General features: G+C 68.4%; 50 protein-coding genes and 1 pseudogene (2 of these 51 cut by a window edge). 22 read left to right on the top strand and 29 right to left on the bottom strand.

Annotated elements, in window-relative coordinates:
- A protein-coding gene (locus ACEN9H_RS09670) for a LytR/AlgR family response regulator transcription factor (protein WP_413674588.1) crosses the window boundary here: on the top strand, window positions 1-322 show its 3' end. The gene continues 416 nt to the left of window position 1, outside the view; only the last 322 of its 738 coding nucleotides appear in the window; the start codon falls outside the window, past its left edge; its stop codon occupies window positions 320-322.
- A 6-nt stretch (window positions 323-328) separates the two neighbouring features.
- Here the strand turns inward: ACEN9H_RS09670 and ACEN9H_RS09665 are convergent, their stop codons facing one another.
- Genes ACEN9H_RS09665 through ccoN form a run of 6 tightly spaced genes read right to left on the bottom strand, consistent with a single transcriptional unit; the run spans window position 329 to window position 5,415 of the window.
- On the bottom strand, window positions 329-814 hold the full coding sequence (locus ACEN9H_RS09665; RefSeq protein ID WP_413674587.1) for a FixH family protein: 486 nt from the start codon (window positions 812-814) through the stop codon (window positions 329-331).
- A 17-nt stretch (window positions 815-831) separates the two neighbouring features.
- Window positions 832-2,214, bottom strand: a complete 1,383-nt coding sequence (gene ccoG, locus ACEN9H_RS09660; protein ID WP_413674586.1) for a cytochrome c oxidase accessory protein CcoG — start codon at window positions 2,212-2,214, stop codon at window positions 832-834.
- A complete protein-coding gene (gene ccoP, locus ACEN9H_RS09655) occupies window positions 2,211-3,152 on the bottom strand; it encodes a cytochrome-c oxidase, cbb3-type subunit III (protein WP_413674585.1) in 942 nt (313 codons plus the stop codon). Before ccoP ends, ccoG begins: the two co-directional genes overlap by 4 nt.
- A complete protein-coding gene (locus tag ACEN9H_RS09650; protein WP_082577408.1) occupies window positions 3,145-3,318 on the bottom strand; it encodes a CcoQ/FixQ family Cbb3-type cytochrome c oxidase assembly chaperone in 174 nt (57 codons plus the stop codon). Before ACEN9H_RS09650 ends, ccoP begins: the two co-directional genes overlap by 8 nt.
- An 8-nt stretch (window positions 3,319-3,326) precedes the next feature.
- A complete protein-coding gene (gene ccoO / locus ACEN9H_RS09645; protein ID WP_056135689.1) occupies window positions 3,327-3,941 on the bottom strand; it encodes a cytochrome-c oxidase, cbb3-type subunit II in 615 nt (204 codons plus the stop codon).
- 22 nt (window positions 3,942-3,963) lie between these two features.
- Entirely contained in the window at window positions 3,964-5,415 is a 1,452-nt protein-coding gene (gene ccoN / locus ACEN9H_RS09640; RefSeq protein WP_413674584.1) for a cytochrome-c oxidase, cbb3-type subunit I, read from the bottom strand.
- 238 nt (window positions 5,416-5,653) lie between these two features.
- On the opposite strand from ccoN, the gene ACEN9H_RS09635 reads away from it, so the two are divergent.
- Window positions 5,654-6,052, top strand: coding sequence for a TraR/DksA family transcriptional regulator (locus ACEN9H_RS09635; RefSeq protein WP_056136008.1), 399 nt, complete (start codon window positions 5,654-5,656; stop codon window positions 6,050-6,052).
- Window positions 6,053-6,391: 339 nt separating this feature from the next.
- On the opposite strand, the gene ccoS is transcribed toward ACEN9H_RS09635, so the two are convergent.
- The 5 genes from ccoS to ACEN9H_RS09610 form a co-directional block, all read right to left on the bottom strand.
- Window positions 6,392-6,532, bottom strand: a complete 141-nt coding sequence (ccoS, locus tag ACEN9H_RS09630; RefSeq protein WP_036240176.1) for a cbb3-type cytochrome oxidase assembly protein CcoS — start codon at window positions 6,530-6,532, stop codon at window positions 6,392-6,394.
- A gap of 2 nt (window positions 6,533-6,534) precedes the next feature.
- Window positions 6,535-8,931: a heavy metal translocating P-type ATPase gene (locus tag ACEN9H_RS09625; protein ID WP_413674583.1), complete on the bottom strand. Its 2,397-nt coding sequence runs from the start codon at window positions 8,929-8,931 to the stop codon at window positions 6,535-6,537.
- Entirely contained in the window at window positions 8,928-9,674 is a 747-nt protein-coding gene (locus ACEN9H_RS09620) for a sulfite exporter TauE/SafE family protein (protein ID WP_413674582.1), read from the bottom strand. Before ACEN9H_RS09620 ends, ACEN9H_RS09625 begins: the two co-directional genes overlap by 4 nt.
- A gap of 4 nt (window positions 9,675-9,678) precedes the next feature.
- The gene (gene hemN / locus ACEN9H_RS09615; RefSeq protein WP_413674581.1) at window positions 9,679-11,115 is read right to left on the bottom strand and encodes an oxygen-independent coproporphyrinogen III oxidase; all 1,437 of its coding nucleotides are present in this window, start codon (window positions 11,113-11,115) and stop codon (window positions 9,679-9,681) included.
- Between the two features lie 102 nt (window positions 11,116-11,217).
- Window positions 11,218-12,765 carry a methyl-accepting chemotaxis protein gene (locus ACEN9H_RS09610; RefSeq protein WP_413674580.1) on the bottom strand — a complete coding sequence of 516 codons (1,548 nt, stop codon included), beginning with the start codon at window positions 12,763-12,765 and terminating at the stop codon, window positions 11,218-11,220.
- Window positions 12,766-12,995: 230 nt separating this feature from the next.
- Between ACEN9H_RS09610 and ACEN9H_RS09605 the strand changes: the two are divergent.
- The 3 genes and pseudogenes from ACEN9H_RS09605 to ACEN9H_RS09595 form a co-directional block, all read left to right on the top strand.
- Window positions 12,996-14,471: pseudogene (locus tag ACEN9H_RS09605) on the top strand (amino acid adenylation domain-containing protein); the annotation flags it as partial.
- Window positions 14,472-15,493: 1,022 nt separating this feature from the next.
- Window positions 15,494-17,020, top strand: a complete 1,527-nt coding sequence (locus ACEN9H_RS09600; RefSeq protein ID WP_413674579.1) for a Pls/PosA family non-ribosomal peptide synthetase — start codon at window positions 15,494-15,496, stop codon at window positions 17,018-17,020.
- Window positions 17,020-17,604, top strand: coding sequence for a 4-phosphopantetheinyl transferase (locus tag ACEN9H_RS09595; RefSeq protein WP_413674578.1), 585 nt, complete (start codon window positions 17,020-17,022; stop codon window positions 17,602-17,604). Before ACEN9H_RS09600 ends, ACEN9H_RS09595 begins: the two co-directional genes overlap by 1 nt.
- Here ACEN9H_RS09595 and ACEN9H_RS09590 read toward each other — a convergent pair.
- The gene (locus ACEN9H_RS09590; protein WP_413674577.1) at window positions 17,601-18,050 is read right to left on the bottom strand and encodes a carboxymuconolactone decarboxylase family protein; all 450 of its coding nucleotides are present in this window, start codon (window positions 18,048-18,050) and stop codon (window positions 17,601-17,603) included. The genes ACEN9H_RS09595 and ACEN9H_RS09590 overlap by 4 nt on opposite strands.
- 165 nt (window positions 18,051-18,215) lie before the next feature.
- Between ACEN9H_RS09590 and sigJ the strand changes: the two genes are divergently transcribed.
- The 4 genes from sigJ (at window position 18,216) to ACEN9H_RS09570 (ending at window position 21,494) form a co-directional block, all read left to right on the top strand.
- Window positions 18,216-19,091: an RNA polymerase sigma factor SigJ gene (sigJ, locus tag ACEN9H_RS09585; RefSeq protein ID WP_413674576.1), complete on the top strand. Its 876-nt coding sequence runs from the start codon at window positions 18,216-18,218 to the stop codon at window positions 19,089-19,091.
- A 102-nt stretch (window positions 19,092-19,193) separates the two neighbouring features.
- The gene (locus ACEN9H_RS09580; protein ID WP_056135719.1) at window positions 19,194-19,556 is read left to right on the top strand and encodes a hypothetical protein; all 363 of its coding nucleotides are present in this window, start codon (window positions 19,194-19,196) and stop codon (window positions 19,554-19,556) included.
- A gap of 42 nt (window positions 19,557-19,598) precedes the next feature.
- On the top strand, window positions 19,599-20,840 hold the full coding sequence (locus tag ACEN9H_RS09575) for a metal-dependent hydrolase (protein WP_413674575.1): 1,242 nt from the start codon (window positions 19,599-19,601) through the stop codon (window positions 20,838-20,840).
- A 117-nt stretch (window positions 20,841-20,957) separates the two neighbouring features.
- On the top strand, window positions 20,958-21,494 hold the full coding sequence (locus ACEN9H_RS09570) for a tetratricopeptide repeat protein (RefSeq protein WP_413674574.1): 537 nt from the start codon (window positions 20,958-20,960) through the stop codon (window positions 21,492-21,494).
- Window positions 21,495-21,535: 41 nt separating this feature from the next.
- On the opposite strand, the gene ACEN9H_RS09565 is transcribed toward ACEN9H_RS09570, so the two are convergent.
- Complete coding sequence (locus ACEN9H_RS09565; protein ID WP_413674573.1) at window positions 21,536-21,871, bottom strand: glycosyltransferase family 2 protein; 336 nt, start codon at window positions 21,869-21,871, stop codon at window positions 21,536-21,538.
- 255 nt (window positions 21,872-22,126) lie between these two features.
- Between ACEN9H_RS09565 and ACEN9H_RS09560 the strand changes: the two genes are divergently transcribed.
- The 5 genes from ACEN9H_RS09560 (at window position 22,127) to ACEN9H_RS09540 (ending at window position 31,035) form a co-directional block, all read left to right on the top strand.
- A complete protein-coding gene (locus ACEN9H_RS09560) occupies window positions 22,127-24,370 on the top strand; it encodes a TonB-dependent receptor (RefSeq protein ID WP_413674572.1) in 2,244 nt (747 codons plus the stop codon).
- A 70-nt stretch (window positions 24,371-24,440) separates the two neighbouring features.
- Window positions 24,441-25,316, top strand: a complete 876-nt coding sequence (locus ACEN9H_RS09555) for a carotenoid biosynthesis protein (RefSeq protein WP_413674571.1) — start codon at window positions 24,441-24,443, stop codon at window positions 25,314-25,316.
- A complete protein-coding gene (locus ACEN9H_RS09550) occupies window positions 25,313-26,683 on the top strand; it encodes an oxygenase MpaB family protein (RefSeq protein ID WP_413674570.1) in 1,371 nt (456 codons plus the stop codon). The genes ACEN9H_RS09555 and ACEN9H_RS09550 overlap by 4 nt, the downstream gene beginning before the upstream one ends.
- A 3-nt stretch (window positions 26,684-26,686) precedes the next feature.
- A complete protein-coding gene (locus ACEN9H_RS09545) occupies window positions 26,687-30,121 on the top strand; it encodes a response regulator (RefSeq protein WP_413674569.1) in 3,435 nt (1,144 codons plus the stop codon).
- Window positions 30,118-31,035, top strand: a complete 918-nt coding sequence (locus ACEN9H_RS09540; RefSeq protein WP_056135738.1) for a diguanylate cyclase — start codon at window positions 30,118-30,120, stop codon at window positions 31,033-31,035. The genes ACEN9H_RS09545 and ACEN9H_RS09540 overlap by 4 nt, the downstream gene beginning before the upstream one ends.
- Here the strand turns inward: ACEN9H_RS09540 and ACEN9H_RS09535 are convergent, their stop codons facing one another.
- From ACEN9H_RS09535 to ACEN9H_RS09510, 6 genes are all read right to left on the bottom strand, one after another.
- Window positions 31,036-31,467 (bottom strand): DoxX family protein, encoded by a 432-nt coding sequence (locus ACEN9H_RS09535; protein WP_056135741.1) that lies wholly within the window; start codon window positions 31,465-31,467, stop codon window positions 31,036-31,038.
- 99 nt (window positions 31,468-31,566) lie between these two features.
- Window positions 31,567-31,938, bottom strand: coding sequence for a nuclear transport factor 2 family protein (locus tag ACEN9H_RS09530; RefSeq protein ID WP_413674568.1), 372 nt, complete (start codon window positions 31,936-31,938; stop codon window positions 31,567-31,569).
- Window positions 31,939-31,943: 5 nt separating this feature from the next.
- The gene (locus ACEN9H_RS09525; protein ID WP_413674567.1) at window positions 31,944-32,498 is read right to left on the bottom strand and encodes a flavodoxin family protein; all 555 of its coding nucleotides are present in this window, start codon (window positions 32,496-32,498) and stop codon (window positions 31,944-31,946) included.
- Window positions 32,495-32,719 (bottom strand): tautomerase family protein, encoded by a 225-nt coding sequence (locus ACEN9H_RS09520; protein ID WP_056135750.1) that lies wholly within the window; start codon window positions 32,717-32,719, stop codon window positions 32,495-32,497. The genes ACEN9H_RS09525 and ACEN9H_RS09520 overlap by 4 nt, the downstream gene beginning before the upstream one ends.
- A gap of 10 nt (window positions 32,720-32,729) precedes the next feature.
- Window positions 32,730-33,482: an SDR family NAD(P)-dependent oxidoreductase gene (locus ACEN9H_RS09515; protein ID WP_413674566.1), complete on the bottom strand. Its 753-nt coding sequence runs from the start codon at window positions 33,480-33,482 to the stop codon at window positions 32,730-32,732.
- A 120-nt stretch (window positions 33,483-33,602) separates the two neighbouring features.
- On the bottom strand, window positions 33,603-34,529 hold the full coding sequence (locus ACEN9H_RS09510) for a LysR family transcriptional regulator (RefSeq protein WP_413674565.1): 927 nt from the start codon (window positions 34,527-34,529) through the stop codon (window positions 33,603-33,605).
- Between the two features lie 108 nt (window positions 34,530-34,637).
- Here ACEN9H_RS09510 and ACEN9H_RS09505 point away from each other — a divergent pair, with 108 nt between their 5' ends.
- The 4 genes from ACEN9H_RS09505 to ACEN9H_RS09490 all read left to right on the top strand — a co-directional run bounded on the left by ACEN9H_RS09505 (window position 34,638) and on the right by ACEN9H_RS09490 (window position 38,844).
- Window positions 34,638-35,696 (top strand): NAD(P)H-dependent flavin oxidoreductase, encoded by a 1,059-nt coding sequence (locus tag ACEN9H_RS09505; RefSeq protein WP_413674564.1) that lies wholly within the window; start codon window positions 34,638-34,640, stop codon window positions 35,694-35,696.
- Window positions 35,697-36,031: 335 nt separating this feature from the next.
- A complete protein-coding gene (locus ACEN9H_RS09500) occupies window positions 36,032-36,184 on the top strand; it encodes a hypothetical protein (protein WP_156403851.1) in 153 nt (50 codons plus the stop codon).
- 12 nt (window positions 36,185-36,196) lie between these two features.
- Window positions 36,197-36,604, top strand: coding sequence for a nucleoside diphosphate kinase regulator (rnk, locus tag ACEN9H_RS09495; protein WP_371764077.1), 408 nt, complete (start codon window positions 36,197-36,199; stop codon window positions 36,602-36,604).
- Window positions 36,605-37,263: 659 nt separating this feature from the next.
- Window positions 37,264-38,844: an isocitrate lyase gene (locus ACEN9H_RS09490; protein ID WP_413674563.1), complete on the top strand. Its 1,581-nt coding sequence runs from the start codon at window positions 37,264-37,266 to the stop codon at window positions 38,842-38,844.
- 66 nt (window positions 38,845-38,910) lie between these two features.
- On the opposite strand, the gene ACEN9H_RS09485 is transcribed toward ACEN9H_RS09490, so the two are convergent.
- From ACEN9H_RS09485 to ACEN9H_RS09475, 3 genes are all read right to left on the bottom strand, one after another.
- Entirely contained in the window at window positions 38,911-42,000 is a 3,090-nt protein-coding gene (locus ACEN9H_RS09485) for an efflux RND transporter permease subunit (protein WP_413674562.1), read from the bottom strand.
- The gene (locus ACEN9H_RS09480; protein WP_413674561.1) at window positions 41,997-43,205 is read right to left on the bottom strand and encodes an efflux RND transporter periplasmic adaptor subunit; all 1,209 of its coding nucleotides are present in this window, start codon (window positions 43,203-43,205) and stop codon (window positions 41,997-41,999) included. The genes ACEN9H_RS09485 and ACEN9H_RS09480 overlap by 4 nt, the downstream gene beginning before the upstream one ends.
- Window positions 43,206-43,280: 75 nt before the next feature.
- Complete coding sequence (locus ACEN9H_RS09475; RefSeq protein ID WP_056135763.1) at window positions 43,281-43,898, bottom strand: TetR/AcrR family transcriptional regulator; 618 nt, start codon at window positions 43,896-43,898, stop codon at window positions 43,281-43,283.
- 88 nt (window positions 43,899-43,986) lie between these two features.
- Between ACEN9H_RS09475 and ACEN9H_RS09470 the strand changes: the two genes are divergently transcribed.
- The gene (locus ACEN9H_RS09470; protein WP_413674560.1) at window positions 43,987-45,414 is read left to right on the top strand and encodes an efflux transporter outer membrane subunit; all 1,428 of its coding nucleotides are present in this window, start codon (window positions 43,987-43,989) and stop codon (window positions 45,412-45,414) included.
- Between the two features lie 3 nt (window positions 45,415-45,417).
- Here ACEN9H_RS09470 and ACEN9H_RS09465 read toward each other — a convergent pair whose 3' ends face one another.
- Entirely contained in the window at window positions 45,418-46,269 is an 852-nt protein-coding gene (locus ACEN9H_RS09465; RefSeq protein WP_200948911.1) for a LysR substrate-binding domain-containing protein, read from the bottom strand.
- An 89-nt stretch (window positions 46,270-46,358) separates the two neighbouring features.
- On the opposite strand from ACEN9H_RS09465, the gene ACEN9H_RS09460 reads away from it, so the two are divergent.
- From ACEN9H_RS09460 to ACEN9H_RS09450, 3 genes are all read left to right on the top strand, one after another.
- Window positions 46,359-47,207, top strand: coding sequence for an alpha/beta fold hydrolase (locus ACEN9H_RS09460; RefSeq protein WP_413674559.1), 849 nt, complete (start codon window positions 46,359-46,361; stop codon window positions 47,205-47,207).
- Between the two features lie 117 nt (window positions 47,208-47,324).
- A complete protein-coding gene (locus tag ACEN9H_RS09455; protein WP_413674558.1) occupies window positions 47,325-48,164 on the top strand; it encodes a universal stress protein in 840 nt (279 codons plus the stop codon).
- A gap of 70 nt (window positions 48,165-48,234) precedes the next feature.
- Window positions 48,235-48,588: a hypothetical protein gene (locus tag ACEN9H_RS09450; protein WP_413674557.1), complete on the top strand. Its 354-nt coding sequence runs from the start codon at window positions 48,235-48,237 to the stop codon at window positions 48,586-48,588.
- Window positions 48,589-48,608: 20 nt separating this feature from the next.
- Here the strand turns inward: ACEN9H_RS09450 and ACEN9H_RS09445 are convergent, their stop codons facing one another.
- The 6 genes from ACEN9H_RS09445 to ACEN9H_RS09420 all read right to left on the bottom strand — a co-directional run.
- Entirely contained in the window at window positions 48,609-49,901 is a 1,293-nt protein-coding gene (locus tag ACEN9H_RS09445; RefSeq protein WP_056135774.1) for a sugar porter family MFS transporter, read from the bottom strand.
- Window positions 49,898-51,523, bottom strand: a complete 1,626-nt coding sequence (locus tag ACEN9H_RS09440; RefSeq protein ID WP_413674556.1) for a glycoside hydrolase family 32 protein — start codon at window positions 51,521-51,523, stop codon at window positions 49,898-49,900. The genes ACEN9H_RS09445 and ACEN9H_RS09440 overlap by 4 nt, the downstream gene beginning before the upstream one ends.
- Window positions 51,524-51,606: 83 nt before the next feature.
- The gene (locus tag ACEN9H_RS09435) at window positions 51,607-54,423 is read right to left on the bottom strand and encodes a TonB-dependent receptor (RefSeq protein ID WP_413674555.1); all 2,817 of its coding nucleotides are present in this window, start codon (window positions 54,421-54,423) and stop codon (window positions 51,607-51,609) included.
- 104 nt (window positions 54,424-54,527) lie between these two features.
- Window positions 54,528-55,493: a carbohydrate kinase family protein gene (locus tag ACEN9H_RS09430; RefSeq protein ID WP_413674554.1), complete on the bottom strand. Its 966-nt coding sequence runs from the start codon at window positions 55,491-55,493 to the stop codon at window positions 54,528-54,530.
- Window positions 55,490-56,578 (bottom strand): ABC transporter ATP-binding protein, encoded by a 1,089-nt coding sequence (locus ACEN9H_RS09425; protein ID WP_413674553.1) that lies wholly within the window; start codon window positions 56,576-56,578, stop codon window positions 55,490-55,492. The genes ACEN9H_RS09430 and ACEN9H_RS09425 overlap by 4 nt, the downstream gene beginning before the upstream one ends.
- Window positions 56,560-56,717: the 3' end of a glycoside hydrolase family 32 protein gene (locus ACEN9H_RS09420; RefSeq protein WP_413675567.1), read on the bottom strand. Its footprint extends 1,261 nt past the window's final position; 158 of the gene's 1,419 nt are visible here — the last part of the coding sequence; its start codon lies off the right edge, out of view; the stop codon is at window positions 56,560-56,562. Before ACEN9H_RS09420 ends, ACEN9H_RS09425 begins: the two co-directional genes overlap by 19 nt.

Raw genomic sequence — 56,717 nt, 5'->3', positions numbered from 1 at the left:
GGTGGTGAAAACCACGGGCGCCACGCACATCGTCAAGACGACGGACATCGACTGGATCGAAGCCGTCGGCGTCTACGTCAACCTGTACGTCGGCGGCAAGGCGCTGCTGTACCGGTCACCGATCCATGTGCTGGCCGACAAGCTGGATCCCGCCCACTTCGTGCGCATCCACCGGTCGGCCATCGTCAACCTCGAGAGCATCCTGCGCCTGGAACCCATCTCGCACGGCGAGTTCGACGTCGTGCTGAAGCACGGCGGCCGGACGAAGGTCAGCCGCACCTACCGCGGCCAGCTGGAGAAGCGCCTCGGCCAGGCGTTGTAATGCCGCTCAGGGCTTGTCCGCCACGATCGCCAGCGGCCCCACGCCATCCCACCCCCTGGCCAGCCGCCAGTCGCGCAACGCCCCTTCCACGACGACCTGCCAGTGCGTCCGCTCCAGGTCCGGCAGCGCGACGCTGAACGAGCCGTCCGGCGCGGGCTTCACGAACACGCGCAGGTCGCGCCGCGGCAGGGTCGGATGCGCGAGGTAGAGGGTGAACGGCGCCGCTTGTCCCGCCAGGCGGCCGGCCAGCGTGCCCGCGCGCGGATCGTATTCCGCCCGCAGCGACAGGCCCAGTGCCGTGGCCGCGCGGTCGCGGCGCAGGTCCTGGTTGATGGCCTTGCCCTGCTTGTAGTAATCGTCGACGACGAGGGCGTCCGGGTGGCCGGCGGCGAGCCAGGCCACGTAGCCGCCGCCCGCCAGCACGGTCGCCGGTCCGAGCATCAGGAGCCACGGCCAGCGGTGGGTGTACCAGGGAGTCGGAGTCGCGTGCATGTTCTATCCTTATCAGTTCAGCGCGGCACGATGAAGACGGCCTTCTCGGTCACGCGCAGTGCGGGATCGTCCTGCGCCGTCACGGTAAACGTCAGTGCATTCGATCCCGTGCGTGCGGCGCCATGGTCGACGCGCACGCGCACGGGCACCGCGCGCGCGGAGGCGCCGTCCAGTTCGACGAGGTCTTCGTCGGCGATGGCGGCCGACGGGATGCCGGCGACGCCGATGTGGAACCGGTGCGGACGTTCGCCCGTGTTCATCAGCTGCAGGCGGTACACATTCTCGATCTTGCCGTCTTCGACTTCGCGGCCCATCGAGCCGCGGTCGCGGATCACGTCCAGCTTCAGCGGCGTGCGCAGCGCCAGCGCGCTGCCCAGGCCCGCCGCCATCAGGACGAACACGAGGCCGTAGCCGAGCGTGCGCGGGCGCAGCAGGCGGGCGCGGATCTGCTTCGCGTTCCAGCCCCCGGCGAGTGCGTTCTCGGTCGAATACCGGATCAGGCCACGGGGCCGGCCCACCTTGTCCATCACGCCGGAGCAGGCGTCGATGCAGGCGGCGCAGCCGATGCACTCGTACTGCAGGCCGTCGCGGATGTCGATGCCGACGGGGCAGACCTGCACGCACAGGCTGCAGTCGATGCAATCTCCCTTCGCGGTATTGCGCGCCATGCCACGCGGTTCGCCGCGCGCCGCGTCATAGCTGACGATCAGCGTGTCGCGGTCGAACATGGCGCTCTGGAAGCGGGCGTACGGGCACATGTACTTGCACACCTGCTCGCGCATCCAGCCCGCGTTGCCGTACGTGGCGAAGCCGTAGAACAGGATCCAGAACGCTTCCCACGAGCCGAGGCCCAGGTGCGCGACGGCGTCGCCCAGCGCGCGGATCGGCGTGAAATAGCCGACGAAGGTAAAGCCCGTCCACAGCGCGACCGTGCCCCAGGCGAGGTGCTTGGCGCCGCGCTTGCCCAGTTTTTCGAGCGTCCACGGCTGGCGGTCGAGGCGGACGCGTGCGCTGCGGTCGCCTTCGATGCGGCGCTCGATCCACAGGAAGATCTCCGTGTAGACCGTCTGCGGGCACGCATAGCCGCACCACACGCGCCCCGCCACGGCGGTCACGAGGAACAGCCCGTAGGCGCAGATGATCAGCAGGCCGGCGAGATAGATGAAGTCCTGCGGCCACAGCACGAGGCCGAACAGGTGGAACTTGCGCGCGCCCAGGTCGAACAGCACGGCCTGGCGGCCGTGCATGGACAGCCACGGCAGGCCATAGAACAGCGCCTGCGTGAGCCAGACGCAGGCCCAGCGCAGGGTGGCGAACGGCCCCTTCACCTCGCGCGGATGGATGTCCTCGCGCTTGGCGTACATCTTGATGACCGCCTCCTTGGGTGCGCGCGCGTTCATTTTGCCGCCACCTCGTGGGGCGTGCCCGGCGCGTTGGACAGCGACCAGACGTAGGCGGCCAGCACGTGCGCCTTGCCCTCGCCGAGGAATTCGCCCCACGCGGGCATCGTGTTGTTGCGGCCCTTGCGGATCGTCTCCATGATCGTCTCCGCGCTGCCGCCGTACAGCCATACCTTGTCCGCCAGGTTCGGCGCGCCCAGCATCGGATTGCCATGCGCGTCGGGGCCGTGGCACGCGGCGCAGGCTGCGAACTTCGGCTCGCCGAAGGCGACTTTGATCGGGTCGGCCGGCGCGCCGGAGAGACTCATCACGTAGTGCGCGACGTTCTCCACGTCCGTGTCGGCACCGAGCGCCGCGCCCATCGGCGGCATCTGGCCGTTGCGGCCCTTCATGATCGTTTCCTTGATCACGGACGGCTCGCCGCCGTACAGCCAATCGGTGTCCGTCAGGTTCGGATAGCCCTTGTTGCCGCGGGCATCCGAGCCGTGGCACTGCGCGCAATACGTGAGGAACAGGCGTTCGCCGATGGCGTGGGCCTGAGGGTCGCTCGCCACGTCCTTGAGGTCGCGCTTCAGGTATTGCGCGAACAGGGGACCGTAGTCGGCATCGGCCCGCGCCAGCTCCTGCTTGTACGCGCCGGCAGATTGCCAGCCGAGGCGGCCCGCATAGCTGCCGAGGCCCGGGTACAGGACCAGGTAGCCGATGCCGAACAGGATCGTCAGGTAGAACATGAACATCCACCAGCGCGGCATCGGCGTGTTCAGTTCCGTCAGGTCCTCGTCCCACACGTGGCCCGTCGTCTTCTCGGGCTGGCCGTGTTCGTCCAGGCGCACCTTGTGGCGCGACTGCGACCACAGCAAGATCGCGCAGCCGGCGATGCCCAGCACCGTGATCAGGACGATGTACCAGTTCCAGAAACCGCTCGTGAAGTCAGACATAGTCGTCCTCCACCTCGTCATCGTCGGCAAACGGCAGCGCGGCCGTCGCGGCGAAGTCGCGCTCCCTGCGCAACAGGAAGGTCCACGCAAGAATGCCCAGGAAGGTGGTGAAACTCACGACCGTCATCACGCGGCTCGCGTCGTCGAAAATATGTTGGATGGCCATGTCGGTTCCTAGTTCCGATTCTTGATCTGGGTGCCGAGACCCTGCAGGTAGGCGACCAGCGCGTCCTGCTCCGTTTTATCCGCCAGCTGCGCCGGCGCGTCCTTGATGTCCTGTTCCGTGTACGGGACATTCAGGCGCTGCATCGCGCGCATCTTCGGCACGATCGACTGCGGGTCCAGCTTGGCCGTGGCCAGCCACGGATAGCCGGGCATGTTCGATTCCGGCACGACGTCGCGCGGGTTGTCGAGGTGGGTGCGGTGCCACTCGTCCGAGTAGCGGCCGCCGACGCGCGCCAGGTCCGGGCCGGTGCGCTTGGAGCCCCACTGGAACGGGTGGTCGTAGACGAATTCGCCCGCGACCGAGTAATGGCCGTAGCGCTCGGTCTCGGCGCGGAACGGGCGGATCATCTGCGAGTGGCAGTTGTAGCAGCCTTCGCGGATGTAGACGTCGCGGCCGGCCAGGCGCAGCGGCGAATACGGCTTCAGGCCGGCGACGGGTTCGGTGGTCGAATGCTGGAAGAACAGCGGCACGATCTCGACGAGGCCGCCGAACGAGACCACGACCAGCACGAGGCCGATCAGCAGCCAGGGGTTCTTCTCGATCCACTCATGGGTGAATTTCATGGTTATGCTCCTGCGTGTTCTATCAGGCGTGTTCCGGGACCGCATGCGTCTTGCCATGCGAAGGCAGTGCGGGGATGCGGGCGTCGACGGACTGCGTGCCGCGCATCGTCAGCCACGTGTTGTACGCCATCAGGCACATGCCGGTCAGGTACATCAGGCCGCCGCCGAAGCGGATCACGTAGTACGGATACGTCGCCTTGACGCCTTCGACGAAGGTGTAGGTCAGCGTGCCGTCCGGGTTCACGGCGCGCCACATCAGGCCCTGCATCACGCCGGCGATCCACATCGCGGCGATGTACAGCACGATGCCGATGGTGCCGAGCCAGAAGTGCGTCTCGACGAGCGCCATGCTGGCCATCTGCTTCTTGCCGGCGAGGCGCGGGATCAGGTAGTACAGGGAACCCATCGTGATGAAACCGACCCAGCCCAGCGCGCCGCCGTGCACGTGGGCGATGCCCCAGTCCGTGTAGTGCGACAGCGAGTTGATCGTTTTAATCGACATCATCGGGCCCTCGAACGTGGCCATGCCGTAGAACGACAGCGACACGATCATGAATTTCAGCAGCGGATCCGAGCGCAGCTTGTGCCAGGCGCCGGACAGGGTCATGATCCCGTTGATCATGCCGCCCCACGACGGTGCCAGCAGGATCAGCGAGAACACCATGCCGATCGACTGCGTCCAGTCGGGCAGCGCCGTGTAGTGCAGGTGGTGCGGACCGGCCCACATGTAGGTGAAGATCAGGGCCCAGAAGTGCACGATCGACAAACGGTACGAGTACACCGGACGCCCGGCCTGTTTCGGAATGAAGTAGTAGACCATGCCCAGGTAGCCGGCCGTGAGGATGAAGCCGACGGCGTTATGGCCGTACCACCACTGGATCATCGCGTCCTGCACGCCGGCGTACATCGAGTACGACTTGAACAGGGTCACCGGCATCGACATGCCGTTGACGATGTGGAGGATGGCGACGGCGAGGATGTACCCGCCGAAGAACCAGTTGGCGACGTAGATGTGCTGCACGCGGCGCTTGACGATGGTGCCGAAGAAGACGACGGCGTATGCGACCCACACGATGGCGATCAGGATGGCGATGGGCCATTCCAGCTCGGCGTATTCCTTGCCGCGCGTGAAGCCCAGCGGCAAGGTGATGGCGGCCGACACGAGCACGGCCTGCCAGCCCCAGAACGTGAAGGCGGCCAGCCGGTCGGAGAACAGCCGGACCTGGCACGTGCGCTGCACGACATAGTAGGAGGTGGCGAACAGGCCGCAGATGCCGAACGCGAAGATCACCGCGTTCGTGTGCAGCGGCCGCAGGCGGCCGTACGTGAGCCACGGGATATCGAAGTTCAATGCCGGCCAGGCGAGCTGCGCGGCGATCCACACGCCCGCGAGCATGCCGATCACGCCCCAGACGACAGTTGCGACGGCAAACTGGCGCACGATCTTGTAGTTATAGTTTAGACTGCTGTCCAAGGTGCACTCCCTGAAGAATAAGAAAGACGACACCGTCAGGGTAGGTTTCCTGGGGGCTCCAAATCCTTGATGTGAATCAAAAATTCCAGATTGGGTCCAGGGAAGGAGCCGGCTTCTTCCTCGATGTTGCTGAAAGCAGACTGGCGTTTTAAATGGACGATATGAGGTGCGTCAAACATGACGCTCCATGGTCCGCCACACTGACCCGACGCTTTTGACAACGAAGAGGACGATGACCATGCCGCCAATTTCACCTGAACTCCACGAGCAACTCGGCCAGCGCCTGCACAAGGCGCGCGAGGACGCGCTGGCCACCGTGCGTGCCCGCACGGATGGCGATACGGACGACCGCCCGGCGATCTCGCCGAACGCCCACATGGGCCAGAACGACGACGCGCCGGCCGGCGAGATGCTCAGCCATAACGAGGAACACCTGGCCGAGCACGAGGCGAATCTGCTGCACGAGATCGACGCCGCGATCGGGCGCCTGGAAGCGGGCGCGATCGGCATCTGCGAATCGTGCGGGCGCGACATTCCGGAAGCGCGGTTGCTGGCGACGCCGACGGTGCGGACGTGTATCGCTTGCCAGGAGCGGATCGAGAAGGAACAGCGGACGGGACGAGGCCCGAGCATGTAATACCTTCGCTTGCGCGGATCACCGTCATCCCCGCACAGGGGGGGGATCCAAGTTGTACGCATGGTCGATACGCATGCAAAATTGGGTTCCCGCCTGCGCGGGAACGACGGTGGTGAATCAATCGTCGTCGCTGAGAATCCGCAACCCGGTCCCAGAAGACCCGCACCGCGTGCCAGGAGCGGATCGAGAAGGAACAGCGGACGGGACGCGGGCCGAGCATGTAATACCTTCACTTGCGCGGATCACCGTCATCTCCGCGCAGGCGGGGATCCAAGTTGTACGCATTGTCGATACGCATGCAAAATTGGGTCCCCGCCTGCGCGGGAACGACGGAGTCCGTCAATCGTCGTCGCTGAGAATCCGCAACGCCGGTCCCTCCAGATCGTCGAACTGCCCGCTGTCCGCCGCCCCGAAGAAGATCCACACCGCGAACGCGACGAGCATCACACTGAGCGGCACCAGCAAATACAAGGCTTCCATCGTCATGCCCTCCTCAGGCGCGCCGCGTTGAGCACCACGAGCGCCGAACTCGCGGCCATCCCCACGCCCGACAGCCACGGATTCAGCAGGCCGCTCGCCGCCGCCGGAATCGCCGCCACGTTGTACAGCATCGCCCATCCGAGGTTCTGGCGGATCACGCGCAGCGTGGCCGCCGCCGTGTCCAGCGCGGCCTCCAGCGGGCGCAAGCCCTCGCCCAGCAGTACGCAGTCGGCGTGCAGCTGCGCCAGCTGCGCGCCCTGCCCCATCGCGAAACTCACGTCGGCGCCCGACAGCACGGCCGCATCGTTGATGCCGTCGCCGACCATCGCCACGACGGCGCCCTCGCGCTGCAGGCCGCGCACGACGGTCAGTTTATCTTCGGGCAGCTGGTTGCCCAGCGCGTGCGCGATGCCGAGCTGCATGGCGACGTCCTGCGCGGCCTCGTCGTCGTCGCCGGACAGCAGCACGACCGTCTTGCCGGCCGCGCGCAGGCCGGCCACGACGTCGCGCGCCTCCGGCCGGATGTCGTCGACGAGGTCGAAGCGCGCGACCCAGCCGGACGTGGTGCCCAGCCACACGGCCGTCACGCCGCCCGGCTGGCCGCCCGGGATCTGGCCGCACGCGATGCCGGCCACGAACGCGGCGTTGCCGAGACGGTAACGGCGGCCGCCGATCTCGCCCTCGATGCCTTTGCCGACGACCTGGTTGACCATGTTCGCGACCAGCGCGGCCGGCCCGGCCGCGTCGCGGATCGCCTGCGCCAGCGGATGCGCGCTGCCCGTTTCCAGCGCGGCGGCCAGCTGCAGCGCCATGCGCCGGCTCGCGCCGCCGAACGTCACGGTCTGGCGCAGCACGGGGTGGCCGTAGGTCAGCGTGCCCGTCTTGTCGAACACGACGTGCGTCGCACGGCCCAGCGTTTCCAGCACATGCGGCTTGACGGCCAGCGCGCCTCTGCGCAGCAGGCGGTCGGTGGCGGCGGCGAGCGCCGTCGGCGTGGCCAGCGACAGCGCGCACGGGCACGACACGACGAGCACCGCGATCGCCGCCGGCCACGCGCGCGCCGGATCGACGAGATACCAGCCCGCGCACACGACGACGGTCAGCACGAGCAGCGCCAGCACGAACCACGCGCCCACGCGGTCGGCCCACAGCGCCAGCGCGGGCTTGTCCTGGCCCGCGCGTTCGACGAGGCGCACCAGCAACGCCAAGGTGCTGTCGCGCGCACTGCTCGTCACGCGCACGACGATCGCCTGCGCGACGTTGACGGCGCCGCCGGGCAGTTGCGCGCCCGGCCCCAGCGCGCGCGTGCGGCTTTCGCCCGTCAGCAGCGCGAGGTCGACTTCCGTGTCGCCTTCCACGATGACGCCGTCGGCCGGGACGGCCTGGCCGGGCGGCACGAGCACGACGTCGCCCGGCACGAGCGCGCCGGCGGGGACGGTCTCGGTCGCGCGCGCGCCCGGAAAGTCGACGAAGCGCTGCGCCGTCGCGGGTGCCGCGCGCTGCAGGCCCTCGAGGGCGCGCGCGGCGCGCCGGCGCGCGTCCAGCTCCAGGTAGCGGCTGCCCAGCAGCAGGAACACGAACATCGTGATCGAATCGAAGTACACGTCGCCGTGGCCGCGCACGACGGCGACGACGCTGGCGGCGGATGCGGCGAGGATGCCCAGCGCCACCGGCACGTCCATGCCGGCCACGCCGCGCCGCAAGTCCATCCACGCGCCACGGAGGAACGGCCACGACGAGTACGCGACGGCCGGCACGGTCAGCAGCAGCGCTGCCCAGTGCATCAGCGCGCGCATGTCGGCATCCATCGTGCCGTCCGTCGCCAGGTACACGGGGACGGCGTACATCATCACCTGCATCATCGACATGCCTGCGACGAACAGGCGGCGGAACAGGGTCTTGCGCTCCCGTTCGAGGTGGGCCCCCTGGCGCTCCGCATCCAGCGGATACGCCGTGTAGCCGATCGCGCGCAGTGCCGCGATGATGTCGCTGGCCTTCGCCACGGCCGGGTCGCGGCGTACGCGCAGGCGCTCCGTCGCCACGTTCAGCAGCGCATGCGTCACGCCGGGCAGCGCGTTCAGGCGGCGTTCGATCAGCCACACGCACGCGGCGCAGCGGATGCCTTCGATGGTGAAGACGACATCGTCGGCATCGACCGCGTCGTCGTACGCGCGCAGGGCGGCCAGGTCGGCGTCGTCCCCGATGCGCGCGGCGAATTCGGTGCGGTTGTCGTAATAGTCGGCGAGGCCGGCGTCCGCGATGGCCTGCGCGGCGGCGGCGCAACCGGGACAGCACATGGTGCGGTTCGCGCCGTCGACGACGGCCGACCATGGACTCGCGGCCCGTGCCGGCTGGCCGCAGTGCCAGCACGCGGCGGTGTCGAGGACGGCCGCGCTCATGCGCCGGCTCCGGGTGCGACGCAGATGTCCTGCACCCAGCCATGCGGCAGGCCCCCGGCCGCGCGCGCGAGGCCCAGCAGGCCGAAGCCCAGCACGAGGATGCCGCACGCGAGCCGCACGCGCGGGCTCGCGAGCCAGCCGCGCAGGCGCGCGCCCATCAAGCCCAGGCCCAGCAGCATCGGCAGGGTGCCGAGGCCGAAGGCCAGCATCACGAGCGCGCCGTGGAAGGCGGAACCGCTCAGCATCGCGGTGACGAGGACGCTGTAGACCATCCCGCACGGCAGCCAGCCCCACAGGCCGCCCGCCACGAACATGCGCGCGGGCCGGTCCAGCGGGCCCACTTTCTTCAGCAGGGGCTGCACGCCGCGCCACACGAAGCGGCCGCCCTGCTCCAGCCGCGCCAGGCCGCGCCACGCATCCATCAGGTACAGCCCCAGCGCGGCAAGCATCAGGTTCGCGAGCCAGTACGCGCCCGCCTGCAGTGCCGGCAGCTTCGCGAACGCCTGCGCGCCCTGAGCGAGGCCGCCGGCCAGCCCGCCCGCGACCATGTAGCTGCCGATGCGTCCCGCGTTATAGGCGAAGGCGTTGGCGACGGGCGCCCGCTGCGCGGCCACGCGCACGGGGATGACCCGCCCCACGGAAGGCGCCACCGACAGCGCGCCCACGATCCCGCCGCACATGCCGGCGCAGTGGACGCTGCCCAGCAGGCCCACGACGAATACCGGAATCAGCGCGACGTTCATGGCGTTATATGGTCCTGGAATGCGTGGCCGGGCCGCGCGTGGCGAGGTAGCGGTCGAACACCGTGCACACGTTGCGGATCAGGAGGCGCCCTTTCAACGTGACGCTGATCCAGTCCGGCGCGAGTTCGACGAGACCATCCCGTTCCAGCCCTGCCAGCTGCGCCATCTCGCGCGCGAAATAGGCGTGGAACGCGATCGGGAACGCGAGCTCGATGGTGCTGATGGACAGCTCGAACTGGCACATCAGCTTCTGGATGATCGTGCGGCGCAGCGCATCGTCCATCGACAGCCGGGCGCCGCGCGCCACCGGCAGCTCGTTGCGGTCGAGCGCATCGTAATAGGCGTCCAGCGTCTTGACGTTCTGGCTGTACGTGGCCCCGACCGCGCCGATGGCGGACACGCCGCATGCGACGAGGTCCGCGTCGGCGTGCGTCGAATAGCCCTGGAAGTTACGGTGCAATCGGCCCTGCTGCTGCGCGATGGCGAGGTCGTCGTCCGGCCGGGCGAAATGGTCCATGCCGATATACACATACCCCGCAGCCGTCAGGCGCTCGATGCACAGCTGGAGCATGCGCAGCTTCGTGTCGCTGTCGGGCATGTCCGCTTCAATGATGCGGCGCTGCGGCTTGAACAGATGCGGCAGGTGCGCGTAGTGGTACATCGCGATGCGGTCCGGCGCCGCATCGATCACCTTGTCGAGCGTCGTGCGCATCGTGGCCGGCGTCTGCTTCGGCAGGCCGTAGATCAGGTCGATGCTGATGGAGCGGAAGTCCGCATCGCGCGCGGCCGCGATGATGGCGCGCGTTTCGGCCTCGGGCTGGATGCGGTTGACGGCGCGCTGCACGTCCGGATCGAAGTCCTGCACACCGAGGCTGATGCGGTTGAAACCCTGGCGCCGCAGGCCGTGCACGCGCTCGGCCGATACGGTGCGCGGGTCGATCTCGATGGAGTATTCGCCGGCGGCATCCGGCGCGAAGCGGAAGCAGCGGCGCAGGTGCGCCATCAGGTCTTCCATCTGCGCGTCCGACAGGTAAGTCGGCGTGCCGCCGCCGAAGTGCAGCTGCCCGACTTCGTTCATGCCGGCGAACAGGCGGCCCTGCATCTCGACTTCGCGTTTCAGGTAAGCGAGGTAGGTCGCCGCCTTCTCGCGGTTCTTCGTGACGATCTTGTTGCAGGCGCAGTAATAGCAGACGGTGTCGCAGAACGGGATGTGCACGTACAGCGACAGCGGCTTGGCGCCGCCGCGCGTGCGCAGGTCCGCCACGGCGTGCAGGAAATCGCGGTAGCCGAACGATTCCGTGAAGCGGTCCGCCGTCGGATACGACGTGTAGCGGGGGCCGTTGCGGCTCAACCGGGCGATCAGGTCCGCGTCGAACTCGACGACGGGCTGGAGCGCGGGATGCACCCGGGTGGCGCTGGTTGCGGGGACTGCGTCGAACATCTGGGAAACTCCTGGGCCTGCGGCGTGAATAGTCAAGATGAGTCTATTGAGGCGGGTCCGCAAAATCCTTGACTTGCATCAAAAATCGCCGAAGCCGGTGTGTTAGCGCCCAAGTTTAAAAACCGACAACACCTGCCCCAGATGGCCCACCTGGTCCGCCACGCTGGCGGAAGCCATGGCCGACTCTTCCACGAGGGCCGCGTTCTCGCGCGTGATGCCATCGAGTTCGACCATCGCCGCATTCACTTCCGCGATGCCCTCGTTCTGCGCGCGCGACGCCGCCGTGATGTCGCCCATGATGGCGGCCGCGTCCTGCACGGCGCCCACGACCTGGTGCATCGTCTGGCCCGCCGCGTCGACGAGCTCGTTGCCCTGCCCGACCTGGTGCACGGAATCCTCGATCAGCGCCTTGATTTCCCTGGCCGCGCCCGCCGAGCGCTGGGCCAGGCTGCGGACTTCGCCCGCCACGACGGCGAACCCGCGCCCCTGCTCGCCCGCGCGCGCCGCTTCCACGGCGGCATTCAGCGCCAGGATGTTGGTCTGGAACGCGATGCCGTCGATCAGGCCGATGATGTCGACGATGCGCGTGGCCGAGCCGCTGATCTGGCCCATCGTCGTGCCGACTTCCAGCACGGCCGCGCCGCCGCGGCCCGCCACCTGGGAGGCCTCGCCGACCAGGGTGTCGGCGCGCTCGGCGCTGTCCGTGTTCTGGCCCGCCTTGGCCGCGATGTGGGCGAGGCTCGCGGCCGTCTGTTCCAGGCTCGCGGCCTGCGCTTCCGTGCGGCGGGCGAGGTCGTGGTTGCCCGTCGCGATATCGCGCGTGGCCGCATGGATCGCGCCGACGCCCGTGCGCACGTCACCCACGATCGCCGTCAGGTTGATGTTCAACTGGCGCAGCGCGAGCAGCAGACGGCCCATTTCGTCGTCGCGTCCCCGTGCGGGCGGGCGCGACAGATCGCCGCCGGCCAGCGCATGGACGGCGCCCAGCGCCCGGTGCATGGGCGCCACGATGGACCGGTGCAGCTCGGCCCAGGCCAGCAGGGTCAGCGCCGCGCCGGCCAGCGCCAGCAGGCGCCAGCCCCAGGCCTGGGTGACACAGGCCAGCACCCCCATCAGCAGCGCCTGCGTGCACATCATGATGCCGAGGCGCCGGCCCAGCGGCAAGGTGCGCAAGTCCAGCAGGCGCGCCCACCACGCGGTGCGGACGACGGCGCCGCGCCGGAGCGCGAGCCCCTCCGCCCGGCCGTCGCGCAGGCGTTTATAGATCGCTTCGGCCCGTTCGACCTCGTCGCGCGCGGGTCGGGTGCGGACCGACATGTAGCCCACCGTCGTCCCCTCCTCCTTGATGGGCACGACGTTCGCCACGACCCAGTAGTAATCGCCATTTTTTCGACGATTTTTCACGAGTCCTGTCCACGGTTCACCCCCCTGCAGCGTTTGCCACAGGTCGGCGAACGCCGCCGGCGGCATGTCCGGGTGGCGGACGATGTTGTGGGCCTTGCCGATCAATTCCTCCTCGGTAAAGCCGCTGACTTCGATGAAGGCGGGGTTGACGTAGGTGATGCGGCCTTTGGTGTCCGTCTTGGACACGATGGACTGGCCGTCCTGCAACGGGTATTCGATGCCCGTGACGGGCAGGTTGGTACGCAAGCGTGGCTCCTGGCTTTTGATAAGGAATATTGTTTTAGGGAAATTTTATGAAATCTGGACCTGCCAAATCCTTGATCCAGATCAAAAATGACGGAATGACGAGTGGTCTGGCGCGTAACGAAACAGTTGCGACGCCCGGCCGTTAAAATGGAGTACCCTGCGCAGATGTGGCTGCCAGGTTCGTATTTTTGTGTCTTGATGAAATTCAACCAACCCCAACATAGCCGTCGATGAACGATATCTCCCCTCTGACACGGCACCCCGATGTCCTCTACGGCCCGCACCAGCCCGAGCTGTTGCGCGACGAGATCCTGGCCGACCTGCTGGAAGCGAGCGCGGCCCGCGCACCGGACCAGCTCGCCCTCATCGCCGGCGACCGCCGCCTCACGTATCGCGAGCTCGACGCCCTGTCCAGCCTGGCCGCGTCGCGCCTGATCGACGCGGGCATCCGGCCCGGCCATATCGTCGGACTATGGATGCCGCGCGGCATCGACCTGCTCGTCATGCAGGCGGCGATCGCCAAGGCCGGCGCCGCCTGGCTGCCGGTCGACGAGGACACGCCCGTCGAGCGCCTGCTCGTGTGCATGGACGACGCCGGCTCCCCTGCCCTCGTGAGCAGCGAGCGCATGCGCGACCGTCTCGGCGTGGTGGCGCAGCCCATCCACACGGCCGAAGCACTGCTGGCGCCCGCGCCCGACGGTTACGCGCTGCGCCGCCGGGGCAAGGTCGACGGCGATGCCCCCGCCTACGTCATCTACACGTCGGGCTCGACGGGCAAGCCGAAAGGCATCCTCATCGACCAGCGCAGCATCTGCCACTTCCTGCGCAGCGAGAACGAAGTGCTGGGCGTCAAGGCCACCGACCGCGTCTACCAGGGCTTTTCGGTCGCCTTCGACATGTCGTTCGAGGAAATCTGGATTTCCTACCTCGTCGGCGCCACCTTGTGGCTCGGGCCGAAGGAGACGGCCGGCGATCCGGAAGCGCTGCCGCGCCTGCTGTCCGAGAATGGCGTCACCGTACTGCACGCGGTGCCGACCCTGCTCGCGCTGTTCGCGGACGACGTGCCCGGCCTGCGCATCATCAACCTGGGCGGAGAAATGTGCCCGGAAACGGTGGTCGAGCGCTTTTCCAGGCCGGGCCGCCAGATGTTCAACACGTATGGCCCGACGGAAGCGACCGTGTCGGCCAGCCTCGCGCGCCTGGAGCCGGGCCGGTTGATCACGATCGGCACGCCGCTGCCGAACTACGGCTTGCTGGTCATTTCCACCGAGACCGACAAAGGCGTGCAACTGCTGCCGCGCGGCGCCACGGGCGAGCTGTGCATCATCGGTCCGGGCCTGTCGGCCGGCTATCTCGGCCGTCCCGACCTGACTGCCGAGAAATTCCTCGCGAACCCGTGGAGCGTGGGCCCGGACGATCCGCGCCTGTACCGCACGGGCGACCTCGCGCGCATCGAGCCGGACGGCCAGGTCGTGTGCCTGGGCCGCACGGACGACCAGGTCAAGATCCGGGGTTTTCGCGTGGAACTGGGCGAGATCGAGGCCCAGCTCGCGCAGCAGGACGGCGTCGGCACGACGGCCGTGCTGCTGCGCAAGGACGACGGCATCGACCGCCTCGTCGCCTACCTGGTGCCGGCCGCCGGTGCGACGCCGGAACAGCTGGCGCCGGCCACGTTGCGCCGCGCGCTGTCGGAAAAGCTGCCGCCGTACATGGTGCCGAGCCGCTTCGAAACGCTGTCCGTGATGCCGCGCCTGACGTCCGGCAAGATCGACCGCAAGGCGCTGAAGGCGATGGCCCTGTCGGCCCCGCTGCCCAGCGATCCGGCCGAATCGGACGTGGCGGAAACGCCGGGCGAGGAAGCGCTGTTCGCGGCGCTGGAGAAATTGTTCCCGGGCCAGCCAATCCGCCGCGAACTGGACTTCTTCAGCGACCTGGGCGGCCATTCGTTCTTCGCCGCCCGCCTCGCCACGGCCCTGCGCGCCGACCCGCGCTTCGCCCACGTCACGGTGCGCGACATTTATTCGCACCGCCAGATCGGCGCCATCGCCTCGGGCCTGGACCAGGCCGCCGGCACGGCCGCCATCGAGCCCGACTGGACGCCGCCGTCCGAAGCTCGCCGCTGGCTGTGCGGCGTCGCCCAGCTGGCGACCGTCCCCGTGCTGATCACGCTGCGCATGGCCCAGTGGCTGGCACCGTTCTTCACTTACCACTTCTTCACGGGCGACCCGGGCGACTCCGTGGCGCGCGCCATCGCCGCGTCGATCGTCGTGTTCCTGCTCGCGACCCTGCTGGAATTCGTCTTCGCCGTCGGCGGCAAGTGGCTCGTCGCGGGCCGCCTGAAGCCCGGCGTGTATCCGCTGTGGGGCGCGACCTATTTCCGCTGGTGGCTCGCGGACCGCCTCGTCGAGGCGGCCCCGACCTACCTGCTGGCCGGCTCGTCGCTGTACGGCTGGTACCTGCGCCTGCTGGGCGCGAAGATCGGGCATGACGTCGTGATCGGCTCGCTGACGATCCGCGCGCCCGACCTGCTCGCCATTGGCGACAACGTCAGCATCGGCAACGCCGTCAACTTCGAGAACGCGCGCGTGGAACGGGGCCGGCTGATCCTGGGCCGCATCGCACTCGACGACGACGCCTGCGTGTCGTCGTACGCGATCCTGGAAGGCAATACGCAGGTGGGCCGGCGCGGCCACCTGGAGGGACAATCCGCGCTGCCGGATGGGGGAGCGTGCCGGACGGCCGCGTCTGGTGCGGCTCGCCCGCGCGCGACGCCGGCGCGTTCGACCCGTCGACCCTGCCGCCGCGCCCGCGCGTCAGCCGTGCCCGCCTCGCCGGCGAAGCCCTGTTCTTCGTGTTCGGCATGCTGCTCGTGGCCACGCTGTTCTTCATGCCCGTGTTTCCCAGCTTCGTGCTGATCGACTGGTTCGACGAACGCGGCACCCTGCCGATCCTCGCGCAGAACTCGATCCAGGGCCAGCTGCTGCGCTACTTCGTGCTGGCCCTTCCCGCATCGGCCGTGCTGATCGCGCTGACGATGCTCGTGTCGGCCGCCATCCGCTGGGGCTTCCTGCCCCGCATGATGCCGGGCCGCTCGGCCGTGCACAGCAACGCGTACTGCAAAAAATGGCTCGTGAGCCATATCCAGGAGTCGAGTCTGAACGTCCTGCACGGCATCTACGCGACCGTGTTCGCGCCGTTCTGGTACCGCCTGCTGGGCGCGAAGGTCGGCCGCGATGCCGAGATCTCGACGGCGCTGGGCGTCGTCCCCGACATGCTGACCTTGGGCGACGAGACCTTTATCGCCGACGCCGTCATGCTGGGCGACGAGCAGATCGACGGCGGCTGGATGACGATGGAAGCGACCGTCGTCTCGAATCGCAGCTTCGTCGGCAACGGCAGCTATATCCCGGACGGCACCGTGCTGCCGGAAGGCGTCCTCGTGGGCGTGCACACGCATGCGCCGGCGAACGAGCGCATGACGGGCGGCGACACGTGGCTCGGCTCGCCGCCGATCCACCTGCCCGCGCGCGAACAGGTCAGCGGCTATCCGGAACACCTGACCTACCGCCCGTCGGCGGCGCGCCGCCTGGGCCGCGCGCTCGTGGAAGCGTTCCGCATCGTCGCGCCGCACGCGGTCGTCATCGCCGTCGGCTACACGGTCGTGCTGGACCTGATGCCGATCGCCGGGGCCGGCCGCTGGGGCGAAGTGATCTGGGACCTGGCCCTCATCAGCCTCGCCTACGGCATCGGCAACTACCTGTTCGTGCTCGCGTTCAAATGGCTGCTGCTGGGCCGTTACAAGAAGCGGGCGGAGCCGATGTGGACACCGTTCGTCTGGCTGTCCGAAGGCGTCACGAACATGTACGAAGGCATCGCCGTGCCCAACTTCATGCGCTACCTGCGCGGCACGCCGTGGCTGCCGGTCGCGTTCAACCTGCTCGGCTGCCGTATCGGTCGCGGCGTCTACATGGACACGACGGACATCACGGAATTCGACTGCGTGACGATCGGCGACCACAGCGAGCTGAACGCGCTGTCCTGCCCGCAGACCCATTTGTTCGAAGACCGGGTGATGAAGATCGATCACGTCGACATCGGCAGCAAGGTGTACCTGGGCCCGCGCAGTGCCGTGCTGTACAGCGCGAAGGTCGGGGACAATGCCCGCATCGGCCCGCTGACCCTTGTCATGAAGGGCGAGCACATTCCGGCCGCGACGGGCTGGAACGGGCTGCCGGCGGCGCCGCAGCGCGTGTGATGGATCGCGCATTGCCTGTGCGCTGGTGGGACGGGGGCGGGTTTGCAGATGCGCCTGCTTCCGCTCCGGGCGTGCACATCGTCGGCGTGCGCGGGCAAACCGACCGCGCGACGGCCAGGCGCACGATCCGTTCCGCACTGCTGGCCGCGCTGGCGCAGGCGAGCGGGCTGTCGCCGTCGTCGATCCGGCTGAGTGGTGCGCCGGGCGAGGCGCCCTGGGCGCTGCTCGACGATGGCCGCCGCGTCGCGCTGTCGATCAGCCACGACGGCGACCTGTCCGTGGCGGCCCTGCGGCTGGACGGCGGCGCCGTCGGCATCGACGTCATGCAGGTCACCGACGTCCCGGACTGGCAAGCCGTCGCCCGCGACTATCTCGGCCCGGCGGCCGCGGCCACGCTGGCCGGCGTGCCCGCGTTCGCGCGCGCGTGGAGCGAGCGCGAGGCCAGGCTCAAATGCCGTGGGCTGGCGCTGGCGGAATGGGGCGCCTGCGATGAATCCCTGCCGGCGGCGTGCACCTGCCGGTCATTGGTGCTGCCGGACGGCTACACGGGGAGTGTCGCGGTGCTGCCTGCCCCATGGTCCTAGGCCTTTGCGCGCGGTGTCAACCGGAAGCTGATGCCCATGCGATTGATCGCGTTCATGGCCGCGATCACGATCGTCAGTTCGACCAGGGCCGTTTCTCCAAATGCGGCCAATGCCGCCGCGTAGGCCGCGTCCGATGCATGGGTCTCGCTCACGCGCGTTACTTCCTCCGTCCACGCCAGGGCCGCCCGTTCCTGGTCCGAAAACAGATAGGCGGCTTCTTCCCATACCGGCACCAGTACGATCTTGTCGACGGACATCCCGTGTTTGATGAGATCGCGGGTGTGGACGTCGATGCAATGTGCGCAACCGTTCAATTGCGACGTCCTGAGGAACACGAGGTGTATGAGTCCCGGTTCCAGACCCGTGCCCGTCGTTGCGTAATGGTGCAGTGCTCCCAGCGCCTTGGCGCCTTCCTGCGACACTTGAAACCAGTTTGCGCGATTCATCGTGCGTTTTCCTTTCATGCGGTGATTGGTCATGCGGTTGGCAACCCTGCCCGCCGCTATCCACAAGACGTGCGGCCGCGCGCTGCCGTGACACACCGGACCAATCCGTCACAATAGGCGGAGCCGGATCGTCTAGTAAGTATTGTTCAAGCCCCCGGGATAGCCATGAAGTCCGCCGACCTGCTTGCGTTCGAAGCATTACGCCCACGTCTTTTCTTGATTGCCTATCGCATGCTCGGCATGCGCGCCGACGCGGAGGACGTCGTCCAGGACGCCTGGCTGCGGTACAGCGCAAGCGTGCGTGACGACGTCAGGTCGGCTGAAGCCTGGCTGGTGACCATCACGACGCGGCTGTCGATCGATCGCTTGCGCAGCCGGAAAACCGAGCGTGATGCCTACACCGGCTGGTGGCTTCCGGAACCTGTCGTCGAGATCGTCGAAGACACGCCCGAGGCCGCTGCCGAACTGGCCAGCGATGTCTCCGTCGCCATGCTCTGGGTGCTGGAACGGCTCACGCCGGAAGAGCGGGCCGCTTTCCTGATGCGCAAAGTATTCGACCAGGATTATGGTGACGTCGCGGCCATGCTTGGCAAAAGCGAAGCCGCCTGCAGGCAATTGGTCCACCGGGCCCAGGAACGGATACGCCAGGAGAGTCCGCGTTTCACGGTCTCGAAGTCGATGCATCGCGTCGTCCTCGAACAATTCATGCAGGCGGCCGCCAACGCCGATCGCGCTGCGATGAAGACGCTCCTGGCGGCCGATGTCGAATTCCGGGCGGACGGCGGAGGAAAAGTGGAGTCCCTGCACAAGGTTCTCATCGGGACAGGACGCGTAGCAGGACTGTATTGGGCAGTTGACAACGCGTTCCGCGAACGGGTTGTCTACAAGATGGCACGTGTGAACGGCGAACCGGGACTGGTTCGTTACATCGATGGGAAAGTCGAATCGGTGCAATCGTTTTGCATTCACGACGGCACCATTTCGCGTATATATGTAGTGCGGAATCCAGACAAATTGCAGGGCATCCCTTTACTGCAGTAATGTTCGGGTCCGCGGCAGGTTTTCCTGAGTGCATGTATACTCGTGGTATTCGCGCATCGTCGCATTTTCTGACCGACGATGGCACAGCTTGCCTGAGTTCCAATGAAATTACGCCAACTTACCGTTTTCCTGGGTGGATACCTCGCGACCGTCGTCGTTCTCGCCCGCCTCTACAACAGCTTTTCCGGGATTGCCTCGACCGCCGTCATCGCCATCTGCCTCGCCATCGCCCTGCTGATCGGCTTCGCGGCGGGCACGTCGGAAACGGCTGCACGGCATGGCGCGGCGTTCGTGCTCGCCTCGTTCTGCGGCGCGCTCACGATCCTGCTGTCGTTCTACGCGCGGACGGCCGGCGTCGCCCTAGTCGCCTTGCCTTACGTCTTCTTCTGGACGAACGCCGCCTGGCTGGGATTGCAGGCGGCCCGGATCTGCCGGACCGCGTTGAACGCACCGTCCGCGCAGTAAGCACGTCGATCCGCCAGCTTGCGGTTTGGGTAAGATTGCAGGATGGATAATCTCACCCACTCCGTCGTCGGCCTCGGCATCGGCGCGCTGATCGACCGCAGCGTGCCCGCCGAGCCCGCGCCCGACGCGCAGCGCGTCCGCACGCGCATGCTCCTCACCATCGGCTGCCTCGCCAGCAATTTCCCCGACCTGGACCTCGTGCTCACGAAGCTGCTCGAAGCGCCGCTGGGCTATCTGTTGCACCACCGCGGCCATACCCATACGTTGCTGGCGGCGCTCGGCGAAGTCGCGCTGTTGCTGGGGCTCGTCTGGCTGCTGTGGCCGGCCGCACGCGGACTGCTGCGCACCAGCCCGCGTGCCAGGTTCGCGGCGGTCCTGACGGCGTGCCTGGGCATGGTGCTGCACATCTCGATGGACGCACTCAACGTCTACGGCGTGCATCCGTTCTGGCCGTTCGATACGCGCTGGTATTACGGCGACCTCATCTTCATCGTCGAACCCGTCTTCTGGATCGCGTTCGGCATCCCGCTCGCCCTCATGGTGCGCGGGCCCGTGCGGCGCGGATTGCTGCTGGCCCTGCTGGTGAGCGTGCCCGTCATCGTGACATTCGCCGGGTTCCTGCAATGGGGTTCGCTGGCCGGGCTGCTGGCCCTCGCCGGCTTCCTGGCGTGGATCGCACGTTGGCGGGCGCGCCGCGCCGGTGGCGACCGTGGCCGCACCGCCCTGGCTGCCGGGCTGGCCGCGGCGCTCGCCTTCGTCCTCGTCCAGGCGGCTGCCATGCACACAGCCCGCGACACGGTCGCAGCCGCCATCGCCCGCCTCGACCCGGGCGAACGCCTGCTCGACACGGCCCTGTCCGCCTATCCCGCCAATCCGCTGTGCTGGTCGTTCGTGACCGTGGCCACGGATGCGGCGCACGGCAGCTACCACCTGCGCCGAGGCCAGCTCAGCGTCGCGCCGGGCATCACGCCGGTCGCCTCCTGCCCGGCCGGGATCGCGGGCCGTGCCGCCGGCGACGATGCGCAACTGGCCTGGCAAGGCGACGCACGCGACAGCCTCGCGCGCCTGCACGACCTGCAACAGAACAATTGCCACTTCAACGCCTGGATGCGCTTCGCCCGCGCGCCGGCCATCGACGGCACGACGGCGACGGATGCACGCTGGAGCCCGCTGGGCAGCGCCAATTTCTCGACGATGGACTATGCCTCCCTCGCAGACATGCCCTGCCCCCGTCCCGTGCCGGACTGGGGCTATCCGCGCGCGGACCTGTTGCGGCAGCATTGAACACCGCAGGGGCACAGGAATGTGCCATAAGGTGACACATCGTCGCGCTCGCCGGCGGCCAATATGTGGCCCGGATATTGCTAAAGGATCAACCACCTTCACAACCAGGGAGATCCGATGCGAAAGTTCCTCATCTCGACCGTGTGCTGCGCCACGCTTCACGGCGCGGTGGCACATGCCCGACCGCCAGGCAATGGCGCACCCGACATCAAATCCGCCGAAAGCGAACTGAGCTATCGGTCCTACATCACCAGCAACAAGCGCATCAAATGCCTGTACGGCTATGCGGCGAACAAGACGGGGGACCACGCGGCCGCCATCCAGATCTTCGAAGACTGCATCCGGCGCTGGAACGACGTGTTTTCCATGATCGGGCTGGCCCAGATGTACGACACCGGCATCGGCATCCGGCAGGACGCCGCACAATCGACGGCGCTGATGCGCCGCGCGGCCCAACTGGACGACGGCTCGAGCTATCCGAGCCTCGCCCGCTATCACTTTGGCGTCGCGCTGGCGGAGGGCTATGGCATCGAGAAAAATATCGCCGAAGCGCGGAGATGGCTCCACAAGGCGGCCGACGAAGGGGTGAACGAAGCCGCCGCTTATCTGGATCATCTGGATCACCTCGACCACCAGGATCGCGCGGCGCCATGAGCGCCTGGCCCGCCACCCGCGGGCCGCGTCCTGCTGTGTGATCACGTGCCGGAAGAAGGCCACAAGTTCCGGCACGTGCGTATTCGAAGCAGAACTGCACGCTGCATGCGCAGTACGCCCACGCGGGGCCCGTCGCGCAGTTGCGCGGCCCTGGTCGTCGATGCCGTCATAGAACACCCCCACGCCGAGCCGGCGCGCCAGCGCCTGCATGCGACCGCCGCCGCCGACGCGTCACACGAGCCGTCGTCCATGCCCACCGCCTCCCACGCGTCCAGCGTCTGGGCCTGCAGGCTCGCGAGCGCGCGGGCGATGAAGTGCGCCTGGTCGAAGGTCGGCACCAGCACGCTCACGCGGGGTTGGAAAGATGTCGTCGCCATGCAACAAGCATAAGGAAGCGAGGCTGTGCGCATTTGCGCCGGATCAGTCGTGCGCGTGCCCCGGAAACAACGACTTGTGAACCTTATTGCATCACTTTGTGGTTACTGGGCACTATTGCCCGTTCGCACTACCTGATAGACTCCTCCGTTTCACCCGCCTGCAATAAACTCTCACGAAAATCACGCAGGCAGGTGACGCCAGTGCAAAAGACACGGCGCACCAAGCAAACGACTATAAAAAAACTGGGATAGTTCATGAAGAATCAGCAGGGTCGGTTGACCCCCAACCTGCTCGCCATGTCGATCGCGGCGATCGCATGGAGCGCGCCGGCGTGCGCGCAGGTGGAGACACAGGGCGACGGCATCCAGGAGGTGATCGTCACGGCGCAGCGCACGGCCGCGCCGGAATCGAAGACGCCGGTGGCGATGAGCGTGCTCACGGCGCGCCAGCTCGACGCGATCGGCGCCGACACGCCGGGCGCCCTCGCCGCGCGCCTGCCGAATACGTACCTGGAAAACTCGTACGACGGCCTGCGCATCACGATCCGCGGCGTGTCCAATGCGGACGTCACGGAAAAGGGCGACCCGTCGGCCGCCTTCATGGTCGACGGCGTCTACGTCGCGCGGCCGCAGAGCCAGAACGTGGCGCTGTACGACGTCGAGCGCGTCGAAGTGCTGCGCGGCCCGCAAGGCACGCTGTACGGCCGCAACACGACCGCCGGCGTCGTCAACGTGATCACGAAGGCGCCCGTCGGCCGCTTCGAGGGCGACGTCAACGCGGCCTACGGCAGCCGGGGCGAGCGCAAGGTCGGCGCCATGGTCAACGTGCCCGTGAACGACGTGCTGGCGCTGCGCGCCGCCGCCACCTGGAACGAGCACGACGCTTACCTGAAGAACGGGTCGACCACGCCGCGCGGCCTGGGCCTGGACCGCGACGACCGCGCCGCGCGCCTGTCGGCCAGGCTCGCGCTCGGCAAGAACGCTGCGCTGCTGGTGCGCTACGAGGCGAGCCGCGACGACGGCAACAACGACAGCACGGTACCCGACTCGAATTTCTACAACGGCATCGCGACCGGCCAGCCGGTGTGGAACGGCGACTCGACCGACCGCCAGCTGACCTACCGCTTCAACCCGCCGAACACGCGCTTCGAACAGGGCTATTCGCACAAGAAGACGTCCAGCCTGACGGCGGACCTGAGCTGGAACCTCGGCCCAGCGACCCTGTCGTGGCTGGGCGCGCACCGCAGCTTCGATCACGATTACCTGTACAACTTCTACTACCGCGTGGCGCCGACGATCGCGCTGGGCGTGCGCCAGCCGTTCACCGGCACGTACAGCCAGGATTCGCACGAACTGCGTCTCGCGACGAACGGCGCCGGCCCCGTGACTGCCCAGGGCGGCGTGTACTGGTTCCGCGAACGGGCGCGCGACACTTATTATTTCCGCGACCTGCAGGCCGTCGGCCTGCCGCCCTACTATGTCTTCGGCAACGACCCGGTCGAAGCGCGCAGCAAGGCCGTGTTCGGGCAGGCGACGGTCCGCCTGGCCGACGGCCTGCGCGCCACGGCCGGCGCCCGCTACACGGAAGACGACAAGTCGCGTGTCGGCTATATCGGCTACCAGCGCACGGCGGCGTTCAACGCGGCCACCGACCTGCGCGAACTGAACGCGGGCAGCATCTCCACCGACAAGACGACGTGGCGCCTGGGCCTCGACTACGACCTGGCCCCGGCCACGCTCGTCTACGGCTCGATCGCGACCGGCTACAAGGCCGGCGGCTTCAACGACGGCTGCGCCGCGGGGGACGCGCGCAACGGCGTCGGCTGCCCCGCCGCCACCGCGCTGCCGGCCGCCAGCCTCACGTACCAGCCGGAGACCGTGCGCGCCTACGAGGCGGGCGTCAAGACCCGCTTCCGGGACGGCCGCGCAACACTCAACGTGGCCGTGTTCCACTACGACTACCGCAACCTGCAGCTGTCGAACGAGGTCGTGATCAACGGCCGGCCGCGCTACGAGACGACGAACGCCGGCGCGGCCTCGATCCGCGGCCTGGAAGCGGATGGCCAGGTGCTGGCGACCAGCGCCGACCGCTTCACGTATGCCCTCACGCTGCTCGACGCGCACTACGCGAGCTACGTGCCGGACGGCGTGCATTCCTGGGCCGGGGTCAAGCTGGACCGCACGCCGGCGCGCACGCTGTCGCTCGGCTGGGAACACCGGACGCACATCAAAGGCGGCGTGCTGACGGCCGGTGCGGGCACGCGCGCGAGCGCCAGCTACCTGCTGGGCGTGCCGCAGGCGGGCCTGAAGTTCCGCGTGCCCGGCCACACGGAATCGGACCTGCGCCTCGGCTGGGAACCGGACGGTGCGCCGTGGAGCGTGCTGGCGCGCGTGCGCAACGTCGAGGACAAGGTGCGGCCGATGACGATCAGTTCGTCGGGCCTCGCCGTGCCGACCGAGCCGCGCACGGCCGACGTCCGTTTCGACTACCGCTTCTGATTTCAAGCGCGGCCGCCGCCCTTGCGGTGGCCGCATATTTCATCGTTACGTCGTGCCCCTGGAGCCTCATATGACCCCATTGCTGCGCCGTCGTCTGCCCGTCATCGCCGCCACGCTGCTGGCGGTCTTCCTCCTCATCCTGGCCAAGCGCATCGGCGGCGACACCACCGTCGCCCTCGTCGCCAGCTCGCTGCTGATGTTCGGCTGCTGCTGGGCCAGCGCGGCCCACCTGCTGGGCGGCGCCGCCGCGCTGCGCCTCGTCGTCATCGCCACGAGCGTCGGCTGGCTCGCCGAGCAGCTCGGGTCGTCGTACGGCTGGTTCTTCGGCAGCTACGCTTACACGCCCGTGCTCGGGCCCGCGCTGGGCGACGTCCCGATCGTGATCCCGCTGATGTGGTTCGCGCTGGCGTACGTCGGCTACGTGATCGCCAACCTGATCGTGTGGCAGGACCCCGTCGACCGCCCCGCGTCGCCTGGCCACGACGCGATCATGGCGCTGCTGGGCGCGATGGTCGTCACGTGCTACGACCTGGGCGTCGACCCGTACATGGTCTACGTGCTGAAAGCCTGGATCATGACCGAGAAGGACGGCTGGTGGTTCGGCGAGACCGTGCAGGGCTTTGCCGGCTGGATGACGGTATCGTTCGCGATCCTGTTCGCGTTCCGCCGCCTCGCGCGCGTGCGCACGACACCGGAAGACGCAGGCGCCGTGCTGCCGACGATGCGCCACGTGTTCGTGCCGCTGGGCGTCTACGCCGGCCTGATGGTGTTCCAGGTGCTGCTCGGCTACCCCGTCGAGGCCCGCACGATCGCGCTGTTCGCGATGGGCTTCCCGCTGCTCGCGGCCACGATCGGCCTGCTGCGCTGGCAAGGCATCCTGGCTCGCCCCGCGGCGGATGAACAGGCCCCTGCCGTGTCGGCTGACGCGCTGAAGGAGGCCGCATGAGACGCGACGCCCTCGAGCCCGGCCTCGTCGACAACCCGGCGCTGCATGCCGACCCGCTGGCCGACGCCACCATCGCCCGCATCCTCGGCCCCGGCCAGCCCGGCGGTCCGGACATGGCGACGATCGGCCTCCTGAACCGGGAAATCGCGCGCTGGCAGTTGAACGGGGACCTGGACGGCTGGCGCGCCAGCCCCGGCCTGCCGCCCGACATGGCCGCCGCGCTCGAAGAGTACGTGCTCAAGGCCCGCGTGCTGCCCGACTGGGCCGACGCAGCGAAGATCGCGCGCGCCGAAGTCCTGTTCATGGAAATGAGCATGGCCTCGTGCACGCTGCTGTTCTGCGCGAGCCTGCCGCAGTGCTACATCATGCCGGACCTCGCGGCCGTGCTGCATGCGGCCGGCGAACTCGAACAGCACACGGACTACCGCGTGCGCGCCACCGCCGCCATGATCTTCCCCGTCATGATGCACGGCGGCCTGACGGCGCCGTCCGGCGGCGGCGTCGCGCAAGCCATCAAGGTGCGCCTGATCCACGCGATGATCCGCCACCTCGTGCTGCGCGGCGACGTCGCCGAGGCCCTCGTCGCGCCGCGCCGGCTGCCGCGCTTGCTGCCGCAGGCGAAGACGATGCCGCAGGTGCTGTACGCGCACGGCTGGGACATCGACCGCCTCGGCCTGCCCTGCAACCAGGAAGAACTGGGCTACACGCTGCTGACGTTTAACTATGTGTTCCTGCAGGGCCTGCGCCGTCTCGGCCTGCGGCTCGACCAGGGGGACGAGGAAGCGTACATGCACGCGTGGAACGTGCTGGGCGCCGTGCTCGGCATCGAACGCGAGCAGATGACGGACACGATGGCGGACGCGGAACGCATGTTCACCGCCCTCCAGGCGCAGGCGCGGGTCCTGCAGCGCAAGGACGACCCGCGCCCGGCGCTGGCCGGCGCGCTGATGGCGAACATCCAGCGCTACCTCCCGCTGCGCATCCTGAAACCCTTCCCGGTGCTCCTCACCCGCCACCTGATCGGCAAGGCCTCCTCGCGCGACCTGGGCCTCGACAAACGCGTGTCGCTGCTGTCGCGCGGCCTGTTCGTGCTGGTGTTCGGCTTCATCCGCGGCGTCGATGCCGTCGCGCGGCTCGTGTTCCCCGGGTTCTCGATCTCGCGCCTCGTCACGCGCATCCTCGGCTACAACCTCACGGTCAAGCTGCTGATGGACGAGACGCGTCCACTGAAACTGCCGGACACGCTGCTGGGCGAAGTCGGCGACGCCGTCCACGCCTGGCACAATGACGACAAGGCGCCGCGCTGGGTCAACGCCCTCGAACGCCGTTTCACCGGGCGCACCAGGCCCGCCGCCCATCAAGGATAAACGATGTCCGTATTCCGTTTCTTCGCGCCGCTGTTTGTCTTGTTCCTGCTGAACGTGGCCCATGCCGCCCCGGCGCCGCTCGTGCTGGACGACGCCGTGCCGCGCGTCGAAGCGTGGCCCGCCGTCACGCTCGTGCGCGATCCTGGCGGCCGCCTCGACGTCGCCGAACTCGTCGCCGCGCCCGGGCGCTTCGCGGTCCCGCAATCCGCGTACGCCACGCTGGGCATGGAAAAAGGCGTCGTCTGGGTGCGCGTGCCCGTGCTGCCGGCGCCCGGCACCGACGGCGCGTGGACGTTGAAGGTCGACTTCGGGCTGCTGAACCGCGTCGACATGTACCTCGTGCGCGGCGGCCGCATCGAACGCCATGCGCAGGCCGGCTCGGAGCGCACGGGCGAGCGGCCGTCGATCTTCCATGGCGGCCCGGTGCCGGCCTTCCTGCTGCAACTGGAGCCGGGCCAGCGCTACGACGTGCTGCTGCGCGTGGAGACCAACGGTCCGAAGATCCTGCCGATCAGCTTCGCCAAGCCGGGCGTGTTCTACGAGGAGGCGCTGCGCGACCGCCTCGTGCAGGGCATCCTCACGGGCCTGTTCCTGTGCCTGCTGCTGTACAGCCTCGCGCAGTGGGCCAACCTGCGCGAAAGCCTGTTCGCCAAGTACGCGCTGCTGATCGGCGGTCTGGCCCTGTACAACATCGCGTGGTGGGGCCTCGGGGCCGAATACCTGTGGGGCGCCAGCACGTGGGCCACCGAGAACGCCACCGGGATCATCTCGCTGATGACGTCGTGCGGCGCCTACCTGTTCGTCGGGTCCGCGCTGACGCGGCCCGGCGTCGACCGCATCTTCCCGCGCCTGATGCAGACGGGCGCCGTGCTGTGCGTGATCGCCGCCATCGCGTTCGGCGTCGGCCTGATCCACGACGAGGCGCTGGTCGCCGTCGTCGGCTCGCTGGGCATCATGCCGATGCTGCTGGGCCTGCACGGCGCGTTCAACCGCGCGCGCCGCGGCGACACGGTCGGCATCTACTTCCTCGTCGGCTGGGCCGCGAGCTTCATGAGCTCCGTCGTCCAGGCGCAGGTGATCAAGGGCGGCATGGACGCCACCTACTGGACGCTGAATTCGACGCAGTTCGGCGGCACGTTCGACATGCTCGTGTTCATGCGCATCCTGGGCCTGCGCACCAAGAGCATCCAGGACGCGATGGTCCGCGCCGAGGCGGCGACCCGCATGAAATCGGAATTCCTGGCCAACATGAGCCACGAGATCCGCACGCCGATGAACGCGATCATCGGCATGAGCCGCCTCGCGCTGATGGCCGATCCGAATCCGAAGCAGCGCAACTACCTCGGTAAGATCCTCGGCGCGGGCGAGCACCTGCTGGGCATCATCAACGACATCCTCGACTTTTCCAAGATCGAAGCCGGCCGCATGACGCTCGACAAGGTGCCGTTCGACCTCGACGACATGCTCGAACACCTGGCCAGCATCGCCGCCATCAAGACGGACGCGCGCCGCGTCGAACTCGTGTTCTGCGTGCCGCGCGGCGTGCCGGGCCGCCTCGTGGGCGATCCGCTGCGCCTGGGCCAGGTCCTGATCAACCTGACCAACAACGCCGTCAAGTTCACCGAGGACGGGGAGATCGTCGTCGCCGTCGACGTCGTCGAACGCGACGCGGACCGCGTGGTGCTGCGCTTCTCCGTCAGCGACACCGGCATCGGCATGGACGCCGACCAGCTCGCGCGCCTGTTCCAGTCGTTCACCCAGGCCGACAACTCGATCACCCGCAAGTACGGCGGCACGGGCCTGGGCCTGTCGATCTCGAAGCAGCTCGTCGAACTGATGGGCGGCGCGATCGCCGTCACCAGCACGCCGGGCGTCGGCAGCCGCTTCACCTTCACGGTCCCGCTGGGCATCGCCGACGCCGACGCCGCGGCGGCAGCCACGCCGGGCGCGGAACTGCAGCGCATGCGCGTGATGGTCGTCGACGACAGCGCGGGCGCGCGCGACGCGCTCGTCGAAATGCTGGACGGCTTCGGCATCCAGGCCGACGCCGTCGCGTCGGGCGAGGAATCGCTGGCGCGGCTGGCGCAGGCCGTGCAGGAAGGCAGCCCGTACCAGGTCGTGCTGATGGATTACATGATGCCGGGCTGGGACGGCGTGGAGACGATCCGCCGCATCCGCGCCGATGCGCGCTTCGCGGCGCCGCCCGCGATCCTGATGGTCAGCGCCTGCACGCGCGAAGGCGTGCTGCAGCAGGAAGGCGACCTGCCGCTGCACGGTTTCCTCACCAAGCCGGTCGGCCCGGCGCTGCTGTACGACAGCCTGCTGCAGGTGCTGCGTCCCGACCTGGCGGCGCCGGCGGACAAGTCGCCCGCGCCCGCCGACCACCGCCCGGACGCCGACCGCCTGGCCGGCGCGCGCATCCTGCTCGTCGACGACAACGCCAACAACCGCGAGGTCGCGCTCGACTTCCTGGCCGTGGCGCGCATGCGGATCGACGTCGCCACGGGCGGCCTGGAAGCCGTGCGCATGGCGCAGGCGGGCGCCTACGACCTCGTGCTGATGGACATCCAGATGCACGAGATGGACGGCTACACGGCAACCCGCGCGATCCGCGCGCTGCCCGGCTGTGCCGACGTGCCGGTCGTCGCGATGACGGCGCACGCCATGGCCGGCGACCGCGAAAAGAGCCTGGCCGCCGGCATGAACGATCACGTCGTCAAGCCGATCGACCCGGACGTGCTGCTGCGCACCCTCGTCAAGTGGATCGCGCCGGACCGCCTGCAGGGCCGCACCGCGCCGCAGGCGACGACGCCCGTCGCGGCGCCCGCCCCCGCGCCGACGGCGCTGCCGCTCGTACGCGGCATCGACTGGAACCGCGCGCTCGCCAACGCCGGCGGCCAGCAGCAGCGCCTGCGCCGCCGCATCGCCAGTTTCCTGCAGGAGTACGTGCAGGCGCCGCAGGCGATGCGCGACGCGCTGGCGCACGGCGACTATGCGCCGCTGCAATCCCTGTCGCACAACCTGAAGTCCGGCGCGGCCTACATCGGCGCCATGCCGCTGGCCACGCTCGCGGGCAACCTGGAGCAGGAACTGCGCGCCGGCCGTATCGACCGGGTGCCTGTGCTGGCGCCGGACCTGATCGTCGCGCTGGACAGCGTGCTGTCCGGCCTCGCGCGCATCGACGCCGTCCCGGCGCCGGCCGTCACCGGCCTGGATGCGGGCGCCCTGCTGGCGCGCCTGCGCGGCTTCCTGGAAACGGACGACGCGCGCGCCGAGGACGCGCTGGCCGAAGTGCAGGCCGCGCTGGCCGATCCGCGCCACGCGGCGCCGCTGGCGGCCATCCGCGCGGCCGTCGACGAGATCGAATACGAACGCGCGCTGGTTCATCTCGACGTGCTGGAGCACGCCATCGACAGCCGCGTGGAGGCCGCATCGTGAACGTGGAACCGCAAAAAGTCCTGATCGCCGACGACGACGTGATCAACCGCCAGGTACTGGCCGAGCTGCTCAAGCCGGAATACACGGTGCTCCTGGCGAAGAACGGCGAACAGGCGCTGGAACGGGCCACGCGCCACGCGCCGGACCTGATCCTGCTCGACGTGATGATGCCGGACCTGGACGGCTACGAAGTGCTGCGCCGGCTGCGCGCGGATCCGCAGACGGAGCAGATCGCCGTGATCTTCATCTCCGGCCTCGATCGCCCGGAAGACGAGGCGAACGGCCTCAAGCTGGGTGCCGCCGACTACATCGCCAAGCCGTTCAACGCCACCGTCGTGATGGCGCGCGTGGCGCTGCACCTGCAGCTCGTGCGCCAGCGCCGCATGCTGGAACGCCTGGCGCACGTGGACGGCCTGACGGAACTGGCCAACCGGCGCCGCTTCGACGAGCTGTACGCGCAGGAATGGCAGCGCGCCCAGCGCAACGGCTGGCCGCTGTCGCTGGCCCTGCTCGACATCGACGCCTTCAAGCAGTACAACGATTGCTACGGGCACCCGGCCGGCGACCGCGCCTTGCGTGCCATCGCGCGCACGACCGCCGGCGGCCTGCGCCGCCCGGCCGACCTGGCGGCGCGCTACGGCGGCGAGGAACTGGTGCTGCTGCTGCCGGATACGGACATCGTCCAGGCGCGCCACGTGGTGGACGAGATCTGCGCGGCGATCGCCGCACTGGACATGCCGCATGCGGCGTCGCAGGTGGCGCCGGTGCTGACGGTCAGCGTGGGCGGCGCGACGCTCGGCGGCCATGGGCCGGAGAGCGCGGCCGAATTGTTCGAGGCAGCGGACGAACACCTGTACCGCGCCAAGCAGGAAGGCAGGAACCGGGTCGTGTGGCGCAACCCGGTCGGCGGCTGATCAGCGGCGCCCGGGTTCCAGCGTCGACACGACGAGCAGCCCGCCCACGATGCAGACGTGCTCCATGAACGGAATCAGCTCCGCATGGCGCGCCGCACCGGTCGCGTGCCAGAAGCCGTGATACAGCACGGTCGCCAACGCGGTGAACCCGGCCAGCGCCCAGCACGCGGGTTTCAGCAGCCGCCCCGCGACGATCGCGGCGCCGCCGGCCACCTGCAGCAGGACCGTCAGCGCCAGCATGAGTGTCGGTGCCGGCAGGCCGCCCGCCACCACTTCCTGCAACGCGCCCTGCCAGCCCTGCACCTTGTCGATGCCGGCCCACAGGAACAGCACGCCGACGAGCACGCGGCCGGCCGTGCGTACCGTGCGGTCGAAGCCGTCCGCGGGCGCGGCGGCGCGGGTGTGGATGAGATCGAGGTCGGGGGTTGTCATGGGGTACTCCTTTACGGTTGAATCGGATCGCCCGAATCTACACCCCTCCTCACGAAACCGGCTCCGTCTTTGGATGGAGGCACCGGCGCACGGGCAGTGCTAGCCCTCCGTCGGCACGTCCGTAAACACCTTGTTGACGATCATCCAGCGCCCGTGCCAGCGCACGAGCGACAGGTAATTCACGTAGTCGAACCCGAGCGCCGGCACATGCACGCGCGCCGTCGCGATGTCGTGCGTGACGTCGATCGCCAGCACCTGCATGCGGTACGGCTCGCCCAGCGCAGCGGGCGCCGCCCGCTGCGCGACGCCGTCCAGGTACGCGTCCAGCCCCTTGTGGTACGGCTGGCCGTCGCGCGTCGCGAACAGCGCGGCGGCCGGGTGGAACACGGTGCGCAGCAGCGCCGTGTCCCCCGTGTACAGCCCTTTGAAATAATCGCCGAGGACCGCGGCGATGGCCCGATGGTCGTCCATGGCCGTCAGGCGAGGCGCTCGGCCGTCGCGCGCACGCGCTGGCCGAACAGGATCGCGGTGCGGATGTCGCCGGGGACCATCTCGTCGGGCGAGGCGTCCGACGGGGTCGCGGTGGCCAGGCCGGCGAACGAGGACAGGTAGTTCACGTCGTCGCGCTGCGCGGACTTGGCGTTGCTGGGCATGAGGCCGGTGCCGACCCACGCCATGCCGTGCTGCTGCGCCAGCGTGAACATCGTGTACAACGCGGTCTGCTTGTCGCCCGCGACCGACGCCGAATTCGTGAACGCGGCGGCCAGCTTGTCCTTCCAGCCCTGCGTGAACCACACCTTCGACGACTGGTCGGCGAATTTCTTGAACTGCCAGCTCACGTTGCCCATGTAGGTCGGCGAGCCGAACACGATGGCGTCGGCGGCGGCCAGCTTGTCCCAGGCGTCGTCCGGCAGGTTGCCGTCGGCGTCGATGGCCAGCAGGTGCCCCCTGCTGCCTTCCGCGACCGCCTCGGCGATCTTGCGGGTGTGGCCGTAGCCGCTGTGGAAGACGATGACGATGGATTTGCTCATTTTGCAGCTCCTTTTCTTGCCGCTTCGCGCTGGCGGCGCCTGGTCACGACTTCGCCGCCGTGGCCCCAGTTGTCGGTGTTGACTTCGTCGATGACGACGAACGTCGCTTCGGGATCCTTGTTCAGTACTTTCACCATCAGGTCGGTCGCGCCGGCGATCATGGCTTCCTTCTGGTCCTTCGTGACGCCTTCGTCGGTCACCTGGATGAGGATGTAGGGCATGATGGCCTCCTTACCAGGTGCCGGCGGAGGCGCCGCCGTCCACGCTCAGCACGACGCCGCTCGTGAAGCGCGCGTCCGTCAGGTACAGCACCGCGTCGACGACGTCGTCCGTCGTGCCGGTCGTGCCGCTCGGCGCCAGCGTGTTGTAGAAGGCCCGCGTGCCTTCGTAGTCCCCGTGCAGCGGGGTCTCGATGATCCCCGGCGCCACGGCCGACACGTTCACGCCGCTCGCCGCGAGTTCGATCGCCAGCGCGCGCGTCGCGCTGTTCAGACCACCCTTCACGAGCACCGGCAGCACCGCCGGGACCTTCGCGTTCGGTTGCACCGCAATGCCCGCCGTGATGTTCACGATGTGGCCGCTGCCGTTCGCGGCCATGTGTGCGGCGGCCCGTTGCGACGGGTAGAAGAAGCCTTTCAGGTTCGTGTCGACGAGGCGGTCGACTTCGTCCGGCGTGTAGGTGTGGAAGGGCTTCGCGTTGAAGATGCCGGCATTGTTGATCAGGACGTCGACCTTGCCGAAGCGGGCGATCGCCGTCTCGAACAGGGCCTGGGCCGTCGCCGGCTCGGCGATGTCGCCGGCGACGCCGACGAAGTTGGCCGGGTTGCCGAGCTGGGCCGCCGCTGCGTCGAGGCGGGCCGCGCTGCGGGCATTGCCGACGACGTTGTCGCCGCGCTCGATATAGGCCTTGGCCAGCGCGAGGCCGATGCCGCTGGAGGCGCCGGTGATGACGACGGTACGACGATTGTTCGTTGCTGCGTTCATGCTGTTCTCCCTGGTTGTCCGGGCGGCGCCGATGCGCCGTCCGTGGAGACAACTATAGGAACTGCCCGAACGCGGAAAAAGATGGGTTACAGCAAGACAATCGTTACATCGCGTAATGAATCACTTGCGGCGCGGCGTCGCGCGCAGGGATTCGACGAGGAAATCGACGAAGGCGCGCACGCGCAGGGCCACGTGGCGGTGATGCGGGTAGATCAGGCAGAACGGCCGCGCGCTGCCGCCGTACGCCGGCAGCAGTTCGACGAGGCGGCCGGCCGCCAGGTCGGCGTCGACGATGAAGCGGTAGGTCTGGAACAGGCCGCCGCCCGCGCGCGCCAGCGTGACGGCGCCCAGGATGTCCTCGGCGCAGCAGTACAGGCCTTCGGTCGGCAGTTCGATATCCTCGCCGTCCACGCGGAACAGCCAGGGGATGTTGCGGCCCGTGCTGGGCAGCGCGAACTGGATGCAGTTGTGGCCGCGCAGGTCGTCCGGCGTCTTCGGCGTACCCATGCGCTTCAGGTAGTCGGGCGCGGCGACGACCACCAGTTCGGCGTCTTCCAGCGGCCGCGAGATCATCGTCGAGTCGGCCGGCGCGCGGCCCCGGATCGCGAGGTCGAAGCCCTCGTCGCCGAAGTCGACGTTGCGGTTACTGAGGTGGAAGTCGACCTTCACGTCCGGATAGCGGCGCGTGAATTCGGGAAGGATCGGCAGCACGCGGTAATGGCCGTACGGCGTGGGCATGCTGATGCGCAGCAGGCCGGACGGCGCGCTCTGGCGGCCCGTCACGGCGCGCTCGGCCTCGACGAGCTGGGCCAGCGCCTGGCGGCACTGGTCGAAATATTCGCGGCCCGCTTCCGTCAGGTGCAGGGTACGCGTCGTGCGCACGAACAGGCGCACGCCGAGGCGCGCTTCCAGGCGCGACACGGCCCGGCTGACGGCGGCCGGCGTGACGGCGGCGGCCGTCGCGGCGGCCGTGAAGCTCCCCAGCTCGGCGGCGGAACAGAACAGCTCGATGCTGCCGAGCAGGATGTCGTCGAACTGGCGGCTCATCATGACTCCATTCATTACACGGTGTATCAATAATCGTGCATCTTACTTGGTTTATCGACACAGGCGACCGGCGCTAGGCTACACCGTCAACCTCATTCGGAGCCCATCATGCACACCTTCCTGCCCGACCGCCTCGGCATCGTCCACCCCATCATCCAGGCGCCCATGGCGGGCGTATCGACAGCCGCGCTGGCGGCCGCGGTCTCGAACGCCGGCGGCCTCGGTTCCATCGCCGTCGGCGCCGGCAACGCCACCCAGGCGCGCGCTGCGATCCACGCCGTGCGCGCCCTGACGGACAAGCCGTTCAACGTCAACGTGTTCGCGCATCGCCCCGCCCGCGCCGACGCGCGCCGCGAAGCCGCCTGGCTGGACTGGCTCGCCGCCCACTTCGATGCGCAGGAGACCACGGCGCCGCCGGCGCTGCGCGAAATCTACACGAGCTTCCTCGACGATCCGGCGATGCTCGCCGTGCTCGTCGAGGAACGGCCCGCCGTCGTCAGCTTTCACTTCGGCCTGCCCACGCCGTCGCAGGTGGCGAGCCTGCATGCGGCCGGCATCATGCTGATGGCCACCGCGACGTCGCCGCAGGAAGCACGCGCCATCGAAGCGGCGGGTATCGACGTCGTCATCGCCCAGGGTATCGAGGCCGGCGGCCACCGCGGCACGTTCGACCCGGTGCAACCGGATGCCGGGCTGGGCACGTTCGCACTCGTGCAACTCGTGCGCGCCAGCGTGACCATCCCGATCGTCGCCGCGGGCGGCATCATGGACGGCCGCGGCATCGCCGCGGCACTGCGCCTGGGCGCGGGCGCCGCGCAACTGGGCACCGCATTCATCCTGGCGCCGGAGTCGGCCGCCACGCCGCACCACCGCGCGCTGCTGCGCGACGGCTGCGCGCGGACGGCCATGACGGACGCCATCTCGGGCCGCGCCGCGCGCGGCATCGTGAACCGCTTCTTCGACGAGATCGGCGGGCCCGGCCATCCGCCCGTGCCCGATTACCCGATCGCGTACGACGCCGCGAAGGCGCTGCACGCCGCGGCGTTCAAGCGCGGCAACCAGAACTACTCGGTGAACTGGGCCGGCCAGGCCTATCCGCTGGCGCGCGCCATGCCGGCGGCGGCGCTGGTAGCCATGCTGGCAACCGAGCTCGACGCGGCTCGCTGACCACGCCGCGGCCTCGCACCCGCGCACGCCGGCCGCTCATCGAATGGCGCGCCGTTCGCGCGCCACGAGATGTACAATAGGGTATTGACTTATGGTGCATGGCAGCGCAATGGCTCACGAGAAATTTCAAATTTGCCGACAGCCCCACGCTCCCGTCCGCGCGACGGCGGCCTGCCTGCGCCTGCTCGATTACGCCCTGCCGCGCGCTCTCGCCCGGCTTCATTAAGCTCGGCGGCGGCGCAGCCGCTGGCCGGGCTCCACAGAACATATCCATCCGCCCGACCCGCGTCGGGCGGCCATGACCCATTCCTGTCCAGGACATAAAGAGACTACTTATGAAGATCAATCGACCCTCGCTATTCCGCCGCCCGCCCAGCATCCGCGCCATCAACGACCTGATCGCGCACCGCAAGCGCCTGCGCCATCGCATCGGCCTCGCCCTTGCCGTCTGCCTGCCGCTCGGCTGGCTGCTGCTCCATGTCGACTGAAGGAGGACCGCCATGCATCCCGCCATCACCATTTCGACGCTCGACCTCGACCGCATCGACCTGATGCTGGACCGGCTCCCGCTCGCCCAGGCGGCCGCGCGCGACGCGCTGTCCGACGAACTCGCGCGGGCCGACGTCGTCGCGCCCTGGGACATGCCGCCCCGCGTCGTGACCATGCGTTCCACCGTCCGCTTCCGCCTGGACGGCAAGGACAGCGAGTGGTGCAAGACGCTCGTCTATCCGAAGGAAATCGGCGAGGGCGACGACACGGTCTCCGTGCTGTCGCCCGTCGGCAGCGCCCTGCTGGGCCTGGCGGAAGGCGACTGCATCGAATGGACGCATCCCGACGGCCGCACGCTCGGCGTGGAAGTCGTCGAGGTCATCTACCAGCCGGAACGCGCCGGTCACTACCACCTCTGACCGCCGCGCATGTGCAGTCATGCGCCTGGCGGATGACGCTCATCACGAAACATCATTGGACGGTTCTTGTGCAATGCAGCACAATGCTTCCTGTCTCCTCTATCTTCCTCCAAGAAAATAGATTCAAGCCCGCCAACCAGCGGGCTTTTTTTTTGCCCCTGCGCTCCCGGCTGACTCTCCGGCCATTTCTCAAATTCGGGGTCAGAGCACATTTCGGCGCAAATTCGGGGTCAGAGCACATTTCGGTGCACAGTTCTTGCGGCAACTTTACGTTCTGGCCGCGAATGGCCTCTCTCCACAGCCTCCGAAACGTCCAGGCGACTCGCCGCGCTGCCCGCACGCGTCAACAATGCATGTAGAAATTGATCCGAAATGGGCTCTGACCCCGAATTGAATTCGAAATGTGCTCTGACCCCGAATTTTTCACTCGGCTGAATAGCGTTCCACGATATGAAATTTTAGCCTTTCAACAGGTGGGATGAATATTCCATTTCGCAAAATTATTTGCCGCATTGCGGAATGCTTGAGATAACTCATTGAATTTTATCGATTAATTTTAGTTTTATGTCTTATATAAGACAGAAGATTTAGACACCTGAATCTCTTATGATGAACCCATGCGCTTCACCACTTTCGATTCACTTTTCATGGAGTTCGACATGTCCGAGTACCAAAACGATATCCAGGCCATCGCCACCCTCAAGCAGCGCTACGGCAGCGGCTGGGACGCCATCAATCCGGAATCCGCCGCCCGCATGCGTGCGCAGAACCGCTTCAAGACCGGCCTCGACATCGCCCGCTACACGGCCGCGATCATGCGCCGCGACATGGCGAACTACGATGCCGATCCGTCCAAGTACACGCAGTCGCTGGGCTGCTGGCACGGTTTCATCGGTCAGCAGAAGCTGATCTCGATCAAGAAGCATTTCAACAGCACCGACCGCCGCTACCTCTACCTGTCGGGCTGGATGATCGCCGCGCTGCGCTCGGAATTCGGCCCGCTGCCGGACCAGTCGATGCACGAAAAGACCGCCGTCCCCGCGCTGATCAAGGAGCTGTACACGTTCCTGCGCCAGGCCGACGCCCGTGAACTGGGCGGCCTGTTCCGCCAGCTGGACGCGGCCGAAGGCGCCGCCAAGGCAGCGCTCCAGGAAAAGATCGACAACTTCGTCACGCACGTCGTGCCCATCATCGCCGACATCGACGCCGGCTTCGGCAACGCGGAAGCGACGTACCTGCTGGCCAAGCAGATGATCGAGGCGGGCGCCTGCTGCATCCAGCTGGAAAACCAGGTGTCGGACGAAAAGCAGTGCGGCCACCAGGACGGCAAGGTCACGGTCCCGCACGAAGACTTCCTCGCGAAGATCCGCGCCGTGCGCTACGCGTTCCTCGAGCTGGGCGTGGACGACGGCGTCATCGTCGCCCGTACCGACTCGCTGGGCGCCGGCCTGACCAAGCAGATCGCCGTCACCCACGAGCCGGGCGACCTGGGCGACCAGTACAATGCCTTCCTCGACGCGGAAGAAATCGCGGCCGCCGAACTGAAGAACGGCGACGTCGTGATCCAGCGTAACGGCAAGCTGCTGCGTCCGAAGCGCCTGGCGAGCAACCTGTTCCAGTTCCGCGAAGGCACGGGCGAAGCGCGCTGCGTCCTCGACTGCATCACGTCGCTGCAGAACGGCGCCGACCTGCTGTGGATCGAGACCGAGAAACCGCACATCGGCCAGATCGGCGGCATGGTCAAGGAAATCCGCAAGGTCATCCCGAACGCGAAGCTGGTGTACAACAACAGCCCGTCGTTCAACTGGACGCTGAACTTCCGCCAGCAGGTGTACGACGGCATGAAGTCGCGCGGCGAAGACGTGTCGGCCTACGACCGCGCCCACCTGATGAGCGCCGAGTACGACGACTCGATCCTGGCGAAGGTCGCCGACGAGCGCATCCGCACGTTCCAGGCCGACGCGGCGCGCGAAGCGGGCATCTTCCACCACCTGATCACGCTGCCGACCTACCACACGGCCGCCCTGTCCACGGACAACCTGGCCAAGGAGTACTTCGGCAACCAGGGCATGCTGGGCTACGTGGCCGGCGTGCAGCGCAAGGAAATCCGCCAGGGCATCGCCTGCGTCAAGCACCAGAACATGTCCGGTTCGGACATCGGCGACGACCACAAGGAATACTTCAGCGGCGAAGCGGCGCTGAAGGCCGGCGGCAAGCACAACACGATGAACCAGTTCTGATTCCGGTCACGACTGACGCCAGCCCGGGCGGTGCCGCAAGGCCCGCCCGGGCTTTTTGTCGCGGCCTCAGGCCGGTGCCGCCTCGGCCAGTGCCGGCGCGGACTCGGGCGCCGGAACGATCCGGAACCAGATGGCGTACATCGCGGGCAGGAACACGAGCGTCATGACCGTGCCCGCGAACGTGCCGCCGATCAGCGTGTAGGCGAGCGTGCCCCAGAACACGGAGTGCGTCAGCGGAATGAAGGCCAGCATCGCCGCCAGCGCCGTCAGGATGACCGGGCGCGCGCGCTGCACCGTCGCCTCGACGACGGCGTCGAACGGATTCAACCCTTCCGCGCGGTTGTGGTCGATCTGCCCGATCAGGATCAGCGTGTTGCGCATCAGGATGCCGGACAGCGCGACCAGGCCCACGAGCGCATTGATGCCGAACGGCTGGCGGAACAGGAGCAACGTCGGCACCACGCCGATCAGGCCCAGCGGGCTGGTCAGGAACACCATCACCATCGACGCGATCGAGCGCACCTGGAACACGATGATCAGGAGGGTGAACGCGAGCATGATGGGGAACAGCGGCAGCAGCGCGGCATTCGCCTTGCCGGCCTCCTCGATCGACCCGGCCATGACCAGCCTGTACCCGGACGGCAGCGCCGCCGCGACGGGTTGCAGCGCCTGCTGCATGGCCAGCGACACGTCCGGCGGCTGCAGGCCCTCAGCGATGTCGCCGCGAATGGTGATGGTCGGCACGCGGTCGCGCCGGCGCAGCACCGGTTCTTCCGGCCTGACGTCGACCGTGCCGACCTGCGACAACGGGATGCGCTGTCCGGCCGCGCCGACGAGCGTGAAGGCGTTGATCCGCGCCGGATCGAGGCGCACGTCCCCGGCCGCGCGGGCGACGACCTGCACCGAGCGGATGTCCTCGCGCACCGCCGTGACGGGCACGCCGCTCAACAGGAACTGCAGCTGCTGCGCCACGGCCGCCGACGTCAGGCCGACGGCCTGCAGGCGGTCCTGGTCCAGGGTGAAATGCAGGGTCGGCACGCGCGTGCCCCAGTCCGTGTTCACGGTGCGCATCTGCGGGCTGGCGCGCAGGATGGCTTCCACCTTCGCGGCAATGGCGCGCAGCGTGTCCGGGTCCGGGCCGGACAGGCGGAACGCGACCGGGTACGGCGAGTACGGGCCGAACACCAGCTGCGTGACGCGCACCCGGGCCTCCGGCGCCAGGCCGTCGGCGACGGCGGCGCGCAGGCGCAGCTTGAGCGCCTCGCGTTCCTGTTCATTGTCGGTGCGGATCACGATCTTGGCGAACGACGGATCGGGCAGCTCCGGCGCCATCGCCAGGTAGAAGCGCGGTGCGCCCTGCCCGATGTACGCGGTGACGGTGCGCGCTTCCTTCTGCTTCGCGAGCCACGCCTCGACCTTCGCCGCGGCGGCGGACGTCTGCCCGATCGCCGTCCCGTAAGGCAGCTGCACTTCCACCAGCACTTCCGGCCGGTCGGACGTCGGGAAGAACTGCTTCTTGACGACGGCCATGCCGGCGCCGGCCAGCCCGAAGGTGCCGATCACGATCAGCGCGACGAGCCATTTGCGCCGGATCACGGTACCCAGCAGCCGCCGGAACCGGTTGTAGTTCGGCGTGTCATAGATGGCGTGATGACCGCCTTCGACCTTAGGAATCGCCGGCAGGAGTTTAACGCCCAGGTAGGGTGTGAACACGACGGCGACGATCCACGACGTGACGAGGGCGATGCCCACGATCCAGAACATGTTGCTCGTGTACTCGCCGGCCGTCGATTTCGCGAAGCCATTCGGCATGAAGCCGATGGCCGTGATGAGCGTGCCGGACAACATGGGGGCCGCCGTATGGGTCCAGGCGTACGCGGACGCCTGCACGCGGTCGTAGCCCTCTTCCATCTTCACGACCATCATTTCGATGGCGATGATGGCGTCGTCGACGAGCAGGCCGAGCGCGAGGATCAGGGAGCCGAGGGTGATGCGGTCGAAGTTCTTGCCCGTCGCGGCCATCACGATGAAGACGGCGGCCAGGGTCAGCGGCACGGCCGTGGCGACGACGAGTCCCACGCGCCAGCCCATGCTGAGGAAACAGACAACCATGACGACAAGGAGCGCGACGAAGAACTTGATCATGAATTCATCGACGGCGCCGCCGATGTTCACGGCCTGGTCGGTCACCTTGGCGAGACTCATGCCCAGCGGGACGTCCTTGTTGATGGACGCGACCTCGGCATCGAGCGCCTTGCCCAGGTCGAGGCCGTTCCAGCCATCGCGCATCACCACGCCCAGCAGCAGCGCCGGTTCGCCGTTGTTACGGATCAGGAAGGTGGCTGGATCCTCGTAGCCGCGTTCGACCGTCGCGATGTCGGACAGCTTCAAGGTGCGCCCCTGGCTGACGACCGGCGTGTCGCGGATTTTCTGCAGCTCGTCGTAGGCGCCGTCCAGGCGGACGAAGACTTGCGCGCCCTTCGTGTCGATCGAACCGGCAGGCGTCAGCACGTTGCGCGCATTGAGCGCGGCGAAGATGTCCTGCGGGGCGATGCCCAGCGTGGCGAGGCGGTCGTGCGAGAACGACACGAAGATGCGCTCGGCCTGTTCGCCGATGATGTTCACCTTCTTGACGCCGGCGACGTGCAGCAGGCGCTGGCGCAGGGTTTCGGCATCGCGCACCAGCAGGCGTGACGGCTTGCCCCGCGCCTTCAGGGCGTACAGGGAGAACGTGACGTCGGCGAATTCGTCGTTGACCATCGGGCCGATGACGCCGCGCGGGAGCGAAGCCTGCGCGTCCTGCAGCTTCTTGCGCGCCTGGTAGAACTGGTCGGGCACGTCGGCGGGCGGCGTGCTGTCCAGCAGCGTGACCGTCGTGAACGCAAGGCCCGGACGGGTATAGGTGTCCGTGCGATCGTAGTAGCGGAGTTCCTGCATGCGCTTTTCGAGCGGTTCCGCCACCTGGTCCTGCATTTCCTGGGCGGTGGCGCCGGGCCAGGCCGTGATCACCGTGAGCTGCTTCACCGTGAACGGCGGGTCTTCCGCGCGGCCCAGCTTCAGGAAGGCCAGCACGCCGGCCAGCGAGACGAGCAGGATGAGGAACAGCGTGACCGACCGCTCGCGCACGGCCAGCGCGGACAGGTTGAAGCGGCTCATCGTGCGGCTCCCGGCGCGACATGTGGCGCGGCTTGTGGCGAGGCTTGTGGCGCGGCTTGTGGCGCGGTTTGTGGCGCGGTTTGCAACGCGGTTGCGGCGGCAAGCCGGCCCGGCACCCGATCGACGCGCACGGTGTCGCCTTCGTGCAGCAGATGGGCGCCCAGCGCGACCACGCGCTCGCCCGCTTTCAGCTGGCCCGTCACGCGCGCCGTGTCGTCGCCGATCGCGAGCACGTCGATGCGGCGCCAGGTGACCCTGGCCGGCTCGCCCGCCACGGTCCAGACGCCGCTGCCCTTGCCCGTGTCGAGGACCGCGGCGGCCGGGACCTGCAGCGTGCCGGCCTTGCTGTTGCCGTCACCGTCGCCACTACCTTCGCCGTCCAGGCGCAAGGTGACAGTGGCGCCGAGCGGCGCGTCGGCCAGCGGGCCGTCGAGGACGTATTTCGCCTCGTACGTGCGCGTGAGGCGGTCTGCGGCGTCCGCGAGCTGCCGCAGGCGGGCCACGCCGGCAGCCTGTCCGCCATACAGCGTGGCCTGCGCCTGCGATCCGAGCCGGGGCCGCATCGTCTCGGGCAACTGCACGACCGCCTCGCGCGGGCCCGCGTGCGCGAGGCGCACGACGGTCTGGCCGGCGCCGACCACCTGGCCCGGCTCCGCCAGCGTGTCGACGACGACGCCGTCCGCGTCCGCCACGAGCAACGCATAGCCGGCCGCGTTGCGCGCGACGTCGTACTGCGCCTCGGCCGCGCTCAGCTGCGCTGTCGCCGCGTCCGCGGCGGCCTTCAGCTGCTCGTACGCGGAGGCCGACACGGCGCCTGCCGCGCCGAGGTGGCGGTTGCGGGCCTCGTCGTCGGCCGCCTGGCGCGCGCGGGCGCGGGCGGCCGTGACGGCCTCGGCCTGCGCACGCGCCTGCAGGCCGAGGTCGACGGGATCGATGCGCATCAGGGGCTGCCCCCGGCGGACGGCCTGGCCGACGTCGACGAGGCGCTGCACCACCTTGCCCGGCACGCGAAAGCCCAGGTCGCTCTGGACCCGGGCGCCGACGACGCCGGTGAATGAACGGGCGGTGGCCGGCGCGCCCTGGACGAGAATCGTCTCGACCAGGGGCGCCGCCGTGCGGGCGTCGGCGGCGGGCTTGTCGCCGCATGCCGCGAGGACAATCGGCAGCAGGCACAGGGCGCGTGCGCCGCGTGAGCGAATGGACATGGGAGCTCCCTTTGGTAAGAAAGCCCCCATTCTTCTACCGGTGACCAAATAAGTCAATGGTCACTATCCGGATTTTTATGGCGCCAGGCTGCGCAGCACGAGGTTCGACAGGTGCAGCGTCGCGTCCTGCGCGCCTTCCAGGTTGTATTGGAGCAGCAGCGGATTGATGTACGGTTTCATGACGAGGCAGATCGCGTTGGCCGTCTCGTCCAGCGGCGTCTTGCGTTCGAACTCGCCCGCCTCGCGTCCCTCGCGGACGATCCGTGCGATGAGTTCCTCGACGTAGCGCTCGTAAGCCTGCACCGACGGCCACGCGTCCCTCGAAGCGGTCGCGGCGATGTCGTACAGCTTGCGGTCTTCGAAGAACAGCGCCGTGCCCGCGTCGATGAACGCCCGGAACATGCGGCGGAACCGGTCGGATGCGCTGGCGCCGCCCGCGACCGCCGCGTCGACGGCCTGCATGACTTCGGCGAGACGGTTCGCGCAGATGACTTCGCCGATCGCCTGCTTCGAATCGAAGAACTTGTAGATATAGGCCTTGGAAAAACCGATCGCCTTGGCCAGGTCGGACACGGTCGTCTTTTCATAGCCGTAGCGGGTGAAGTAATCCGTCGCGGCGTCGACGATCTGCGTGCGGACGTCATGGTCGAGCGGTCCCCGGGTCGGGGATGGAGAAGTGAGGGTCGTGTTCATGGCGATAGCTTAACGCGTCGAACAAACGTTTGACAAAGTGTGACCAATAAGTATTATAGTCACTAGTCACAACATTCAAGGATAGACCATGACCACGATTCGCCTGCTCGCGGCCGCCGTCGTCGCCGTCGCGGCAACGGGCTGCGCCGTCGGCCCCGACTACCGGCGTCCGGACGCGCCCGTCCCGGACCGTTACCTCGGCCAACCCACCGCCGCGCAAGGCCCGGCCGCCGGGCTGGACGCGTGGTGGGACGGCTTCGGCGACCCGCAACTGGCGCGCTACGTCGCGCAGGCGCTGGCGGGCAATCTCGACCTCGCGCAGGCCGCGGCGCGCGTGGCCCAGGCGCGCGCCGGCCTGCATGCGGCCGACGCGGCGCTGCTGCCGGCCGGCGCGGTCAATGCGTCCGCGGCGCGTGCGTACCAGTCGGTGGAGACGCCGCTGGGCCGCGTCGCCGGCGCCACGCCCGGCTACGAACGGTGGGGCAACGCCTATGAGGTGAACGCGGCCGCCAGCTGGGAAATCGACGTGTTCGGCAGCCTGCGCCGCGGCCGCGAGGCGGCAAGCGCCGACTACCAGGCGTCGACGGCGGACTTCGTCGCGGCCCGGCTCGCCGTCGCCGCCCAGACGGCGGACATCTACATCGGCATCCGCGGCCTGCAGGCCCGCCTCGGCATCGCCCGGCGCCAGGTCGCCACGCGCCGCGACCTGCTCGCCAAGGTGACGCTGCTGCACGACAGGGGTGTGGCGCCCGCCTACCAGGTGCACCAGACGGAGGGCGAACTGGCGCAGGCCGAAGCCGCGGTGCCCGCGCTGCAGGCCGCGCTCGACGCGGCGTCGAACGCGCTGGACGTCATGCTGGGCACGCCGCCCGGCACGCACCGTGACGAGTTAAGCGTGTCCGTCTCGATCCCGGCCGTGCCGGCCATCGGCGCGATGGGCGCGCCGGCCGACCTGCTGCAGCGCCGGCCCGACCTGATCGCGGCGGAGCGGCGCGTGGCCGCGGGCAATGCACGCATCGGCGCGGCGATGGCGGAATACTATCCGCACGTGTCGCTGGGCGCCCTGCTCGGCAGCGCGACGACCTTGTCCGCCGGCCATTTATTCGGCGCAAACGCCAGCGAGGGCGCCGCCCTGCTCGGCGTGCGCTGGCGCTTGTTCGACTTCGGCCGCATCGACGCGCAGATCGCCCAGGCCAAAGGACGCGAAGCGGAGTCGCTCGCGGCCTACCGCCTCGCCGTGCTGCACGCGACGGAGGATGTCGAGAACGCCTTTTCGGCGCTGGCCCACCGCACGCAGCAGACGGCCGTCCTCGTGCGCGGCGAGGATGCGCTGGATCGCGCGCGCGCAGCGTCGTTCGCTGCCTACCAGCGGGGCGCCGCCAGCCTGATCGACGTCCTGCGCGCGGACGACACGCTGCTGCGCACGGCCGACGCGCGTGCGCAGGCGCAGGCGGACGTGGCGCGCGCGGCCGTCGCGGCCTACAAGGCGCTCGGGGGCGGCTGGACACCCGCCTGACGGTCAGCGCCGCAACTCCGCCATGATTTTCTCGGCGAGGAAGTCGCACGGCGGCCGCTTCGACTTGGTGCTGCGCGCGAGGATGACTTCGAGCGGGTCGATTTCCGGCAGCCCCTGCGCCTGGCCGAGCAGGCTCAGGTGCGCGGGCACGGCGCAGCGCGCGAGCGGCGCCACGGCCAGGCCCGCCTCGACCATGCTGAGCAGGCCCATCAGGCTGGGGCTCTCGTACGACGTCCGGTAGGGAATCTTCGCCTTTTCCAGGCTGCGGATCGCGTTTTCGCGCGCCACGCTGCCGGGCAGGAACACGGCGATGGGCAGCGGCCGCTCGCGCCACAGGTCGCGCGCACTGGGGGTCGCGGCCCACACCATCGGCTCGAACCGGACGAACTCGCCGGACAGCCCCTTCACGCGCGTCGCGCACACGAGGTCGACCGAGCCATCCTTCACCATCGGCGCCAGCGCCACGCTCGGCAGGCCCACGACCTGGATCTGCACCTTCGGATACGTCGCGGAGAATTTTTTCAGAATCGGCGGAAACAGCGACGACGCGTAATCGTCGGGCACGCCGATGACGACGCGGCCCGTGATGTCCGGCCGCACGACCGCGGCCCACGCCTCGTCGCGCAAGGCCAGCATGCGCCGGGCGTAGGTCAGCAGCACCTCGCCGTCCTGCGTCGGCGTGACGCTGCGCGGGCCGCGCACGAACAGCGGCTTGCCGAGCGCGCCTTCCAGCGTCTTGATCTGCATGCTCACGGCCGACTGCGAGCGGTGCACGACTTCCGCCGCGCGGCTGATGTTGCCGGTGTCCGCCACGGCGACGATCATGGCCAGGACGTCGAGGTCGAGTGATTTCATAGGCATCAGAAAATCTGATTGATTGATTCAGTATTATGCGATTTTCTTGGGACTTTGTGTGCGGCATAGTAGCGCAAAAGGAGTCAACGATGAACGCACGCACCGACCAGCACGCCCTGTCCGTACCCGAGATCTACTTCGCCACCCTGCCGTCCGGCGTGCGCATGCCGTACGTGATGCGCGGGGCCGGCGAGCCGCTGCTGTTCGTCCACGGCTCGCTGTGCGACTACCGCTACTGGAACGGCCAGACGACCGCGCTGTCGAAACGCTTCCAGTGCGTCTCCGTGAGCCTCAGCCACTACTGGCCGGCCGACGACCTCGCGCTGCAGGGCGCGTTCAACTGGTGGACGCACGTCGCGGAACTCGCCGAATTCATCACCGCCATGGGCCTCGGTCCGGTGCACCTGGTCGGCCACTCGCGCGGCGGCTGCGTCGCATTCCACCTGGCGCGCGACTATCCGCACCTCGTGAAATCGCTGACCCTGGCCGATCCCGGCGGCCCGCTGCACGCCGACGCGCCGCTGCCGCCCGCGACGGAAGCCCTGCGCGCACGGGCTGCCCGGCTGATCGAAGACGGCGACGTCGACGCGGGCCTGGAACTGTTCGTCGATTCCGTCAGCCTGCCGGGCATCTGGCGCAAGAGCCCCGCGCCGTTCCGCACGATGGCGACCGACAACGCGGCCACCCTGCCGATGCAGTTCCGCGACCCGCTGCCGGCCTACACCCGCGCCGCGGCGGAAGCGATCGCATGCCGGACGCTGCTGATCGCGGGCGAACGGAGCCCGCGCATGTATCGCGACAACGTGGCCCAGCTGGCCGAGTGGATCGGCGGCGCCCAGGTACGCACCGTGGCCGGCGCATCGCACGGGATGAACGTGACGCATGCGGCGGAGTTCAACCGGCAGCTGGAAGCGTTCGTCGGCACCGTGCCGGCTTGACCGAAGCGCTTGACAGCGCGCTTCCACGACGACACGCGGCACCAAGCGGACAAATCCCGGTCGAACGACTGCACCGCGCCATTCCGGCAGCGCGGCGCATCTTCGAAAGGATTTGCGATGTACAAGACCATCGTCGTTCACGTCGACGGCAGTCCGCAGCAGGACAGCCGCATGGCCGCCGCCGCCCGCCTCGCCCGCGAGCACGGCGCGCACCTGGTGGGCAGCGCGGCGACGGGCATCTCGTGGACGGACTACCTGTTACTCACCGGATCCATGGCCGCGCCGGTCCCGCCGGCCGACTTCGACGGCTTGCGCGAGACCGCGGCCCTGCATCTGCGTGCGTTCACCGACCAGGCCACCAAACTCGGCGTCGCCTCGGTGGAAACACGCTTGATCGAAGACACGGCCGATGGCGCGCTGCTGCTGCAGGCGCGCTATGCCGACCTGGTCGTGCTCAGCCGCGACGTCGATCCGGAACCCGGCATCCCGCCCCGCGTGCGCAGGCTGCCGGAACACGTGGCGCTGCGGGGCCCGCGGCCGGTGCTGGTCGTCCCGCCCGCTTACGCGGACGCGCCGATCGCCGCCACCGTGGTCGCGGGCTGGGACGGCAGCACGCAGGCACTGCGCGCCCTGGCCGCCGCTCTGCCGCTGCTGGCGCGCGCGGACGGCGTGCGGCTCGTCCTCGTCAATCCGGACCGGCTGTCCGACGCGCACGGCGAACAGCCGGGCGCCGACATGGCGCTCTACCTGGCCCGCCACGGCGTGAAGGTCGACGTCGTGCTCGAGCGCACGCACGCGACGGCCGGCGACGCCCTGATGGCGCTCGCGCGCACCGCGGGCGCGGGCTTGATCGTCGCCGGCGCGTACGGCCACAGCCGCTACCGCGAATGGGTGCTGGGCGGCGTGACGCGCGAACTGCTGGAGCGCGCGCCCGTACCGTTGCTGCTGGCCCATTAACGGGAAAATAACGGTCGCGAAAAGCGGGCCGAGTCATCCGGCTATCACGTTCCAGATGTAGAATAGCAAGATGACAACGAAGAACATCGTCGAATGCACGTGTACCGGATGCGGCCACACACTCCAGGTGGCCTGTCCGCACTGCGCGACAACCTCGCAGCCGGCGCCATCCGGTTCGGGCCAGCGGACCGACCTGGTCACCGCCCTCCTCGTCGACGCCGTGATCAGCGCGAGCGCCGCCGAAGGCACGGCGTATGCGGCGCGCACCCTGTGCGAGAACGGCGTGCCGTTCGACGTGGCGCTGCGCGTCCTGACGCGGCCGTGGCACCGGCGCTACCATCCCGTTTCGGAGATGCAGATGCAGATGCATACACAGCCGGCGGACAGGCCGGATGCAGCCGCCAAGGCCGTCTTCCCGCATTGACGGCCTGGCAGGCACGCCGGTCACACGTCGATATCCTCCAGCCGCGTCCCCTTCGTCTCGACGAACCAGCGCGCCACGACGAATAGCTGCACGAGCATCGCCAGCGCGAACAGGACGAACGGCAGGCCGGTCGAGCGCGCCGCCATCGCCGGGAACACGCCGGCGACGATGGCATCCATGAGCCAGTGCGTGGACGCGCCGAGACTCTGCCCGCGCGCCCGCACCTCGGTCGGGAAGATCTCGGAGATGTACACCCAGATCACCGCGCCCTGCGAGAACGCGAACGCCGCGATGAACAGCACCAGCGCCCACAGCAGCAGGTCGCGGTGCATGCCGCTCCACTGGATCCAGGCCGTCGCCGTCAGTGCGACAACCATGCCGACCGAGCCCACGATCAGCAGCGTCTTGCGGCCCAAGCGGTCGATGACGGTCAGCGCCAGCAGCGTGAACAGCAGGTTCGTCGCGCCGATCATCACCGACTGCAGGTCCGCCGACACCTTGCCGAAACCGGCCGCCGCGAAGATATCGTTCGCATAGTAGAGGATGGCGTTGATGCCCGACAGCTGGTTGAACGCCGCGATCGCGAACGCCAGCAGCATCGGCTTGCGGTAGCGGCTCCAGGACAGCTTCGAACCCGCGGCGACGTGGCCGCGCGCGTAGCGGGCCAGCTCGCCCGCGACGTCGGCGGCGCCGATCTCGCGCAGCACCTGTTCCGCCTCCTTGGTCCTGCCCTTCACGGCCAGCCAGCGCGGGCTGTTGGGAATCACGAACAGGAGGCCGCACAACAGCAGCGCCGGGAGCGCCGCCACGCCGAATTTCCAGCGCCACTCGTCGGCCCCCAGGTCCGCCAGGCCGACGAGGTAATTGCTCAGGTACGCGACGAGGATGCCCAGCACGATGTTGAACTGGAAGGCGCCGACCAGCATGCCGCGCCGGTGCGCCGGGGCGATCTCCGCCAGGTAGATCGGCGCCAGCACGGACGAGGCGCCGATGGCGATCCCGCCCAGCACGCGCGCCGCGACCAGCACCGCCAGGCTGGGCGCGAACAGGCAGCCCAGCGCCGAGACGACGTACAGGCCCGCGATGGCGCGCAGGCAGTTGCGTGCTCCGAAGCGGTCGCCCGGACGGCCCGCGAACAGCGCGCCCAGCAAGGTGCCCCACAACGCGCTCGACACGGTCATGCCCAGGCCGGAGGGGTCGAGCTGGAACGCCTGCGCGAGGCCTTGCGTGGTGCCGGCGATGACCGCCGTATCGAAACCGAACAGCAGCCCCGCCAGGCCGCCGACCAGGGTTCCCTTCAACAGCGTATTCATCGTGCTTCCTTCCAGATCGAATTCAGGGACCAGATGTCCAGGTCGCGTACGTGGGCGTCGCCGTCCACGCTGAACAGGCTCACGCCGGCCGCCGCGGCGGGCGGGAACACCTGGTCGGTCAGTACCGCCTCGCCGTCGCCGGCGAACACCGTCACCGATCCCCGGTCCACGAGGATCCGCAGCGGCAGCCCGCCGTCGCGCAGCGCGACCGGTGCCGTATGGCGCGCGGCGAACTGCGGATGGAAGGCCGTCTCGCCCGACTTCGTGCGGTCCACGTACACGGCGCCCTGCTTCGCGTCGTAACCGATCTCGGTATAGGTACCCTGTCCAAGGCGGATACCGGCGCGCGTCGCGGTGCCCGGCTGCAGGACCATCTTCAATTCCAGCGGCGCGCTCGCCGTGCCGGTCAGCGGCACCGCCTGCGTACCGCGCGTGATGGTCTGTCCGGCGGCGCTGTACAGCGACCGACCGCGCAAACCCTGCGCTTGCGCGATCGGCTGCTGCACGAGCTTCACCTGCCCGTTCACCGTGCGCAGCCCCAGTTCGCGCGGCAGCGACTGGGCGCTGCGCCACGGCGCCGTCGGCACCTTCTCGCCGTACAGCCAGTTGTTCATCCAGCCGACCAGCAGCTTGCGGCCGCCCGGCGCATCGTTGTACGTCACGCCCGCGTAGAAATCGGCGCCGTAGTCGAGCCACCGCGGCGCGTCGCCCGCGGCATCGCGGTCGCGCTTGAAGGTCTTGCCGTCGAAGTCGCCGACGAAGTACTGCATGCCCGACCCGCCGGCCGGACCGCCGGGATTGAGGCTGATGACGAGGACCCATTTGCGTTTCGCCGGATCGCCGTCGACCGGCAACTCGATCAGGTCCGGGCACTCCCACACGCCGCCGGTCGCGCCGGCCGGGCCGAACTCGCCCGTCCACTCCCAGTGCACCAGGTCGCGCGAACTGTAGAACAATGCCTTGTGCTGCTTCGCGACGACCGTCGCCAGTATCCACTTGTGTTCCGGCTCGTACCAGAACATTTTCGGGTCGCGGAAGTCGCGGTACTCGGCCGCGTATTGCGCGGGCGGCTCCGGCAGCACCGGGTTGCCGGCGTACTGCGTCCACGTGCGGCCGCGATCGAGGCTGTAAGCGATCGACTGTGCCTGCGTGCCGGCGCGGACAAGCTTGCCGTTCAGCGTGCGCGCCTGCGGATACATGGACGTGACCATGGCCACCATGGCCGGCTTGCCGGGCTGGCCGAATCCGCTGGTGTTGGCGTGATCGACGACGGCGCTGCCCGAGAAGAACATCTGCGTGGGCTCGCCCCTCGCGTCCTTCTCGACGGGCAGCGCCAGCGGCAGCTCGGTCCAGTGCAGCAGATCGGGACTGACCGCGTGGCCCCAGGACATGTCGCCCCAGGTGTTCCTGTTCGGGTTGTACTGGTAAAACAGGTGATATTCGCCGTCGTGGTACACGAGCCCGTTCGGGTCGTTCATCCAGTTGCGTTGCGGGGAGAACGACAGCTGCGGGCGGAACGGCTCGTCGTACACCGGCGCAGGATCGGGCGACTGGCTGGCACAGCCGGCGCACAGCAGCGCGACGCCGATGGCGAGCAGAGAAAGTCGGGATGTCAAAGCCACAGGGATTTCCTTGTTGTTGTCAGAGATGGGCAGGCGCAAGCCGGCCGCGCCGGCTGGCTGCCCATCGTTCAAAAGTCGACGAATCAGAAGCGGTACGTGAGGCTGGCGCGGATCGTGCGGCCGAACAGTGGCCGCGCGATACCCCGGTTGCGGGTGCCGTCCGGCGACAGCAGGTCGTTGAACAGCGGATCGCCTTCCGTGAACGACAACTGGTTCGTGAGGTTGGCCACGTGCAGCTGCGCCATCCAGCGCGACGAGACCTGGTATTGCGCGCCCATATTGATGATGTGGTACGACGGCAGCAGGGTCACGTTGGTATCGGTCGCCTCGGAGAATCGGTCGCCGACGTACTGGTATTGTCCGTACACGGTCACCGGGATGCCGGTCGCGGCCAGCAGGTCGTACGACGGCTGGAAGTTGGCCATGATCTTGGCCAGGCGGCGCGGACGGCGGCCGTCCTCGCTGATCTGCACGTAGTGGTAGCCCGTGATCACGCCTTGCGGGTCCTTGTCCTCCTGCGTGATCTGATAGCGCGCACCTTCGACCTTCGGGTTCTGCGCCACGACGTTACCCTTCAGTTCGAGCCCTTCGATCATGCGCGGACGCCAGGTCAGTTCGATCTCCGTGCCGACGTTGCGCACGCCGCGCTGGTACAACTGGGCCACGTCCGGGCACGAGTTGATCTGCGTGACCCCGCCGAGCGTGGAGCAGGCGGACGACTGGAAGTCCTTGTAGATGTTCACGGCGCTGCGCGGCGAGAACTTGTTGTAGAACAGCGCGACGGAGGCGCCGAACTCGCGCGTCAGGTAGCGCAGGCCGCCTTCGTACTGGCGGATATGCTCGACGGCGCTGAGCTCGACGGGGCGGCCGTTCACCACGACTGCGCCCGCGGTGCTCAGGTTGTTGAGGTCCTCGAGGCTGGGCAGGCGGAACGAGTACGATGCCAGCGCATACACGGCGAGCGGCCGGCTGAAGCTGTAGTTGCCGCCCAGCGACCAGCCCATGCCGTGATAGGTCTTGTTCAGCAGGTTCGGCTGGCCGGGGAACTGGATCTCGTTGTCCGCCGCGGTATCCTGCGTGGAGCCGACGACGACGTTCGCCGGCGTCAGGTCGACCGCCGTGTTGCGGTCGCGGCGGTCGACGTTGGCGCGCACGTCCTGCCAGCGCACGCCCGCGTCGATCTTCAGCTTGCCCTGCAGCGTTTCCCAGTGGTCGAGCAGGTAGGCCGCATGGCCGTCCGCCTTGATGTGGCTGACCCAGCCGAACCAGCCGGGCAGGATCGCGCCGCCCGACGTCAGCGACGGGCCCACCTGGTTGCCGGCGGCGTCGACCACCGTCAGGTCGATAAGGCGCGCGTTGGGGGCGCTTTCCGACACGAGCAGCCCGGCCTGGAAGTTCGGATCGTAGGTGTAATGGCTGCGGTACACGCCAAACGTGAGATCGTGCGTGCCGGCCGCCTTGAACGTCTGCTGGCCCTTCAGGTCGAGGACCGTGCTGGCCGCGTCGGTGTCGGCGATGAACGGCACCAGGAAGTTCATCAGGGCCGTCGGCGCCACGCGCGTGCCGTCGTTCCGGTAGGTGCCGACGACGCCGGCGCCCTTCCCGTACTTCGCGATGAAGTCCTCGCGGCTGATGTTGGCGAAGTCCGCGCACGTGCCGCTCTTGAAGTAGCCGACCAGTTTCGCATTGCTCAGGTTGCAGCCCAGCGCCGCCCCATGCGCCGGCGAGATCACGTCGTTCTGGAAGCGCGCGTTCAGGAACGTGGCCGCGGTCGCCGTGTCGTTGCCCGTGAAGACCGAATTGAACCCGCTGCTGCCGCCCGTGCGGCGCAGGCCGGCCGTGACCTTCAGGCCCGAATCGAAGTCATGCCCCAGCTTCAGCGTGAACATCTTGAAATCGGGGTGGATGCCGTCGGCCTGGTCGATCGTGCGCGTGCCGTATTCGCCGATCATGTTGAAGCGGCGGTTGTAGGGCGACGCCGTCGTGCCGTGCGCGAAATCGATGCCCAGCGGCTGGATCGTGTCCTGGCTGAGGACCGTCGGATGGGCCGGCGTGCCGGACTGGGTGAAGCGCGGTACCGAGATCGGCAGATTCTGGTAGAACGCCGTGCGGTCGTTGATGACGAGGGCGTCGAAGCGGGCCGTCGTCCGGCGGTCGTCGCTCGTGTAGATGACGTTGCCGCGGATCTGGCCGCCGCGGTCCGCCGTGTAGCCCGTATCGCGGATACCGTTACTTCTGCGGTAGTAGCCGCCGACGGCGCCGGTCAGGTTCCTGCCCAGCGGGCCGGACACGAACGCGTCCTGGCGGATGAAGCCGTAGTCCGCGTATTCGAGCTTGTAGCCGCCTTCCAGGTGGTCGCCGCCCGTGCGCGTGATGTGGTTGATGGTCGCGCCCAGGCCGTTCGAATACAGGATGCCGCCGGGGCCGCCCTTCACCGCCTCCACGCTTTCCGTCATCAGGTCGTCACGCACGAACACGTCGTTGTTCAGGAACGGGGCTTCCGATTCCTCGTACGCCGGCAGGCCGTCGATCAGCTGCGGCGCGAAACGGAAGCCGCCGACCACGGGCAGGCCGCGCACCGTGATGTTGTTGCTGGCCTCGCCGGCGGTGCTGCCCTCGGCATAAATGCCCGGCAGGTTGCCCAGCAGGTCGGCGGTACTCATCGGCGCCAGGCGCTGGATGTCTTCCGCGCTCAGCGTGTTGATCGAGAACGTGGCGTTCTTCTTCGTCGTCGTCCGGGTCACGCCCGTCACGATCACGACGTTATTGGGCTCGTCGGCCTTGGCCGCGGACTGCTCCGCGGCCGCGCCGGCCTGCTGCTGCGCGAATGCGAGGGCGGGCGCCAGCGCGATGACGAGGGCGGCCGAGCGGCCGATATAGGGGGTGAGCGAGTAACGCATCGTTATTTATCTCCTGTGTGATATTGACTTCTTTACCTTCGTATTTCCAGCTGCCGGTCTCGTGAACCGGATGTCCAACGTTGTCATTTCTTATGAAAAAATTTTTAAGAAAATTCGAGACCTTCCACATCGGCCAGTTCGCTCGTGTACGGCAGGTCCGCGCCGCGGCGCGAGCAGGTGACGGCGGCGGCGCGCGCGGCGAAACGCAACGCCTCCACCAGTTCGTCCTGGACCAGGCCTTCCACCGCGCGCCGCGTGAGCTTGCCGGCGCGCTGCAGCCATGCGAGCAGGCCGGCCTGGAACGTGTCGCCCGCGCCGACCGTGTCCACGACCGTGACGGGCACGGCCGGCACTTCCACCGCCAGTTGCGACCGCGTGACCGCCACCACGCCCCGCTCGCCCCATGTCACGACGACGAGGGCCACGCCTGCTTCCAGCGACTCGGCGATGAACGTGTCGACGCGCATGCCCGGATACAGCGCGTGGATGTCTTCCTCGCTGACCTTGAGCACGTCGGCGCGGCGCTGCATCCAGCGCACGGCGTCGCGCCACGTGCCGACGTCGGGCTCGATGGTCAGCCGGACGTTCGGGTCGTAGACGATCAGGCTGCGGCCGCGCTGCCGGTCGACCAGCGCGCGCAAGGTGGACGCCACCGGCTCGACGACCATGCAGTACGAGCCCACGTGGACGGCATCCACATCGGCGGGGACGCCGGCCAGGTCGGCCTGGGTGACCATGCGGTCGGCCGTGCCGCTGCCGTAGAACGTGTAGAGGGGCACGCCGCGGTCGTCGACGCTGACCATCACCAGCGCGGTGGGTGCGTCCGGACGCGGCGCGGCGGACAGGTCGACGCCCTCGGCCGCCAGCGCCGCGTGCAGCTTGCGGCCGAACAGGTCGCGCGACAGGCCGCCGAAGAACGACGCGGTGCCGCCCAGCCGCGCCACGCCGGTCGCCAGGTTGAACGGCGAACCGCCCTGGCAGGCCGACAGGCCGATGGCGGCCGCCCGCTGCTCTACCCCCTCCCCCGCCGCGAACACATCGAACAACGCTTCACCACACACTACGATCATGCTTCCTCCTGCTGGTTAAAATTGTTATCGATACGCTTGCCGTCCGGTCCGAACACGTGCAGCGCGCCGGCCGCGGGCGCGACGGCCCAGGTGCTGCCGGGCAGCGGCGGCGCGTCCCTGATGGCCGCCACGAGGGGCCGGGACAGGCCCGCCACGTCCAGGTGCACGTGCGATTCCGCGCCGAGCCGCTCGACGAGCGCGACGACGCCGCGGATCGGCCCCGCGGCATCCGGCACGAGGTGTTCGGGCCGCACGCCGACCGTCACATGGGTGCCGCTTGCGGCTGGGCCGCGCCAGTCCAGCGGCACGCCGCCCAGCGCGAGCCGGCCCTGCGCGTCGACGACGCCGTCGACGAGGTTCATCTTCGGCATGCCGATGAAGCCGGCGACGAACACGTTCGCGGGCCGCTCGTACAACGCCATCGGCGCCCCGACCTGCTGCACGCCCGTCGGCCCGAGCACGACGATGCGGTCGGCCAGGGTCATCGCCTCGACCTGGTCGTGCGTCACGTAGACCATCGTCGCGCCCAGCTGCTTGTGCAGCCGCGCGATCTCGACGCGCATGTCGGCACGCAGGGCGGCGTCCAGGTTCGACAGCGGCTCGTCGAACAGGAAGGCGCGCGGCTTGCGCACGATGGCGCGGCCGATGGCCACGCGCTGGCGCTGCCCGCCCGACAGCTGCGGCGGCTTGCGGTCCAGCAGGTGCTCGAGCTGCAGCATGCACGCGACCGTGCGCACGGACGCCTCGACCTCCTTCTTCGGCACGCGTGCGAGGCGCAGGCCGAAGGCAATGTTCTCGAACACGGTCATGTGCGCGTACAGCGCATAGCCCTGGAACACCATCGCCAGGCCGCGCCGGGCGGGCGGCGTCTCGTTGACGCGCGCGCCGTCGATGCGGATCTCGCCGCCGCTCGCCTCTTCCAGGCCCGCGATCATGCGCAGGACGGTCGATTTGCCGCAGCCCGAGGGACCGACCAGCACGACGAACTCGCCGTCCGCGATCGAGAACGAGATGTTCTCGAGGACGCGGTTGGCGCGCTTGCCGGCGTAGGTCTTGCCCACGCCGGTCAACGTGATGGATGCCATGCCGAGGCCTCCGCATCCAGCCCGCCCATGCGCCATACTTTCAGCCTGACGACGCGGTCGCCGGGCGCCGCGACCAGACCGAGCCCGGTCGCATCGGGCCGCGACGGATACATCCGGCTCGTGATGCTCTTGCGTTCGT

This window comes from Massilia cellulosiltytica, assembly GCF_047325105.1.
Taxonomy (GTDB): Bacteria; Pseudomonadota; Gammaproteobacteria; order Burkholderiales; family Burkholderiaceae_D; genus Telluria; species Telluria orientalis.
Note: the sequence above shows the minus strand (reverse complement) of the source record. Positions and strands in the feature narration are given on the sequence as shown.

Coding starts and splice junctions, on each gene's coding strand:
- ACEN9H_RS09665 (WP_413674587.1), bottom strand. CDS start 814: ATGCACGCGACTCCGACTCCCTGGTACACCCACCGCTGGCCGTGGCTC.
- ccoG (WP_413674586.1), bottom strand. CDS start 2,214: ATGAACGCGCGCGCACCCAAGGAGGCGGTCATCAAGATGTACGCCAAG.
- ccoP (WP_413674585.1), bottom strand. CDS start 3,152: ATGTCTGACTTCACGAGCGGTTTCTGGAACTGGTACATCGTCCTGATC.
- ACEN9H_RS09650 (WP_082577408.1), bottom strand. CDS start 3,318: ATGGCCATCCAACATATTTTCGACGACGCGAGCCGCGTGATGACGGTC.
- ccoO (WP_056135689.1), bottom strand. CDS start 3,941: ATGAAATTCACCCATGAGTGGATCGAGAAGAACCCCTGGCTGCTGATC.
- ACEN9H_RS09635 (WP_056136008.1), top strand. CDS start 5,654: ATGCCGCCAATTTCACCTGAACTCCACGAGCAACTCGGCCAGCGCCTG.
- ccoS (WP_036240176.1), bottom strand. CDS start 6,532: ATGGAAGCCTTGTATTTGCTGGTGCCGCTCAGTGTGATGCTCGTCGCG.
- ACEN9H_RS09625 (WP_413674583.1), bottom strand. CDS start 8,931: ATGAGCGCGGCCGTCCTCGACACCGCCGCGTGCTGGCACTGCGGCCAG.
- ACEN9H_RS09620 (WP_413674582.1), bottom strand. CDS start 9,674: ATGAACGTCGCGCTGATTCCGGTATTCGTCGTGGGCCTGCTGGGCAGC.
- hemN (WP_413674581.1), bottom strand. CDS start 11,115: ATGTTCGACGCAGTCCCCGCAACCAGCGCCACCCGGGTGCATCCCGCG.
- ACEN9H_RS09595 (WP_413674578.1), top strand. CDS start 17,020: ATGGATCGCGCATTGCCTGTGCGCTGGTGGGACGGGGGCGGGTTTGCA.
- ACEN9H_RS09590 (WP_413674577.1), bottom strand. CDS start 18,050: ATGAATCGCGCAAACTGGTTTCAAGTGTCGCAGGAAGGCGCCAAGGCG.
- sigJ (WP_413674576.1), top strand. CDS start 18,216: ATGAAGTCCGCCGACCTGCTTGCGTTCGAAGCATTACGCCCACGTCTT.
- ACEN9H_RS09580 (WP_056135719.1), top strand. CDS start 19,194: ATGAAATTACGCCAACTTACCGTTTTCCTGGGTGGATACCTCGCGACC.
- ACEN9H_RS09575 (WP_413674575.1), top strand. CDS start 19,599: ATGGATAATCTCACCCACTCCGTCGTCGGCCTCGGCATCGGCGCGCTG.
- ACEN9H_RS09570 (WP_413674574.1), top strand. CDS start 20,958: ATGCGAAAGTTCCTCATCTCGACCGTGTGCTGCGCCACGCTTCACGGC.
- ACEN9H_RS09565 (WP_413674573.1), bottom strand. CDS start 21,871: ATGGCGACGACATCTTTCCAACCCCGCGTGAGCGTGCTGGTGCCGACC.
- ACEN9H_RS09560 (WP_413674572.1), top strand. CDS start 22,127: ATGAAGAATCAGCAGGGTCGGTTGACCCCCAACCTGCTCGCCATGTCG.
- ACEN9H_RS09555 (WP_413674571.1), top strand. CDS start 24,441: ATGACCCCATTGCTGCGCCGTCGTCTGCCCGTCATCGCCGCCACGCTG.
- ACEN9H_RS09550 (WP_413674570.1), top strand. CDS start 25,313: ATGAGACGCGACGCCCTCGAGCCCGGCCTCGTCGACAACCCGGCGCTG.
- ACEN9H_RS09545 (WP_413674569.1), top strand. CDS start 26,687: ATGTCCGTATTCCGTTTCTTCGCGCCGCTGTTTGTCTTGTTCCTGCTG.
- ACEN9H_RS09535 (WP_056135741.1), bottom strand. CDS start 31,467: ATGACAACCCCCGACCTCGATCTCATCCACACCCGCGCCGCCGCGCCC.
- ACEN9H_RS09530 (WP_413674568.1), bottom strand. CDS start 31,938: ATGGACGACCATCGGGCCATCGCCGCGGTCCTCGGCGATTATTTCAAA.
- ACEN9H_RS09525 (WP_413674567.1), bottom strand. CDS start 32,498: ATGAGCAAATCCATCGTCATCGTCTTCCACAGCGGCTACGGCCACACC.
- ACEN9H_RS09520 (WP_056135750.1), bottom strand. CDS start 32,719: ATGCCCTACATCCTCATCCAGGTGACCGACGAAGGCGTCACGAAGGAC.
- ACEN9H_RS09515 (WP_413674566.1), bottom strand. CDS start 33,482: ATGAACGCAGCAACGAACAATCGTCGTACCGTCGTCATCACCGGCGCC.
- ACEN9H_RS09510 (WP_413674565.1), bottom strand. CDS start 34,529: ATGAGCCGCCAGTTCGACGACATCCTGCTCGGCAGCATCGAGCTGTTC.
- ACEN9H_RS09505 (WP_413674564.1), top strand. CDS start 34,638: ATGCACACCTTCCTGCCCGACCGCCTCGGCATCGTCCACCCCATCATC.
- ACEN9H_RS09500 (WP_156403851.1), top strand. CDS start 36,032: ATGAAGATCAATCGACCCTCGCTATTCCGCCGCCCGCCCAGCATCCGC.
- rnk (WP_371764077.1), top strand. CDS start 36,197: ATGCATCCCGCCATCACCATTTCGACGCTCGACCTCGACCGCATCGAC.
- ACEN9H_RS09490 (WP_413674563.1), top strand. CDS start 37,264: ATGTCCGAGTACCAAAACGATATCCAGGCCATCGCCACCCTCAAGCAG.
- ACEN9H_RS09485 (WP_413674562.1), bottom strand. CDS start 42,000: ATGAGCCGCTTCAACCTGTCCGCGCTGGCCGTGCGCGAGCGGTCGGTC.
- ACEN9H_RS09480 (WP_413674561.1), bottom strand. CDS start 43,205: ATGTCCATTCGCTCACGCGGCGCACGCGCCCTGTGCCTGCTGCCGATT.
- ACEN9H_RS09475 (WP_056135763.1), bottom strand. CDS start 43,898: ATGAACACGACCCTCACTTCTCCATCCCCGACCCGGGGACCGCTCGAC.
- ACEN9H_RS09470 (WP_413674560.1), top strand. CDS start 43,987: ATGACCACGATTCGCCTGCTCGCGGCCGCCGTCGTCGCCGTCGCGGCA.
- ACEN9H_RS09465 (WP_200948911.1), bottom strand. CDS start 46,269: ATGAAATCACTCGACCTCGACGTCCTGGCCATGATCGTCGCCGTGGCG.
- ACEN9H_RS09460 (WP_413674559.1), top strand. CDS start 46,359: ATGAACGCACGCACCGACCAGCACGCCCTGTCCGTACCCGAGATCTAC.
- ACEN9H_RS09455 (WP_413674558.1), top strand. CDS start 47,325: ATGTACAAGACCATCGTCGTTCACGTCGACGGCAGTCCGCAGCAGGAC.
- ACEN9H_RS09450 (WP_413674557.1), top strand. CDS start 48,235: ATGACAACGAAGAACATCGTCGAATGCACGTGTACCGGATGCGGCCAC.
- ACEN9H_RS09445 (WP_056135774.1), bottom strand. CDS start 49,901: ATGAATACGCTGTTGAAGGGAACCCTGGTCGGCGGCCTGGCGGGGCTG.
- ACEN9H_RS09435 (WP_413674555.1), bottom strand. CDS start 54,423: ATGCGTTACTCGCTCACCCCCTATATCGGCCGCTCGGCCGCCCTCGTC.
- ACEN9H_RS09430 (WP_413674554.1), bottom strand. CDS start 55,493: ATGATCGTAGTGTGTGGTGAAGCGTTGTTCGATGTGTTCGCGGCGGGG.
- ACEN9H_RS09425 (WP_413674553.1), bottom strand. CDS start 56,578: ATGGCATCCATCACGTTGACCGGCGTGGGCAAGACCTACGCCGGCAAG.